Here is a 57671-nt window from a genome sequence, read left to right on the forward strand (position 1 = left end):
AGAGACAATGGCAACTTCCTGTGCACCGGCTTCACGGTGGCGGTAGGAGTCTGTGCCTTCTGTATCAATGTCGAAACTATGATGGGCATGTTTGACGGTCGAAATTTTGTAACCGCGCCGGCTCAGCTCCCGCACAACACATTCTGTCAGGGTGGTTTTTCCGGAGTTTTTCCAGCCGGTAATGCCAAAGATTTTCTGTGTCATTTCGCTTGCTCCTGCTGGTCGTCTGCTTCCTGCAATTGCCATGCGGTTCTGGCTTGTGCCAGCTCAGCCTGAGTGTTGATATTGAAGAAGGGATCCAGCCCGCTGATTTTATCAGCCTCGGTAAAATCTGTATAGGCAATCGTATGATTGGCGGCGAATACGCGGATGCTGCGCCTTTTAGTTTCGCTCAGCCAGTTCTGCAATGAACCGGCAAGAGAGGCAGGCCACAACGCAAATGTCGGATGAGAACCGAAATCGGAACGGGCAAAGACGATGGTGTCTTTTATTTCCGAGGGTGATGAGAGGAGCGTTTCCGCAAAGCGTTGCAAAAGATTCGGCGGGAAGAACGGCGTATCAGCGGCAACGCTCATCACATGGCTATAACCCAGCTGAGAGGCGTAACGGCAACCGGCTAGAACACCGGCCAGCGGTCCGCTATGAAGCCATTCACCATCATTGATAATCGGGTAGCCGAAACTGGTGAAAAAGGCCGGATCACTATTGGCGCTGATAACAATTTGTTCCGTTTGCGGTTTCAGCCGTGCGCAGACCTGATGCAGGATCGTATGATCGCCAAACGGGCGCAGGGATTTATCACCGCCGCCAAGCCGCTGGCTGCTGCCTCCGGCGAGGATAAGCCCCAGCACATTCTTACCGGTCAGAATTTGTTTCTCATCCGCCATGTCAATTCTGCCTTTGCTGTGCGGGTGAAAGCTTTGTGATCAGGCGGAAACATTCTTTTGCTTACGCAATTCCTTGCGCTGACGATAACCTGTTATCGCTTCACGATAAAGCATGTAGCAGCCGCTGGCGACCACGATTGCGGCGCCGATCAGCGTATTCTGATCCGGTGCCTGATTGAAGACGATATAACTGAGTACAATCGCCCAGAGCAAGCTGGTGTAGCGAAACGGAGAGGCAAAGGACATATCGCCCGCACGGGTGGCAAGAATGATGCAGTGATAGCCGATGATCAGCAGCACAGCAGCAATACCGACATGCAGCAGATCGGTGCTTGTTGGTTGTTGCCAGCCGGTATTCAGCTGCATCATCACAAAGCCGGTCATGGTCACCAGAACTGAGGTCATAGCTGAAATCAGAGCGGTCGGGATTTGCATATTAATGCGGCGGGTTGAAAGATCTCGCAATGCAGTGAAGCAGACACCAACCAGCAGCAACAGGGCATAGGCATTCATGCCAGTGCCGTCGCCATCTCCGCCGGGGCGAATGATAATCAGCACGCCGATAAAGCCGATGCTGATCGACAACCAGCGCCGCCAGCCTACTTTTTCACCAAGAAACAACACAGCCCCAAGCGTTACTGCCAGCGGCACTGCCTGATAGACTGATGAGACAAAAGCCAGCGATAAATGGGTGAGGGCAACAAGATAGCAGGTGGTTGCGCCGATTTCACCAAGGCCGCGCAAAATCGTAACCTTATCCAGCGTATCGCGCCAGCGATGCAGAACACCTTGTCTTGACGCAATCAGAACCAGCAAAAGGATGCATAATATTCCGCGTAGAAACATAAACTGCCCGAGATTGAGCGTTTGTGTGGAATATTTCGTCAGGGCATCGCCGATGGCAAAGACGCCCATGCCGAGCATCATAAAAATACTGGAACGAATATTTGCTGAAAGTGCCACGTTCATGATCCTGCGGAAAAGCTGGAGAGCTTTTCATTCTAATACGGACTTATAACAAGTATTTATGCGACATGGTCACTTGTTTGCGTCATGCACAGCAAAATAATCTTAGAGCATAATTCCTTGAATTTGGAACAATTCAAGGTGAAATTATGCTCTAATTTTAAAGTGTTAGAGCGACCTTTGTGTGCCAGTTCTGGCACACGGCGCTCTGATAAAATCAAAGAAGTGCAGGGATGTGTTTTTAACCGCCTGTAACGCTCATATGGCGCGAAACTGCGGGGCGGTTATTGCGGCGGTCGATGATGAAGTCATGACCTTTTGGTTTGCGCAGAATTGCATTGTCAATTGCCTCAGACAACAGCGCATTGTCAGTGCTTGCCCGCAACGGTTCACGCAGATCGGCCGCATCTTCCTGACCAAGGCACATATAGAGCGTGCCGGTGCAGGTAATGCGAACACGGTTGCAGCTTTCGCAGAAATTATGGGTCATCGGCGTAATAAAGCCGAGACGGCCACCGGTTTCCGCAATTTGCACATAACGGGCAGGGCCGCCAGTCTGGTACGGAATATCTGTCATAGTGAACTGACGGGCAAGTGAAGCACGCAGCATAGAGAGCGGCAGATACTGATCTGTGCGGTCGAGATCAATCTCACCCATCGGCATGGTTTCAATCAGCGTCATATCCATACCGCGACCATGCGCCCAGCGCAGCATGTCCGGAATTTCATGATCATTGAAACCTTTGAGCGCCACAGCATTCAGCTTGATATGCAGGCCTGCTTTTTGAGCCGCATCAATGCCGCGCAGCACCTGTGCCAGATCACCCCAGCGGGTGATTGTCTTGAACTTTTCCGCATCCAGCGTGTCGAGAGAGACGTTGATACGTTTAATACCGCAGGCGGCAAGTTCTTCCGCATAGCGTGCGAGCTGGGAGCCGTTGGTGGTCAGTGTCAGTTCATCAAGGCGGTCTGCCTCAATATGGCGCGACAGACTGCCAATGAGATGCATGATGTTCTTGCGTACCAGAGGCTCACCACCCGTGAGGCGGATTTTGCGTACGCCTTTATCAATAAAAGTTGAACAGAGGCGGTCGAGTTCTTCCAGCGATAGCAGATCTTTTTTGGGCAAAAAGGTCATATGTTCCGCCATGCAATAGGTACAGCGGAAGTCACAGCGATCAGTCACAGAAACGCGCAAATAGGTGATCGCCCGCCCGAAAGGGTCGATCATTGGGGCTTCAGGCGCAGTTTTGCTGATGTTTTGTGCTGTTAAATCCATATTTCCGTATGCCGGTTTGCTTAAATATCATGTCTATATAAGAGAGATAAGATCAACACATAGTGCTGTCCAGTTGCATTATGTCACGCAAGGGGGCAGCAGCCTGTAAACAAAGCCTTGTCCTGTTGTCATTCTGCGACTACCACAGAGAAAGATATGAATATGGTGGATCATTCAATGAGCGATATCTGGCCGGAAGAACTTCGGGTTTCCCAAGACCGGAAAACCCTGTCTGTGACATTCAATAACGGACATAATTATTCATTCCCTGCGGAAATGCTGCGCGTATTGTCGCCGTCAGCTGAAGTGCAGGGACATTCACCGGAACAGCGCGTGACTGTGCCGGGGAAAATTAATGTTGGTATTATGAAGATTGATCCGGTCGGCAATTATGCCGTGCGCATCAGTTTTGACGATATGCACGATACCGGTCTGTTCACATGGATTTATCTGCATCAGCTGGGGGAAGAATATGAAACCCGCTGGCAAGGCTATCTTGATGAGCTGAAAGAGAAAAACCTCAGCCGCGAACCGAAGTTTCACTAAAAAAAGCCGGAGTTTCCTCCGGCTTTTTTTGTTTAATCTTATGACAGGTTCAGTTCCTTGAAGAAGTCATTACCCTTGTCATCAATAACGATGAAGGCAGGGAAGTCTTCAACTTCAATGCGCCAGATGGCTTCCATGCCGAGTTCAGCATATTCAACAACTTCGACTTTCTTGATGCAGTCCTGAGCCAGACGTGCAGCAGGGCCGCCGATGGAGCCGAGATAGAAACCACCGTGTTTGGCGCAGGCATCACGTACCTGACGGGAGCGGTTGCCTTTAGCCAGCATGACCATAGAACCGCCGAAAGACTGGAACTGATCTACATAGGAATCCATACGGCCGGCTGTTGTCGGGCCGAAGGAACCTGATGCGTAACCGGTAGGGGTCTTGGCAGGGCCAGCATAATAAATCGGATGATTTTTGAAATAATCCGGCATGCTTTCGCCGTTTTCCAGACGTTCACGGATTTTCGCATGTGCAAGATCACGTGCCACGATGATGGAGCCGGTCAGCGACAGGCGGGTTTTCACCGGATGCTGCGACAGGGTCTTGAGAATCTCTGCCATTGGCTGGTTGAGATCAATCTTCACTACGCTGTCGGAGAGCTTGGCTTCATCAATGTCCGGCATATATTTCGCCGGATTGGTTTCCAGTTGCTCAAGGAAAATACCTTCTTTGGTGATCTTGCCCTTAGCCTGACGGTCAGCCGAGCAGGAAACACCCAGACCAATCGGCAGCGATGCGCCGTGGCGCGGCAGGCGGATAACGCGGACATCATGGCAGAAATATTTACCACCAAACTGTGCACCCACGCCCAGAGACTGGGTGAGTTTGTGGATTTCCTGTTCCATTTCCAGATCGCGGAACGCATGGCCGTCTTCGGAGCCTTTGGTTGGCAGGCTATCGAGATAACGGGTGGAGGCGAGCTTAACAGTCTTGAGGTTCTGTTCTGCCGATGTGCCGCCGATCACAATCGCGAGATGGTATGGCGGGCAGGCCGATGTGCCGAGTGTCAGGATTTTCTCTTTGAGAAATTCGATCATCCGGTCATGGGTCAACAGGGAAGGTGTGCCCTGAAACAGGAATGTCTTGTTGGCTGAACCACCGCCTTTGGCGACAAACAGGAATTTATAGGCGTCTTCGCCTTCCTGATAAATGTCGATCTGTGCAGGCAGGTTGTTCTTGGTGTTCTGTTCTTTGAACATTTCCAGCGGTGCCAGCTGGGAATAGCGCAGGTTCTTTTTGAAATAGGCATCCATCACGCCGGAACCCAGCGCGTTTTCATCGCCGCCTTCAGTCCAGACGCGGCGGCCTTTTTTACCCATAATGATCGCGGTGCCGGTATCCTGACACATCGGCAGAACACCACCGGCGGCAATATTGGCATTCTTCAAAAGATCATAGGCAACGAAGCGGTCATTATCGGTCGCTTCCGGATCTTTCATAATATTGCTGAGCTGCTGCAAGTGACCAGGTCGCAGCAAATGATTGATATCGGCAAAAGCAGCCTCGGCCAGCAAGCGCAGACCTTCCGGTTCAACGGTCAGAACTTCCTGACCTTTGAATGTATCAACCGAAACATGCTCGGATGTCAGTTTACGATAGGGGGTTGTATCCTCACCAAGCGGAAACATTCCGGTATTTAATTGCTCAGCCATATATCACCTTATTGTCCGCTTTCACCGCACATGATCTGAGGTGCAGCGGATAGACATAAAATTATCAGATGACGGGCTTTTAGCGTTTGTAACCGCTGTTGCCACTGCGGCAGATTGATCTTTTTGCTGGAATTCGCCGGTAAGGCTGCTTTGAGTGCTAAAATTATATTTATTGTTAAAAGTTTCTAAATCAGAATGGCGCAGATTATTGGGAGTGAATCATTGCAGTGCTTAGGCGGGGCAGGTGTGGTACCGGATTGCTGCCCGAGAACTGCATATATTGCTTGTTTTTCTCCAGAACTGACGGACAGATATGACTACTCCGCTGAAATCCCGCTGCCTGATCCTAAGTTCTTCTATGCGTCATGCTTTTCTGACGACCGCGCTTGCTGCTGTAACCGGCATTGCAGTTTTGGCGCCTGTGCAGCAAGCGGATGCGGCGAGCAATCTGTTTGATCTGTTCCGTCAGAAGCGCGAAGCGCGTGAAGCCGCGCAACAACAGCCGCAGCCTGTGCAACAAGCACCACAGGTGAAGCAGCCGGTCGCACGCACTGCAAAATCTGCCGCACCAGCCAATGTGGTTAAACCGGCTGCGCCTGTTGCCAAGGCGGTTGCTGTTAAAGGCCCGCAGATTTATGACTACCGGCCGGAAAAACTGGTGAAGGTAGATTTTACCGCTGTTGATATGCAGGTAACCGCTGCGATTTCTGAAAAAGAGGGCAGCTTATCGCCTTCTGCACTGTATGCGGAAGCGGTTGATTTTATCAGCACTGTGCCGCAGCGTGCTGACGGGCTGATCAATCCGCCTGCAAAGACTGCTGAAAAACAGCTTGATCCTGCACTGGTAACTGCTGTGCTTGATGCCATGAAGGCGACCGATGTAAAGGCCGAGCAGTCTTTAGCCGAGGCAATTGTTACTTTCTATGCAACGGAGCAGACATTGCTCTGGTCGGATGGTTTGGCCGTCTCATCGCGTGCTGAAGAGGTTTTGGCCTTGTTCGAGCGCGCTGAAGCAGATGGTCTGGTATCAGCAGAATACGCTGTCAAAGTACCGGATCTGGACTTTGACGCTGCACAAAAAGATATGCGCATCCGTGAGATAGCTGCTTTTGAAGTGGCGCTGACCGCACGGGCATTGCGCTATGCGCTGGATGCTGGTGAGGGACGGGTGATCGCCAATCGTCTGAGTGGCTTTCATGATTTGCCGCGCAAACGCATTCAGCCTGATCTGGTGTTGAAAGCTCTTGAGGATGCCACTGATCCGACACAGGTTTTGGCTGATTTTAATCCGCAGAATAGCTATTATCAGAAGCTGAAAGAGCAGCTTGCTGCGATGAAGCCGGAAGGCAAGAAGATTGCCCGTGTTGCACCGGATACGCTGATTAAGCCGGGGCAAAATAATGCGGAACTGCCTAAAATTCTGGCGCTGATCGCGCAAAAAGCACCAGCCGGTTACCTTAACTCTTATCAGGATGTTTTTGATCGTCATAAAGATGGAACACTCTATGATCCGGAACTGGTGACTGCGGTCAAAGACTATCAGAAGCTGATGGGCAAGACGCCGGATGGCATTATTGGCCGCGCTACAATTACTGCTTTGCAGGGCGAGACATCCTCGGTCAAGCGTGAGCGTATTCTCTATTCCATGGAGCGTCTGCGCTGGTTGCCGCGTGATTTCGGTCAGCGCTATGTTTTCGTCAATCAGCCGGCTTATCGCGCTCAGTATTTTGATCAGGGCAAAGAGCAGCTGGCAATGGATGTGGTGATCGGCTCTGCGCGTAATCAAACCCATTTCTTCTATGATACAATCAGCACCGTGGTGTTTAACCCGTCTTGGGGTGTGCCGCGCTCGATTGTGATGAATGAAATGATGCCGCGCATTCTGGCTGATTCCGGTTATCTTGATCGCAACAATTACGAGGTGGTTGTTGGCGGCAAGGTTGTGTCATCAACTGCGGTCAATTGGTCAGCTGTCGCACAGGGCAAGGCGCATGTTGGTGTACGCCAGAAGCCGGGCCCGAATAATGCGCTGGGTGAATTGAAAATCCTGTTCCCGAACAGCCACGATATTTATCTGCATGACACGCCGTCAAAAGCTGCGTTCAAGCGTGATATGCGCGCTGTCAGTCACGGCTGTATCCGTCTTGCCGATCCGCGTGCCATGGCCTCTGCGGTGATGAGTACCGGCAAAGAAAATCTGACTAAATATTTCGGCAAGAATGAGCGCGGTATTAAAGTGCCGTCCGGTGTGCCGATTTACCTGACCTATTTCACCGCATGGCCGGATGAAGCGAGTGGTAAAATCCGTTATTTTGACGATGTTTATGCACGTGATGAAGGTCTGGCAAAGGCTTTCCAGAAAACGGAACAGAGTCGGGTTGCAGCAATGTAAGCAAGCGAAAAGAGCGGTTAAACCGCTCTTTTTTTGTTTGAAACAGAATGATTGCGCGCGCTGTCGCAAACTCTTCACTTTAATATCGTTTGAAAATCTCAAAATTAACATCTGATTGGCCGAAGTCCTTTGCGTCCGGCAATCTGATTGGTTATCAATAGCGCGAAATTTTGTAATACCGTATCGGCTGATGAGGGCGGCGCGGTATTGGCTCTACCGGTTTGTTTCACGCATTTGCCTTGTTCAGAAGTGCTTGGTCATTTCGGGCTCGTAAATGCTTTATGGAAGGATACTCCCAATGACTGCGATCATCGATATTGTCGGTCGTGAAATTCTCGACAGCCGCGGTAATCCGACTGTTGAAGTTGATGTCACGCTCGAAGACGGTTCTTTTGGCCGTGCGGCTGTACCAAGCGGTGCATCAACCGGTGCGCATGAAGCTGTAGAACTGCGCGACGGCGGAAGCCGTTATCTGGGCAAGGGCGTTGAACAGGCTGTTGAAGCGGTCAATGGCGCGATCTTTGATGCGCTGGCTGGTCAGGAAGCTGAATATCAGATCGAAATCGACCAGACCATGATCGATCTCGACGGTACGCCAAACAAAAGCCGCCTCGGTGCCAATGCAATCCTCGGCGTATCCATGGCTGTTGCCAAGGCTGCTGCGCAGGCTTCCGGCCAGCCGCTTTACCGCTATGTTGGCGGTGCCAATGCCCATATCCTGCCGGTGCCAATGATGAACATCATCAATGGCGGCGCACATGCGGATAATCCGATTGATTTTCAGGAGTTCATGATCCTGCCTGTTGGTGCATCAAGCCTGCGTGAAGCTGTGCGTTACGGTGCCGAAGTGTTTCACACACTGAAATCCCGTCTGAAAGCTGCCGGTCACAACACCAATGTCGGTGACGAAGGCGGTTTTGCACCAAATCTGCTGAGCGCGGAGGCAGCGTTGGATTTCGTGATGGAATCGATTGCAAAAGCCGGTTTCAAGCCAGGTGAAGAAATTGCAATCGGTCTGGATTGCGCTGCGACTGAATTCTTCAAAGGCGGTAATTACGTCTATGAAGGTGAGGGCGTAACCCGTACACCACAGCAGCAGGCTGAGTATCTGGCCAAGCTGGCCGCTGACTATCCGATCATCAGCATTGAAGACGGTATGTCGGAAGATGATTGGGAAGGCTGGAAGACCCTCACCGATCTGACTGGTAAGAAAACCCAGCTCGTCGGCGATGATCTGTTCGTGACCAACTCGGCTCGTCTGCGCGACGGTATCAAGATGGGCGTTGCCAATTCCATTCTGGTTAAAGTGAACCAGATCGGCACATTGTCCGAAACACTGGATGCCGTGGAAACAGCGCATAAGAACGGCTATACCGCAGTTATGTCACACCGTTCGGGTGAAACAGAAGATTCCACGATTGCGGATCTCGCTGTTGCTACCAATTGCGGCCAGATCAAAACCGGCTCGCTGGCACGTTCAGACCGGTTGGCAAAATACAACCAGCTGATCCGCATTGAAGAAGAACTGGGCACGCAGGCACGTTATGCCGGCCGTTCGGCTTTTAAAGGTCTGTAAGCGCTGAAATTTCAGCTCTGAGATGAATTAATAAGAGGCCTGCACGAAAGTGCGGGCCTTTTTTGTGTTGAATGGTGGTTTTGATCCTGCCCTGTAAAGTCTCTGTTAAGGCTAATATGCTTTAAATAAATATCGGACGGGATTTATCGTGTTTTGATAATTTAGTCCTTATTTTCGGGCAGATATCCGCGTATCGGATGCGTATTGCCTCAGAGGTGTGAGTATGTGGACAAAACAAAAGCGTAAAAGCATCAAGGGTCGACTGGTTGTGCCGGTTCTGGCCACTGCGTTTTTGTCCTATTTCGGTTTTCATGCTTATAATGGTGCCTACGGGATTTATTCCAAGGAACAATTGCAGGCGCAGACCGTTGTATTGAATAAGCAGCTTGCAGATCTGACGGAGCAGAGGGAGTCTCTGGAACGTCAGGTTTTGCAGTTGCGCGACGGCTCAATTGATAAAGATATTCTGGATGAACAGGCGCGCCGCGCATTGAATCTGTCTCATGCGGATGAGGTCACGATTATCGTTGATCGCGGTAAAAAGACGAATTAACCGAATTGCAGTTAATTGGATGTTTTCTTTGTATTTTCAATTAGTTAACTAGTGCAAAATTACACATTTATGTGTATTGTAACTTTTGCCGATGAGGTTTATTCTGCGCCCACCATAACAGGGAGCAAAATATGGCACCTAGGGCACAAAAAACTGCTGCGGCTAAATCGCAGGCAGCTCTGTCTAATACTCTCAAGGCACCACAGCCTAACCAGTTTACCAAGGAAGAAGATCTTCACGCTTATCGTGAGATGCTGCTGATCCGTCGCTTCGAAGAGAAGGCCGGTCAGCTCTATGGTATGGGCTTCATCGGCGGTTTCTGTCACCTTTATATCGGTCAGGAAGCTGTTGTTGTCGGTATGCAGAAAGCAATGCGTGAAGGCGATCAGGTTATCACTGCCTATCGTGACCACGGTCATATGCTTGCAGCCGGTATGAGCGCGCGCGGCGTGATGGCTGAGTTGACCGGTCGTCAGGGCGGCTTGTCGAAAGGCAAGGGCGGCTCGATGCACATGTTCTCGAAAGAGAAACATTTCTACGGCGGTCACGGTATCGTTGGTGCGCAGGTGCCGCTCGGCACCGGTCTGGCTTTTGCAAACCGTTACCGTGGTAATGACAGCGTTTCCATCACCTATTTCGGTGACGGTGCTGCCAACCAGGGTCAGGTTTACGAAAGCTTCAACATGGCATCGCTCTGGAAGCTGCCTGTTGTTTATGTGATTGAAAACAACCGTTATGCAATGGGTACAGCTGTAACCCGCGCTTCGGCTGAAACCGATTTCTCCCGTCGCGGTCTGTCCTTCAATATTCCTGGTATTCAGGTTGACGGTATGGATGTGCGCGCTGTGAACGCCGCCAGTGAAGAAGCACTGGAATGGGCACGTTCCGGCAAGGGTCCAATCATTCTCGAAATGCAGACCTATCGTTATCGTGGTCACTCGATGTCCGATCCTGCGAAATACCGCAGTAAAGATGAAGTGCAGAAGATGCGCTCCGAGCATGATCCGATCGAGCAGGTTAAATACCGCATGATGGATAATGGCTGGTTCTCGGAAGATGACCTGAAGGCGATTGATAAGGAAGTGCGTGACATTGTTGCTGACTCAGCAGACTTTGCACAGCATGATCCGGAGCCGGATGCATCTGAACTCTACACTGATATTCTGCTGTAAGGAGCGAGCGCTATGCCTGTTGAAATTCTTATGCCAGCGCTCTCCCCGACAATGGAAGAGGGCAAACTCTCCAAGTGGCTGAAAAAGGAAGGCGACAAAGTCACTTCCGGTGATGTCATTGCTGAGATTGAAACCGATAAAGCAACCATGGAAGTGGAAGCTGTTGACGAAGGCACTATCGGTAAGCTGCTCGTTGCTGAAGGTACCGAAGGCGTAAAAGTGAATACAGCAATTGCTGTATTGCTTGCTGACGGCGAAAGCGCTGACAGCATTGGCGCAGCTGCGCCTGCTGCTCCTCAGCAGACAATGGTCACTTCTGAAGCGCCGGTTGTTGGCGGCGAGAAGCCAGGTGCTTCAACACCTGCTGCTCCGGTTCCTGCTGCGCCTAAACTCGAAGTTGCCAATGATCCGGATATTCCGGCTGGTACAAAGATGGTGCCGACCACTGTTCGTGACGCTTTGCGTGACGCGATGGCTGAAGAAATGCGCCGTGACCCTGACGTTTTCGTTATGGGTGAAGAAGTTGCTGAATATGAAGGTGCCTATAAGGTAACCAAAGGCCTTCTGGCTGAGTTCGGTGACAAGCGCGTTGTTGATACACCAATTACCGAACACGGCTTCGCCGGTATCGGTGTCGGTGCGGCTTACACCGGCTTGCGTCCGATTGTTGAGTTCATGACCTTCAACTTCGCCATGCAGGCAATCGACCAGATCATCAACTCTGCTGCCAAGACATTGTACATGTCCGGTGGTCAGATGGGTGCACCTATGGTGTTCCGCGGTCCTTCGGGTGCCGCTGCCCGCGTTGGCGCACAGCACTCCCAGTGCTATGCTGCATGGTACAGCCATATTCCGGGTCTGAAGGTCATCATGCCTTATTCGGCTGCTGATGCTAAAGGTCTGCTCAAGGCTGCGATCCGTGATCCGAATCCGGTGATCTTCCTTGAAAACGAAGTTATGTACGGCCACACATTTGATGTGCCGGACATTGAAGATTTCGTATTGCCAATCGGTAAAGCCCGCATTCATAAAGTCGGTAAAGATGCGACCATCGTATCCTTCGGTATCGGCATGACCTATGCGATCAAGGCTGCTGAAGAACTGGCTGAAATCGGCATCGACGTTGAAATCATTGATCTGCGTACCATCCGTCCGATGGATATGCCGACTGTGATTGAATCGGTCAAAAAGACCGGTCGTCTGGTCACTGTTGAAGAAGGCTACCCGCAGTCTTCCGTGGGTACAGAAATTGCAACCCGCGTCATGCAGCAGGCTTTCGATTATCTCGATGCGCCGATCATGACCATTGCCGGTAAAGACGTGCCAATGCCATATGCCGCTAACCTCGAAAAGCTGGCTTTGCCATCGGTTGCGGAAGTTGTTGAGGCCGTTAAAGCTGTAACCTACACTCGTTAAGGGGAAGGACAAAACCATGGCTATCAAAATTACGATGCCGGCTCTTTCTCCGACAATGGAAGAAGGTAATCTGGCGAAATGGCTGGTCAAAGAAGGCGATAAAGTCTCCGCAGGTGACGTTATTGCCGAAATCGAAACCGACAAAGCGACCATGGAAGTGGAAGCTGTTGATGAAGGTATCGTGGCCAAGCTGGTTGTTGCCGGCGGCACTGAAGGCGTGAAGGTCAATGCCCTGATCGCCGTTCTGGCGGAAGACGGTGAAGATGTTGCTGAAGCTGCCAAGGCAGCTTCCGGTGATGCACCTGCCGCTGCTCCAAAGGCTGAAGCTGCACCGGCAGCCGCACCGGCACCAGTTGCTGCGGCGCCAGCTGCAACACCAGCGCCTGTTGCTGCTCCGGCTCCGGTTGCAACACCTGCCGCAAAAGGCGAGCGTCTGTTCGCTTCGCCGCTGGCACGTCGCATCGCTAAAGAAGCTGGTGTTGAGCTGTCTGCTGTTTCCGGCACCGGCCCGCACGGCCGCATCGTTCGTAAGGACGTTGAAGCTGCGATTGCTTCCGGCGTTAAAGCACCTGCTGCTGCAACGCCAAGTGCTGCAGCGCCTCAGGCTGCTGTTGCTTCCGGCGCATCGGATGAAGCGACCCTCAAAATGTTTGAGGAAGGTTCATATGAGCTGGTACCGCATGACGGTATGCGTAAGACAATTGCGCGCCGCCTGATGGAATCCAAGCTGACTGTTCCGCATTTCTATCTGACGATTGATTGCGAACTCGATGCTCTGCTGGCTCTGCGGGCACAGCTCAATGCTGCTGCACCGGTTATCAAGACTGAAAAAGGCGAAGTACCTGCGTACAAGCTGTCGGTCAACGATCTGGTGATCAAGGCAACAGCTCTGGCATTGCGTGACATTCCTGAAGCCAACGTGTCCTGGACAGATGCAGGCATGGTCAAACACAAACATTCGGATGTCGGCGTTGCCGTTTCCATTCCGGGTGGTCTGATTACGCCAATCGTTCGCGGTGCAGAAACCAAGGCTCTTTCCGCCATCTCGAATGAGATGAAAGATCTGGCCAAGCGCGCCCGTGACCGTAAGCTGAAGCCTTCCGAATATCAGGGCGGTACCACTTCGGTGTCCAACCTCGGTATGTTCGGCGTGAAAGACTTCGCTGCGATCATCAACCCGCCACATGCAACAATCTTTGCAGTTGGTGCCGGTGAACAGCGTGCGGTTGTTAAAAATGGCGAACTGGCCGTGGCAAACGTAATGTCTGTTACGCTTTCCACCGACCACCGTGCTGTTGACGGCGCTCTGGCTGCAGAACTGGCGAAAGTTTTCAAGAACTACATTGAAAACCCGTTGAGCCTGCTGGTCTAAGAAAAATAGTGGCGCCTCAGCTTTCTGGGGCGCCGTTCCTTTCTCGCAAAAGGCGGAAACATGAAGTCAGTTTTGTGTTTTGGTGATTCACTGACCTGGGGCTATCAGGCACCGGATGGTGTACGTTTGCCTCTCGAAGACCGCTGGCCGTCTGTGTTGCAGAAGGCGCTCGGTTCTCAGGCACATGTGATTGCTGAAGGACTGAACGGGCGTACAACTGCCTTTGACGATTATACTGCGCCGGAAGATCGTAACGGTTCGCGTATCCTGCCGACCTTGCTGGGTACCCATGCACCGCTAGATCTGGTGATCATTCTGCTGGGCAGCAATGATATGAAGCCGCAGGTCGCAGGTGATGCTTTTTCCAGTCATTGCGGTATGCGCAGACTGATCCAGCAAATCCGCAGCCATCCGTATCAGGAGGGTTATGCGGTGCCGGATATTCTGATTGTTGCGCCGCCGCATATTTGTGAAAGCGCTGATCCGTTTTTTGCCTCGCTTTTTGCCGGTGGTATTGCGGAATCGCGCAAGCTGGGATTGCTGCTGTCGGATCTTGCTGATGAGACGGAATGCAATTTCTTTGATGCATCCGGCGTTGCCAAAACCACACCACTGGATGGTGTACATCTGGATGCAGAGAATACACGGGCAATCGGGCAGGCACTGGAGCCTGTTGTGCGCCTGATACTGGGTTTGTAGTTATAAGAGCGTATCCCGAAAAGTGTAAAACGGTTTTCGGATAAGATACGCGAAAACAAATAGATAAAATGAATGATGCGCCGGTAACCGGCATAGAAACCATTCAAGGAGAATGAGCGTGTCCAACAGTTACGACGTTATTGTAGTCGGTGCCGGTCCGGGTGGTTATGTGGCCGCTATTCGTGCAGCGCAGCTTGGCTTGAAAACCGCTGTTGTTGAGCGTGAACATCTGGCTGGTATCTGCTCGAACTGGGGTTGTATCCCGACCAAGGCACTGCTGCGCTCCGCTGAAGTTAAGCATCTGGCAGAACATGCCAAAAATTACGGCCTGAAGCTTGAAGGTACTATCGTGCCGGACATTAAAGCTGTTGTTTCCCGTTCGCGCGGCATTGCCGAGCGCATGAACGGCGGCGTTGGCTTCCTGATGAAAAAAAACAAGGTTGATGTGATCTGGGGCGAAGCCAAGATCACCAAACCGGGTGAAATCATTGTTGGCAAAACCAGCAAGGCACCGATGCAGCCGCAGGCTCCGCAGCCGAAAAATACACTCGGCGAAGGAACTTACACAGCCAAGCACATCATCATTGCGACTGGTGCACGTCCGCGTGCATTGCCGGGCATTGAGCCGGATGGCAAGCTGATCTGGACCTATTTCGAAGCCATGGTTCCGCAGGAACTGCCAAAGAGCATGCTGGTTATGGGTTCTGGCGCGATCGGTATCGAATTCGCTTCGTTCTATAACGACATGGGCGTTGATGTGACTGTTGTTGAGCTGATGTCCAATATCATGCCGGTTGAAGATGCGGAAATCTCTGCCTTTGCCCGTAAGCAGCTTGAAAAGCGCGGCCTGAAAATCATCACTGAAGCCAAGGTTTCCAAAGTTGAGAAGGGCGCGAATTCCGTGACCGCTCATGTTGAAACCAAAGACGGCAAAGTGCAGACACTGACTGTAGATCGTATGATCTCGGCTGTTGGTGTGCAGGGCAATATCGAGAATATCGGCCTTGAAGCTGTTGGTGTAAAAACCGACCGTGGCTGCATCGTTGCTGACGAATATTGCAAGACCAGCGTTGCCGGTATTTATGCCATTGGTGACGTGGCCGGTGCGCCGATGCTGGCACATAAAGCTGAGCATGAAGCAGTTATCTGCGTTGAGAAAATCGCAGGTCTGCCAAATGTTCATCCGCTGGATAAAGCCAAGGTTCCGGGTTGCACCTATTGTAACCCGCAGGTTGCTTCTGTCGGCCTGACCGAAGCAAAAGCCAAAGAGCAGGGCTATGATATCCGCGTTGGCCGCTTCCCGTTTGTTGCGAATGGTAAAGCGATTGCTCTGGGCGAGGATCAGGGTCTGGTTAAGACCGTTTTCGATAAGAAGACCGGTCAGTTGCTCGGCGCCCATCTGGTTGGTGCAGAAGTAACCGAGCTCATTCAGGGCTTTGTGGTTGCCATGAATTTGGAAACCACTGAAGAAGAACTGATGCACACTGTATTCCCGCATCCGACAATTTCCGAGACTATGAAGGAAAGTGTGCTAGATGCTTATGGCAAGGCTATCAATATCTAAGTGCTGAAATGCAGATGTGGCCGGAGTTAGAGCGACCTTTGTGTGCCAGATTGGGCACACAGCGCTCTAACTCCGGCCACTCGAACCAAAGGAAATTATGTGCCGCTGATTAAAGACGGATATCCCTTTCGTAAAGCCGCTCTGACAGTGTTGAAATATTCAACGCTGATTGGCCTCGGGCTTGGTTTTGGTGTATCTGCGCTTAGCTTTTTGGCTGGCAACGTGATTTCAATCAATGGCTATGCGCTTTCCGGCTGGTATGGCGTATGGACAGTGACACTGGCGCTGGGTGCAGCCGGATTTTGTTTCGGTCTGATCTGGGCATTGGTGTTCAAAGCACTGGGTGAGGCGGCGCGACGCTGAGTCCGGTTGTATAAAAAGCCGAACAGCCTATATGAGCTGTTACGACATTTGAGGTGGGCAGGGTTTAAAGCATATTTGTTTACCTTGGCAGTCCTCCCTGCTATGCAGGCGCAATATTCTGGCCGGTTTTTCCGGTAATACGAAATCTGAAGGCCTTTTCGGCCGTTTTGGGAAAGACATATGGTTACGCTTCTGGACACGGTAAACGACGACAGAAAACGCCTTCGTCATCCTGAGAAGGCCAACCGGCCCGACACAGCACTTTTGAAAAAGCCTGACTGGATTCGTGTGAAGGCACCGACCTCACGCGGTTATGGCGAAACCCGCGATATCGTGCGCTCAAACAAGCTGGTGACAGTTTGTGAGGAAGCAGGTTGCCCGAATATCGGCGAGTGCTGGGATAAGAAACACGCAACATTCATGATCATGGGTGAAATTTGCACCCGTGCCTGTGCTTTCTGTAACGTATCGACCGGTATCCCGACCGCTCTTGATCCTAATGAGCCGGAAAATGTGGCGAAGGCCGTGAAGCAGATGGGGCTGACCCATGTGGTTATCACTTCCGTTGACCGCGATGATCTGGCCGATGGCGGCGCACAGCATTTTGCTGAAGTGATTCACGCAATCCGTGCAGCCAGCCCGCAAACCACAATTGAAATTCTGACACCGGACTTCCTGCGTAAGGAAGGTGCTCTTGAGATCGTTGTTAAGGCACGTCCGGATGTGTTCAACCACAATCTGGAAACTGTGCCGTCCAACTATCTGAAAGTGCGTCCGGGTGCCCGTTACTTCCACTCCCTGCGTCTGTTGCAGCGCGTGAAAGAGCTCGATCCGACCATTTTCACCAAATCCGGTATCATGGTTGGTCTAGGTGAAGAACGTAACGAAGTGCTGCAGCTGATGGATGATCTGCGCTCGGCTGATGTGGATTTCATGACCATTGGTCAGTATCTGCAGCCAACCCGTAAGCACCATGCGGTTATCCGTTATGTGACACCGGATGAGTTCAAATCTTTCGCAACAATCGGTAAAACCAAGGGTTTCCTGCTGGTTGCTTCAAGCCCGCTGACACGCTCTTCGCACCATGCGGGCGATGATTTTGCCAAGCTGCGTGCGGCTCGTGAAGCCCTTATCGCCAGCCGTAACTAAAACAGTATAACTGATAAGCTTATGCCGCAATTTACTGCCACACGTCAGGTTCAGCACCGCGCGGAGCAAATGTTTGCTCTTGTCGCGGATGTTGAGACTTATCCGCAATTTGTCCCGATGTGTGAGGCATTGACCATTCGCTCCCGTAAAGAGCGCGATGGGAAAACACTGCTGGTTGCAGATATGACAGTCGGTTACAAGCTGATCCGTGAGACCTTCACTACACAGGTGCTGCTGAAACCGGATGAGCGGGTGATCGAGGTCAAATATATTGACGGCCCGTTCCGCTATCTCGACAACCGCTGGACATTTGTGCCGGTGGGTGATGGCACGCAGAGCGATGTGGATTTCTTCATTGATTATGAATTTAAAAGCCGCACGCTCGGATTGGTGATGGGCTCAATGTTTGATCTGGCATTCCGCAAATTTGCGGAAGCTTTTGAAAAGCGTGCCGATCAGATTTATGGCATTCAAGCCTGATCTATATAAGTGATCAAAAAGCCGGACTGTTTTGCAGTCCGGCTTTTTTATTTGTCTTTTTATTGTGCGGTATAGCCGCCATCGACCATCAGTGATGAGCCGGTGACAAAGGAGGCCTCATCACTGGCGAGAAACAGTACTGCATTCGCGACTTCTTCCGCGCGGCCAAGCCTGCCCATCGGGTGTAGGGCAACTAACTTCTCTTTGGCGTCATCCGGAATATGACTGAGCAGTGGTGTGTCGATATAACCGGGGCAGACAGCATTCACGCGAATACCTTTCGCGCCATACTCAATCCCTAAAGTCTGGGTGAGTAGTTTCACGCCGCCTTTGGCAGCAGCATAGGCTGTTACACCGCGTTTGCCGACATGGCTGTGAATGGAGCCACAATTAACAATGACACCGCCGCCCTGTTTGAGAAATTGCTGAATGGCATATTTATCGCAGAGATAAACACCGCCGAGGTTAATATCGATGGTGCGTTGCCACGCGCTTTCTTCCAGTTCATCAATCGGGCCATCAGCGGCAATACCGGCATTGGCAAACATCACATCGAGACGACCGAACTGAGCCACGGTTTGGGTAATCATCGCCTGAACAGCTTCAGAATCTGTCACATCAATTTTGATGAATAGCGCTTTATCCGCTCCCAGTTCATCGGCCAGTGCCTGTCCGTGATCAGCGAAGTCGGCAATCACCACTTTAGCGCCTTGACGGGTAAAGGCACGGGCACTGGCTTCACCAATACCGCTTGCACCACCGGTGACGATCACGACTTTATCTTTGAAACGCATCATACAATTCCTTGAGCTGAGGGAGGATTGAAGATTAAATTCTAAAGTCTGCCGCTGTGGATTACATTGATACGGATCAATCGCTCAATGCTTGTAGAATAAGAGCAAAAGCAGCCTGCACTGTGGCTAACCGGATAGCATCACGCGATTGGTCGCCGAAACGGCACTCCTGATGCAGTGTTTCAAAATTCTGTCCGGCGCAGGCAATATGTACCAGCCCGACCGGTTTTTCAGTTGTGCCGCCGGAAGGGCCTGCAACGCCGGTCACAGCAATAGAGATGCCAGCTTGAGGGGCATGTTTCAGCGCACCTTCGGCCATGGCGATGGCGACTGGTTTGGATACGGCACCAAATTCGCGCAGCAGACTGTGTGAAACGCCGATCAGTGAAGCTTTTGCTTCATTGCTATAGGTGACAAAGCCGCAATCAACGACATCGGAGGAACCGGCAATGTCGGTCAGTGCGGCGGCAATCATGCCGCCGGTGCAGGATTCGGCTGTGGTAATCATGAGTTGCGCCTTGCGGCAGGCATCAAGAACGGCGAGGGCTTGTGTGGTTGTTTTATTATTGCACATGTTCTTGTCCCAAAACCGCTGCACACTTTTGGGGAACATGATGTGCAACAATACTCATGATTAGTTTCCTTTTATGCGGGGACTTCACCCGGATAGATAACACTGACGGTTACAATCGAGGCAATGCCTTCCTTGCGGCCGACAAAGCCCATTTTCTCATTGGTCGTGGCTTTGACCGAAACTCTGTCAGCACTCACACCCAGCATATCGCTGAGTTCTGCAGTCATAGCTTCACGATGCGGGCCGATTTTCGGCTCTTCGGCAATTAGTGTAATATCGGCATTAGCAATGCGTCCACCGGCTTCACGCACGGTTTTGACGGCAAACTCGACAAATTGTCGTGAGGCAGCGCCTTTCCATTGCGGGTCAGACGGTGGAAAATGTGTGCCGATATCGCCTGCGCCACGGGTGGCAAGCAAAGCATCGGTCAGCGCGTGTAGCGCCACATCGGCATCGGAATGTCCGTTGAGCTTAAAGTCATGCGGGATTTTCACGCCGCAGAGCCACACATGGTCGCCCGGTTCGAAACTATGGACGTCGTAACCATTACCCGTGCGGATGTCCGGAAAAGCAACCATATCCTGACGCAAGCGCTGATCAGCCATTTCAATATCCTTTGCCCATGTAATTTTAGTGTTGTCGGCTGAGCCTTCGACAACACGAACAGGAATGCTCTGCCATTCAGCAATGGCGGCATCATCGGTAAAATCTGTGCGTCCCAGTACAAATGCTGCATTATGCGCATCCAATATGGGCGCAAAGGGGAAGCTCTGTGGTGTTTGTGCTGCAAATAGTCCCGCACGCGGCACCGTTTTGGTGACCAGTGCATCGCCGCCAGCCTGTTTCAGTGTGTCTGATACGGCAAGCGCAGGCAGCACACCGGTCTGCGGGTGCAGGGCTATCATAATGCGCTTGAGCAGGTCTTGGGTGATGAAAGGGCGCACGCCATCATGGATCATCACATAATCCGGCGCATCGTCCTGCAAAGCCAGCAGGCCGAGACGCGTTGATTCCTGACGGGTCGGGCCGCCGGTTACGAGCTTCAGGCGCGCGGCATCAATATCAGCACGTTTCAGCGCAGTGTGATAAAGGTCGTGATCGTCGGCATGGATGACCACAACAACGGGCGAAATCTGCTCGCAAGCCAGAAAGGTGCGTAAAGTATGCGCCAGCACGGCCTGACCGCCGATGCGGCGATATTGTTTAGGACCTTCGGTGCTCTGACCGGCGCGTTCTCCGCGTCCTGCGGCGACTATAACTGCTGCTGTGCGAATGAGATAAGCCTTTCCGAGCTGCCACACCTGTGTTTATAGCGAATACCGCCTTGATAAACGAAATACCAGTGATGTTTTTTTGATAATGGATTCATCGGTTAATCGCATTGCGACGAATCCGCTTTTTCTTGCATGAAGATGATAAAACCTATAAATCTGCTTAAAGTTTGAGCGTTTTTAATATTGCACATTTTTTAGGCTGATGATGACGACTGCTACCCTGCCATTAAAGATCGGACCCGTAGAAATTCGCAATCGTGTGTTTCTGGCACCGATGTCCGGTGTATCCGACTTGCCGTTTCGTCGTCGGGCATGGGAGGCCGGTGCAGGGTTGGTGGTCTCGGAAATGGTGGCCAGTGCGGAACTGTGCAATCATCATTCTGAAAGCCGCAAGCGTATGGAACGCGGCGATCTTCAGACCCATGTGGTGCAGCTCGCGGGGCGCGAAGCCCATTGGATGGGCGAGGCCGCCAAGATTGCCGAAGGTGAGGGTGCGGATATTGTTGATATCAATATGGGCTGCCCTGCAAAAAAGGTAACCGGCGGTTATTCCGGTTCAGCATTGATGCGCGATCTGGATCATGCGCTGACGCTGATTGAAGCGACTGTGCAAGCGGTGAAAGTACCGGTAACGCTGAAGATGCGGCTTGGCTGGGATCATAACTCTATCAATGCACCGGAACTGGCACGACGTGCTGTCGATGCCGGTGTGCAGATGATTACCGTACATGGCCGCACACGCTGTCAGTTCTATACCGGTCACGCCGATTGGGATGCTATCCGCGCCGTACGTGAGGTGATCTCTGTGCCGCTTGTTGCCAATGGCGATGTTGGCAGTGCTGCCGATGTGCAGGAAATTATGCAGCGTTCCGGCGCGGATGCAGTGATGATTGGCCGTGCAGCCTATGGTCAGCCTTGGCTGGCGGGTCAAATCGCTGATGCGTTGCGCGGTGGTGCAAATAAGGCCGCTCCGGCTAGCTTAAGTGATTATGTGCTCGCCCATTACCATGCCATGCTTGAGCATTATGGGGAGAAAACCGGTGTGCGCCATGCCCGTAAACATCTGGGCTGGTATATGGAGCGCCATACGGAGAATGTCCCTGATACAGTCAAAAAAGCACTGATGACTTCCGGCAATGCACAGGAAGTTTCCACCATACTGGCAGAGATATTCTCAGGAGTAGCACCGGTATCCGGCAATAAATCGCTCAAGGATGCAGCCTGATGGATAATATCACGCTGCCTCTGTCCGATTATGTGCTGAATACGCTGCCGCAGGCTGTGATTATGGCCGGAGCAAACGGACAGATCAGCTATGCCAATGCCCAGGCTGAAGTGTTTTTCCGCTCCAGTGCTGCAATCATCCGGCGGCACGGGCTTGAATATTTCCTGCCGCCTGCAAGTCCGCTGATCAGTTTAATCGCACAGGTCATTCATAGCGGCACTGCAGTCAATGAATATCATATTGATATGTCTTCGCCACGCATGGGCGCAGAGCGGATGGTGGATGTGCAGGTTACGCCGGTCAGCGAAAAGCCGGATCACGTGGTTATCCTGTTTAAAGAAACAGCCATGGCGGAGAAGCTCAATCGCCAGATGAGTCATCGTGGCGCGGCGCGCTCCGTTACCGGTTTGGCAGCAATGCTGGCGCATGAAATCAAGAACCCGCTTTCGGGCATTCGTGGTGCGGCGCAATTGCTGGAAATGTCTGCCCGTGATGCTGCGAATGAAGCTGATTGCGAGCTGACCCAGCTGATCCGTGATGAGGCTGACCGTATTGTCGCTCTGGTCGACCGGATGAATGTGTTTTCGGACGAGCGTCCGATTGAGCGCTCTGCCGTCAATCTGCATACCGTTCTGGGGCATGTCAAAACGCTGGCCAGCCATGGTTTCGCTTCGCATGTCACTATTCGTGAGGAATATGACCCGTCCTTGCCACGTGTCTGGGGTAATCGGGATCAGCTGATACAGGTTTTTCTTAACCTGATTAAAAATGCGGCTGAGGCGATTGAACCGGAAGAGCGCTCGGGGCGAAAAGGTGAAATCCTTCTGACCTCTGCCTATAAAGCCGGTATGCATATGACTGTTCCGGCAACCGGCGAGCGCATGTCTTTGCCGTTGGAATTTTGTGTCATTGATAATGGCGGCGGTGTTGCATCAGATATTTTGCCGATCCTGTTTGATCCGTTTATCACCACCAAAACCAATGGCTCAGGGCTGGGCTTGCCATTGGTTGCCAAGATCATTGCAGATCATGGCGGTATGATTGAATGCGAAAGTTTTTCAGGAAAAACCATCTTCCGCATTTTGCTACCGGTCTGGAAGAATGAACATCCTGATATTTAAATTTAACTATCAGAAAATTGATATAATTATCTGTAATATAATGTTTTATGTGTTGGGAGTAAGACATTGAATGAACCGGTTATCATCGTTGCTGAAGATGATGCAGCCATGCGCACAGTGCTCAATCAGGCGCTGACAAGGGCTGGTTATACTGTGCGTCTTGCCAGCAATCGTGCAGCTCTCTGGGCACTTGTCACGGGTGGCGAAGGCGATCTGGTCATCAGTGATGTGAATATGCCGGATGGTTCTGTCTTTGAAATTTTGCCGCGTATCCGCAAAGCACGCCCCGATCTGCCGGTGGTGGTGATGAGTGCGCAAAATACTTTCATGACGGCTATCCGTGCCTCGGAGGCCGGAGCCTATGATTATCTGCCCAAGCCTTTTGACCTGAGCGAGATGGTGAGTCTGCTGCGTCGCGCGCTGTCTGAGCCAAAGCCGGTACAGGCAAAGCAGGAAAGCGATGAGCAGGCCGAAAATATGCCGCTCGTTGGTCGCTCGGTGGCGATGCAGGATGTTTACCGTGTGCTGGCGCGGATGATGCAGACTGATCTGACACTCATGATCACGGGGGAATCCGGTACAGGCAAAGAGCTGGTTGCCCGCGCTTTGCATGAATATGGCCGCCGCCGTAACGGGCCGTTTGTCGCGATCAATATGGCGGCAATCCCGCGCGATCTGATTGAGTCTGAATTGTTTGGCCATGAAAAAGGAGCCTTTACCGGCGCACAGCAGCGCTTTTCAGGGCGCTTTGAACAGGCCAATGGCGGTACGCTGTTTCTCGATGAAATCGGCGATATGCCGATGGAAGCGCAAACGCGTTTGCTGCGCGTGCTCCAGCAGGGCGAATATATGACCGTTGGCGGGCGCACACCGATTAAGACCGATGTGCGTATTGTGGCTGCGACCAACAAGGATTTGCTCAAGCAAATTCAAAAAGGCCAGTTCCGCGAGGATTTATACTACCGGCTCAATGTTGTGCCGCTGCGTATGCCGCCTTTGCGCGAGCGTGTTGAGGACGTGCCGGATTTGGTGCAGCATTTCTTCCGTCTGGTGGAAAAGGAAGGTCTGTCGCCGAAACAGATCACTGCCGAAGGATTTGCCGTGCTGCGCCATTACGCATGGCCCGGCAATGTGCGCGAGCTGGAAAATCTGGTGCGCCGCTTGGCAGCGCTTTATCCGCAGGATGAAATCAATGCCGAGATTATCCGTCATGAGTTGCAACATTTGCCTGCATCTGTGCCTGCCGGCGAGGCGGGATTGAAAGCGGATCAGATCACCAATCTGCGGGATGCGGCAGAGATTTATCTGCGTCAGTATTTTGCGTCTTTTAATGGTGAGCTACCGCCACAGGGGCTTTATGACCGGATTTTGCAGGAGATTGAATATCCGCTTCTGGCGGCAAGCCTCACGGCTACATCCGGTAACCAGATTAAAGCTGCGGAATTGCTGGGTTTAAACCGTAATACGCTGCGTAAGAAAATCCGCGATCATGACCTCAATATTTTCAAGCCAAACTAAGATAGACAGCTTGTTTAAAGCATGAATACACCGCCCTGTAATCGCTGGCTGCTGCGGGCTTGGCGGGTATATTGAAGGGCGCCATGCACTATCGTTGCATATGTGCAACATTCTGTTGCATGAAGGCAACGGTTTATAATAGATTAACCAAATGGATAAGACGAGTCTGGTTGAATGGTTGCGTGAATTGAAACCTGCCGGAGGGAGTGAACATCGACGTTTGCTCGCTCTGCCGGGCGTGATCATTGTTGTTCTGTCGATTGTTGCGTCACTTGCATCCTTTCTGATCATGATCGGTGTTACGCCGATTATTCCTAATCTGCATGTGACTTTGGCACTGATCATTATCAACGTGGTGCTGGTCGTCAGTCTGCTGGCGCTGATTATCCGCGAAATTTATCGTATTACGCAGGCGCGCCGTCATGGTCGCGCAGCGGCACGGCTGCATGTGCGTATTGTGGCGCTGTTCTCGCTGATTGCTGCGGTTCCGGCAATTGTGGTTGCGATTGTTGCCAGTGTCACGCTCAATCTCGGGCTCGATCGCTGGTTTGAAACCAATACGCGTAATATCGTCAATTCATCGATCAGTCTGACGCAGGCCTATCTCACAGATACAGCCCGTAATTTGCAGAGCGCGACCTATTCCATGTTGCAGGATATGGATGGTCAGCGCACGCTTTACAGTCTCGATCGCAATGGTTTTGTGCAATTGCTCACTTTGCAGGCACTGGGGCGTGGTTTGCTTGGTGCTCAGCTCTTACGCGAAGATGGCTCTATTGCCGTGCGCAGTGAACAGGGCGGAGCTAATCTGCCGCAACCGCCGTCAGAAGCGCTGGAGACAGCGAAGGACGGCAATCCGGTAATTATCCCGCCGGGCCCGACCAGCAATTTTGTTGGTGCCATTATCAAAATGCGTGAAATACCGGATGCGTATCTCTACACTGTACGTGCCGTTGATGCGCAAATTCTGGATTCTATGCGTCTGATGGAAGCAAATACGGCGCGTTATCAGGATATGGAAGCGAACCGTATTCCGACGCAGGTCATTTTTGCGCTGCTTTATTTCGGGCTGATGCTGATCGTGTTGCTGCCTGCGATATGGACAGGGATTGCTGTGGCTGACCGTCTGGTGCGTCCGATCCGTTCGCTGATCGGCGCTGCGGATGAGGTGACGGCCGGTAATCTGGATGTTTCTGTGCCGGTGCGCTCCAGCGACGGTGATTTGGGTGCACTTGCCGGTACCTTCAATAACATGGTTGCCGAGTTGAAAAGCCAGCGTACCGACCTGATTGCTGCCAAGGATCAGATTGATGAACGCCGCCGCTTCTCTGAAGCTGTGTTGTCCGGTGTTACTGCTGCGGTGATCGGCGTTGATGCGCTAGGGCTGATCAATATCGTCAACCGTTCGGCAGAGCAGATGTTCTGTCTCGAGCCGGATGCCGTTATCGGCACCAGTCTCAGCACACATATTCCGGAAATCGGACAGGTGTTTGAGGTTGCGCATGATTCCGGTCGTGCGGTTTATCGCGAGCAGGTCTCGATGATGCGTGGCGGGCTGACCAGTACTTTCAACGTGCAGATCACGATTGAAGACGGCACCAGTGACGAACGCTCTTATGTGGTGACGATCGACGATATTACCGATCTGGTACAGGCGCAGCGTTCAACCGCTTGGGCGGATGTGGCACGTCGTATTGCCCATGAGATCAAGAACCCGCTGACACCGATCCAGCTTTCTGCTGAACGTATCCGCCGCCGTTACGGCAAGGTGATTACCGAGGACAGAGAAGTCTTTGACCAATGTGTCGAAACCATTGTCCGTCAGGTTGGTGATATTGGCCGTATGGTGGATGAGTTCTCGTCTTTTGCAAGGATGCCGAAGCCGAAAATGGAAACCATTGATTTGCGCAACTCTCTGAAAGAAGCCGCATTTCTGGTGGAAGTTAGCCGCAGTGAAATCAGCTTTGAACAGCGCCTGAGCGAAACGCCGCTATATGGTCATTTCGACAGTCGTCTGCTGGGACAGGCTTTTGGTAACATTATCAAAAATGCGAGTGAGGCGATTGAAGCTGTAACCGGCGAAGATGATTATCGCGGACATATTTTGCTGAAGGCTTATCAGGACAAAGATCAGCTGGTTGTAGAAGTGATCGATAATGGTAAGGGCTTGCCCGGCGATAACCGCCAGCGTTTGCTCGAGCCTTATATGACAACGCGTGAGAAGGGCACCGGCCTCGGTCTCGCGATTGTCCGTAAAATTGTTGAAGATCATGGCGGCCATATGGAGCTGCATGATGCACCAGCCGATTTCTATAATGGCCGCGGTGCTATGATCCGTATGGTTTTTCCTGCAACATCGCCGGATGCGGTGGTTGAAACAGACAGTAATACAACTGAGGAGCTGCAGGCATGACGCTAAGATGCGGGCAGTTTAATTATAAATACTTGCTAATATACCGAGATATGGTGCATCAGCAGGGCAATGGGAACAAGGCAGGTGGATTAAATGGCTTCTGATATTCTCGTCGTCGATGATGAAACGGACATCCGTGATCTGGTTGCTGGTATTTTAAGCGACGAAGGTCATGAAACCCGTACCGCATTTGATTCAGACAGCGCGCTGGCTGCGATCAATGATCGTGTGCCGCGCCTGATTTTTCTGGATATCTGGCTGCAGGGCAGCCGTCTGGACGGATTGGCATTGCTGGATGAAATCAAAAAACTGCATCCGGATTTACCGGTGGTGATGATTTCCGGTCACGGCAATATTGAAACTGCTGTTTCGGCGATCCGTCGCGGTGCCTATGACTTCATCGAAAAGCCGTTCAAGGCGGATCGTCTGATCCTTGTGGCCGAGCGCGCACTGGAAACATCCAATCTCAAACGTGAGGTTTCCAATCTGCGTAAGCGCTCGGGTGACAGTTTTGAACTGCTCGGCAATTCGCTGGCGATGAATCAGCTGCGCCAGACTATCGAGCGTGTTGCCCCGACCAATAGCCGTATCATGATCACCGGACCTTCTGGCTCCGGTAAGGAAATGGCTGCACGTGCAATCCATGCACTGTCGAGCCGTGCCAATGGCCCTTTTGTTACGGTGAATGCCGCAACAATTACGCCTGAACGTATGGAAATTGAGCTGTTCGGTACCGAAATGGATGGTGGCGAACGCAAAGTCGGTGCGCTGGAAGAGGCCCATGGCGGCATTCTTTATCTCGATGAAATTGCCGATATGCCGCGCGAAACGCAGAATAAGATTTTGCGCGTGCTGGTTGATCAGCAATTTGAACGTGTCGGCGGTACCAAGCGCGTGAAGGTTGATGTACGCATCATTTCTTCCACAGCACAAAATCTTGAAGGCATGATTGCCGAAGGCCTGTTCCGCGAAGATCTGTTCCACCGTCTGGCCGTTGTGCCGGTGCAGGTGCCGCCTCTGGCACAGCGCCGCGATGATATTCCGTCGCTGGTGTCCTTCTTTATCAATCAGGTCGCCGAGCAGGCTGGTATCAAGCCACGCCGTATCAGCGATGATGCTATGGCCGTTCTGCAGTCTCATAGCTGGCCCGGCAATGTGCGTCAGTTGCGTAACAATGTGGAACGCCTGATGATCTTGGCGCGTGGTGATGATGCCGATGAGCCAGTGACAGCCGACTTGTTGCCTGCGGAAATCGGCGATGCGCTGCCGCGCACACCAACGGATTCTGATCAGCACATTATGGCGCTGCCGCTGCGTGAAGCCCGTGAAATGTTTGAAAAGGAATATCTGGTCGCCCAGATCAACCGTTTCAGCGGCAATATTTCCCGTACGGCTGAGTTTGTGGGCATGGAGCGTTCCGCGCTGCACCGCAAACTGAAATCGCTCGGAGTGTAATTATGCGCATCATCATCTGCGGTGCCGGTCAGGTCGGCTTTGGTATCGCTGAGCGGCTTTCTGCCGAGCAGAATGATGTTTCGGTGATCGATACATCGGAAAAGCTGATTCACGCGGTGCGTGATTTGCTTGATGTACGCGGTTTCGTCGGTCACGGCTCGCATCCGGATGTTCTGGAAGCGGCCGGTGCCGAAGAAGCGGATATGATCATCGCTGTTACGCTCTATGATGAGATCAATATGGTAGCCTGTCAGGTTGCCCATTCGCTGTTTAACGTGCCGACCAAGATTGCCCGCATCCGTGCACAGACCTATCTGCAAAAGCAGTATCAGGAGATGTTCTCGCGCGATAATATGCCGATTGATGTGGTGATTTCGCCCGAGCTTGAGGTCGGCGATATGGTGCTGCGCCGTATTGCTCTGCCCGGCGCATCGGACGTGCTGCGCTTTGCCGATGACAAGGTGGTGGCTTTCGCTATTGAATGTCTGGAAGATTGCCCGATTATCAATACACCGCTGAAACAGCTCACCGATCTGTTTCCTGATCTGCCATCAACTGTGGTTGGCGTGGTGCGCAATGATCGTTTGTTCGTTCCCCGTTCAGAGGACCATCTGCTGGCCGGTGATATCGCCTATGTGGTGACAACAAGCGAGCAGGTACGCCGTACACTCGGGCTGTTCGGTCATGATAAGCCGGAAGCGCGCCGCATCATTATCGCCGGTGGTGGTAATATCGGGCTCTATGTAGCGCAGAAGATGGAAGAGCGTCAGCCGCATACCCGTCTGAAAATCATCGAGCATAATCGTGAGCGTGCGGCCTTTGTTGCGGATGAACTCAACAAGACGATTGTGCTGAACGGCAGTGCGCTGGATCAGGAACTGCTGCGTGAAGCAGAAGTACAGGACGCCGATCTGATGGTGGCTCTGACCAACCAGGATCAGGCGAATATTCTGTCTGGTATCATGGCCAAACGTCTTGGCTGTAAGTCGAATATGGTGCTGATTAATAACTCAGCCTATCAGGAATTTATTCATACGGTTGGCATTGATTCCTATGTCAGTCCGAAAAGCGTGACCATTTCCAAGATTTTGCAGCATGTACGTCGTGGCCGTATCCGTTCTGTCCATAGTGTCTATGACGGGCGGGCGGAACTGATTGAGGCAGAAGCGCTGGAAACTTCGCCGCTGGTCGGGGCACCATTGCGTGATATTTCATTGCCTGCCGGTTTGCGTGTAGGCGCTGTCTATCGTGACGGAAAAGTTATCAAGCCGCATGGTGATTTGCATATCCGCCGTAATGATCGTGTAGTAATGTTTGCAACCAGTGATGCAGTGAAGCATGTGGAACAGATGTTCCGTGTGAGCCTCGATTTCTTCTGATATTTGAGAATAGTATTTTATGGATATTTGCACTTTCTGGTACGGCACCAGATTACGTCCGGTAGATCATATGTGCCTGACCTCTATGGTTAAGACCGGCCAAAAGGTGAAGCTGTTCAGCTATCAGCCGGTTGAGAACCTGCCGGAAGGTGTGGAGCAGCATGATGCCGCAACTATTCTGCCGATTGAATCTTTCCGTCGTCTTGATCCGGCTTTTCCGGATCTGAAAGAATATGTGACGATTGTTCAGTTCAGCGATATTTTCCGTATTAATCTGATGAAACAGGGGCAGGGCGTCTGGCTGGATACGGATGTTTATCTGCATAAACAGTTCCATCCGGATGCGTCCAAACCTTATCTGGCGCGTGAAAACAAAGAGCGCGTTGGGGTTTCTGCGCTGTATTTCCCGCCGGATCATCCGGTGATTGCCGAATTTGATGCCTATATGGCTGGTGATTATCCATTGCCGAAATGGCTTGGTCTGCGCCGCCGTATTTTGCGTCCGCTCTGGTATCGCCTGACGGGGAAGGAAGTCACCCCTGCGGCAATCGGAATTACGATCTTTGGTAATGATGGTATTTCAAGGCTCGCCAAAAAATATGGCTGTTTTGATAATGCTGCGCCGAAAGAGAGTTTCTATTACTGGACAGGGCGTGAATGCCTGAACATGTTCAACCCGCAATACGGGTTGGAGCCGCTGGATCATCCGGAGTTTATCGGCTTTCATGTCCATCGCAAAAGCCCTGAGGAACTGGTGGTGCGTGAGGGCAGTTTCTATGAGTGGATGCTGAAGCAGACGGGCGAATTGCGCTGATCGTCTCAAGGTTTATAGCTGCTTCTGGGAATTTTCTACTCATTCATACAGATTGTGACTAGAGCGGTTTGCGTTCCTGTTAGATCGCAGTGCTCGCTCTAGATTCTTTAGTGGGCGCATTCTCACAGACGTCAAGTGATGCCACTGACTGTGAAATGCTCTCGACATCATTCACTATACAACATTTTGACGTTGCGGAAAAAATAGCGGCCTGTTAACCCTTTGCAGAATGTGGGATTATTCCCGCAACTATTGATTCTGTATCAATATACAGGTGCAATATCTGAGGCGGATGATAAAACCGGAGCGCAGGAAATATTTTTCGGGTGCTCGTCTCATCCAAGTCAGTATTGGTTGCGGATCGAAATAAAGGAATAAAAAAATGGCTGAACGATCGCAAAATCTGCAGGATCTCTTTCTGAATTCTGTACGTAAGCAGAAAATCTCTCTGACGATCTTTTTGATTAATGGCGTTAAACTGACCGGTATTGTCACATCTTTCGACAATTTCTGCGTGTTGCTACGCCGTGACGGACATTCACAGCTGGTATATAAACATGCCATCTCAACCATTATGCCAAGCCAGCCTGTGCAGATGTTTGAAGGTGAAGAAGAGTAAGTTTTACAGTTCATTCTGACTGTAGCTGAAATTTAAAGATGTTTTTATATCCGCAGTGCCCCGTGGCCTGCGGATATATTTGTTTGTAAGTTTGAGAATAATTATCTCACGTCTGTGCATTGATGCAGGCAGGCCGGATGATTATCTGATGGGAACGGACATGCGGGTAAATATCGGACGCTTTGGCGCTGTTTTACCCTCATAATGAATTAAGAAATCAGGATACACATTTGAAAAAACGAAATGATCCGGCAGATGATCTGGTGCCAGAAACAGATATGGCAGACACATATGAATTATCAGAAGATGATAATTATGATGATGGCGCCAGACTGAAAAGCAGCAGAAAGCCCTTCACAACAAAGGTGGAAGAGACACGTGCTTTTGTTGTGGTGCCGATTTTGCCGGAACGCTATGCGCTGGTCGTTGACCAGGATGAGAGCGAACGCCCGAAATACCGCCGCAGTGATGAGGCGCGGCTTGAAGAAGCTGCAGGTCTGGCACGGGCGATTGATCTGAATATTATCGACAGTTTTCTGGTGCAGACTTCGCAACCGCGTCCAGCGACATTGCTCGGCACCGGTAAAGTCGAAGATATTGCTGATCGTATCGAGCGTGAAGAAATCGAGCTGGTGATTGTTGATCACCCGCTGACACCGGTACAGCAGCGCAATCTTGAGCGGGAATGGAAGGTCAAGGTAATTGACCGTACCGGCTTGATTTTGGAGATTTTCGGCCGCCGTGCGCAAACCCGTGAGGGTAGTTTGCAGGTAGAGCTGGCACATCTGAACTATCAGAAGGGCCGGCTGGTTCGCAGTTGGACGCACTTGGAGCGTCAGCGTGGTGGTGGCGGCTTTATGGGCGGTCCGGGTGAAACCCAGATCGAGGCTGACCGTCGTATGCTGCAGGAAAAAATCCTGCGTATTAAGCGTGAGCTGGATACGGTCGTTCGCACCCGTCAGTTGCACCGACAGAAGCGGCGTAAGGTGCCGCATCCGGTGATTGCACTGGTTGGCTATACCAATGCGGGCAAATCAACATTGTTCAACCGTCTGACCGGCGCTGATGTGCTGGCCGAGGATATGCTGTTTGCGACACTTGATCCGACCCTGCGCCGGTTGCGTCTGCCCCATGGTGACATGATCATCCTGTCGGATACGGTTGGTTTTATTTCCAACCTGCCGCACCATCTGGTCGCGGCCTTTAAAGCGACTTTGGAAGAAGTGGTCGAAGCAGACCTTATCTTGCATGTGCGTGATATGTCTGACCCCGACAATGCGGCACAGGCAGAGGATGTGGAAACTATTCTCAGCGGGCTTGGCATTAAAAAAGGCGATGAGCGCGTTATTGAACTCTGGAACAAGATCGATCGCCTGAGCGAGCCGATGCAGGACAGTGCGGAAAATCTGAGCAGCGGCAGCCATGAAGATGTGCGTCCGATCCCGCTTTCCGCGTTGACGGGACAGGGTACGCGCGAATTGCTGGCTTTGATCGAGAGCCGTATTTCCGGTGCCATGGAAAAAGTGCAGGTTAGTCTGCAACCACACCAGTTCAGCCTGATCGACTGGATTTATCGTCATGGCAGTAATGTGCGCCGTCAGGACGAGGAAGACGGTTCGGTCATTATTGATGTTGATATGACAGCTGGTTCCGCGCAGAAATTTCGCGATAAATATGCGTCAGTATCAAAGCGGGGGTAAGCAGTTCACCGCTCAACGGATATATTGAGTACCCGTGATGACACGAAAATCAAAAAGCCGGGGCGTGTATCGCGGTTAAGACTAAATGCGACACGCTCCAGAATATACAAGCTTTTCAAATATCTGCTGTTTACAGAGATTTCGGCAGCCTATTTAGAATTCAGTAAGTATGAAAGATTAGACAGAAGCAGAATATGGCGTTTATGGCTCAGCATCTTGCGAAACCATAGTGCCTCGCCCTATGTATGGAATATCCACGAATCCTGACGGCAGTGCTTCGCTCCGTTTACCGATAGCCAAAGGCAGTTAATGATGAGAGATCCAATTGAAACCGTTATGAATCTGGTCCCGATGGTAGTTGAGCAGACTGCACGCGGCGAACGGGCTTATGATATTTTCTCGCGCCTTCTGAAAGAGCGTGTGATTTTCGTAAACGGTCCGGTTGAAGACGGCATGGCTATGCTGATCTGCGCGCAGTTGCTGTTTCTTGAGGCAGAAAACCCGAATAAGCCGATTGAAATGTACATCAATTCGCCAGGTGGTGTGGTCACTTCCGGTATGGCAATTTATGACACTATGCAGTTCATCAAGCCTCCGGTTTCCACACTCTGCATGGGGCAGGCTGCTTCCATGGGCTCGCTGCTGCTGACAGCCGGCGCAACCGGCCAGCGTCTGGCATTGCCAAATGCACGTATCATGGTTCACCAGCCATCCGGTGGTTTTCAGGGGCAGGCTTCCGATATCGAGCGTCATGCGCAGGATATCATCAAGATGAAGCGTCGCCTCAACGAAATCTACGTCAAGCATACCGGTCGTGATTACGACACCATTGAGCGCACACTTGATCGCGATCATTTCATGACCGCACAGGAAGCGCTGGAATTCGGCCTGATCGATAAAGTGATCGAATCACGCGAACTGGCTGAAAAGAAAGACTGAGTAACCGGAAACTGATCCGTTTTCTTGTAAAAGCGGATCAGATTTTGGATTGAGGTATTTTCTGAAACGGGAGTTGCGGCAAGAAATTAATGGCTTTGTATAATTTTAGCCATATTTTATCTGCCATTACCGCTTTAACTGCTCTGTCGCGCAAAACAGTGCGGCAGACAGGTTGTAAAACATTCTTTTGCCTGTTTAAGCTGGTTGCTGCGTTAAGTGATTGTTTGGGTCTTGAGCCTAAAAACAGATGTTGAGTGCGTACAGGCGCAAGAGTTCTATCAGGTTCATTCAGCCTGATTGTACTTATAAGTATGTTGCAAAGCCGCTTGTGCTGACATCTTGTCAATGGCACAAGAAGCCAATAACAGACGAATACATGACGACTGCCGTTAATGTCGGTTTCGGTCGGGAAGACATAACGGTTAGAACTTGGTGCCTGTTGCGGACAGCGGGTGGCCATTACTGAAAGGAAACTGCGATGAGCAAAGTCAGCAACGGCGGTGGCGATTCCAAGAATACGCTCTATTGCTCCTTTTGCGGAAAAAGCCAGCATGAGGTGCGCAAGCTAATTGCGGGGCCGACCGTATTTATCTGTGACGAGTGTGTCGAGCTCTGCATGGACATCATTCGCGAGGAAAACAAATCCTCGATGGTGAAGTCGCGTGAAGGTGTGCCGACCCCGCAGGAAATTATGGCTGTTCTCGATGATTATGTCATTGGTCAGAGCCAAGCCAAGCGTGTGCTTTCGGTAGCAGTTCACAATCACTATAAGCGTCTGGCTAATCAGCCGAAGGCCGGTGATGTTGAACTGGCAAAATCAAATATTCTGCTTGTTGGCCCTACCGGTTGCGGTAAGACCTATCTGGCACAGACATTGGCGCGCATCATTGATGTGCCGTTCACCATGGCTGACGCCACGACACTGACCGAAGCCGGTTATGTCGGTGAAGATGTTGAAAATATCATTCTCAAACTGTTGCAGGCTGCCGACTACAATGTTGAGCGTGCACAGCGCGGTATCGTCTATATCGACGAAGTGGATAAAATCAGCCGTAAGGCCGACAATCCGTCGATTACCCGTGACGTATCAGGTGAGGGTGTACAGCAGGCTCTGCTGAAGATCATGGAAGGCACTGTGGCTTCTGTCCCACCGCAGGGTGGACGCAAGCATCCGCAGCAGGAATTCCTGCAGGTGGACACAACCAACATCCTGTTCATTTGCGGTGGTGCGTTTGCCGGTCTTGATAAGATCATTTCATCGCGTGGTGAAAAGACCTCTATCGGCTTTAGCGCAACTGTAAAAGCGCCGGATGAACGCCGTATCGGTGCGATTTTCCACGAGCTGGAACCGGAAGATCTGACAAAATTCGGCCTTATTCCTGAATTTGTCGGTCGTCTGCCGGTTATTGCAACACTGGAAGATCTGGATATTCCGTCACTGGTCAAGATCCTGTCCGAGCCGAAAAATGCTCTGGTGAAGCAGTATCAGCGTCTTTTCGAGATGGAAGAAGTTGAACTGACTTTCCACGATGATGCTCTGCAGGCAATTGCTGCCAAAGCCGTTGAGCGTAAAACCGGTGCGCGTGGTCTGCGTTCGATCATGGAAAAAATCCTGCTCGATACAATGTTTGACCTGCCAACACTGGAAGGTGTTCAGGAAGTTGTCATCTCTAGCGATGTCGTAGAAGGTAAGGCGCAGCCGCTTTATATCTACGGCGAACGCAAGGAAGAAAAAGGCACTGCCTCTGCATAAGGCACATGTCCGAATGAATTTTAGAAAACGCCCGGAAGAAATTTCGGGCGTTTTTGTGTTTACGAATATTTTTTAACGAGAAATGATTTTAATATGATTTATTTTATCATATTAAGCTGCGCGTGGTTGTGGACTATAGCCCGAATGGGCGAAAACCGGCGTTTTAGGCGTTTCATTCGTTGTAAAAGGGTTTAAAGTGTTGGTCTGCAATTTGCATTTTGATCCGGTGGTCATAAATGCGCTGATTTATTCTGCTGTATGAGGCACAGGAAGTGCTTGAAATACGGGCAGTGGGTGGCCAATTATATAGTCGATGCACGCAGTGATTTGCTGATGAAACGGGGATCATTGTGTGGCGATCGGGTGGTTTACCCGGGAAAGGACTTAAAATGACGGATACAGAGTTGAAGACATCCGCGGGTGGTCAGGACGGGCTTTATGCCGTGTTGCCGTTGCGCGATATTGTTGTCTTCCCGCATATGATTGTGCCGCTGTTTGTCGGCCGCGAAAGATCAATCCGTGCGCTTGAAGAAGTGATGGGCGTTGATAAGCAGATTCTGCTTGCGACCCAGAAAAATGCTGCCGACGATGAGCCGGCCAATGATGCGATTTATGAAATCGGTACAGTGGCAAATGTGCTGCAGCTGCTGAAACTGCCGGACGGCACTGTGAAAGTGCTGGTCGAAGGTATCGCTCGCGCTAAAATCACCAAATTCAGTGATCGTGAAGATTATCACGAAGCCTATGCTGATATTCTGGAGCTGCCGGAAGAAGATTCGGTAGAGATTGAAGCGCTGTCCCGCTCAGTGATGAGCGACTTTGAAAATTACGTAAAGCTGAACAAGAAGATTTCGCCTGAAGTTGTCGGCGCGACCGGTCAGATCGATGATCATTCGAAACTGGCAGATACAGTTGCCTCGCATCTGGCGATCAAGATTGCTGAAAAGCAGGAAATGCTTTCGATCCTGTCGGTTCGTGAGCGTCTTGAAAAAGCTTTGGAATATATGGAATCCGAAATCTCGGTTCTTCAGGTCGAGAAGCGCATCCGCTCGCGTGTTAAGCGCCAGATGGAAAAGACCCAGCGCGAATATTACCTGAACGAACAGATGAAGGCTATCCAGAAGGAACTGGGCGATGGCGAAGACGGCAAGGATGAACTGGCCGAGCTGGAAGAACGCATTGCCAAGACCAAGCTGAGCAAGGAAGCTGCGGAAAAAGCGCAGGCTGAAATGAAGAAGCTGCGGTCGATGAGCCCGATGTCTGCGGAAGCTTCCGTGGTGCGCAACTACCTCGACTGGCTGTTGTCACTGCCATGGGGCAAGAAGTCTAAGGTTAAAACTGATCTGGCTTTTGCTGAAGGCGTGCTGGATACAGAGCATTTTGGTCTGGAAAAGGTCAAAGAGCGTATTGTCGAGTATCTCGCGGTACAGTCACGCGCTGCCAAGATCAAAGGCCCGATCATTTGTCTCGTTGGCCCTCCGGGGGTTGGTAAGACCTCGCTTGCGCGTTCTATCGCCAATGCAACCGGTCGTGAATATGTACGTATGTCGCTGGGCGGCGTGCGTGATGAGGCTGAAATCCGCGGTCACCGCAGAACCTATATCGGCTCTATGCCGGGTAAGGTTATTCAGTCGATGAAGAAAGCCAAGAAGTCCAACCCGCTGTTCCTTCTCGATGAGATCGACAAAATGGGTCAGGATTTCCGTGGCGATCCGTCATCGGCAATGCTGGAAGTGCTGGATCCGGAACAGAATGCAACCTTCATGGATCATTATCTGGAGGTCGAATATGACCTGTCCAACGTAATGTTCGTGACGACTGCAAACTCGCTGAATATTCCGGGCCCTCTGCTTGACCGTATGGAGATCATCCGTATCGCCGGTTACACCGAGGATGAAAAACTTGAAATTGCCAAGCGGCATTTGCTGCCAAAGGCAATCAAGGAACATGCTTTGCAGCCGAATGAATTCTCGGTTGATGAAGCAGCCATTCTTGCTGTGATCCAGCACTACACCCGCGAAGCCGGTGTGCGTAGTCTTGAGCGTGAAATGATGAAACTGGCGCGTAAAGCTGTCACGGAAATCGCACGTAAGAAGACCAAGTCGGTTCATGTGACGAAAGATAATATTTCTGATTATCTCGGTGTCATGAAGTTCCGTTACGGACAGATCGACGGTGAAGATCAGATTGGTGTTGTAACCGGTCTGGCATGGACGGAAGTGGGCGGCGAATTGCTGACCATTGAAGGCGTGATGATGCCAGGTAAAGGTCGCATGACTGTTACCGGTAACCTGCGTGATGTGATGAAGGAATCCATTTCGGCTGCGGCATCCTATGTCCGCTCCCGTGCGGTGGATTTCGGCATCGAACCTCCGCTGTTTGACAAACGTGATATCCACGTGCACGTGCCGGAAGGTGCGACACCAAAGGATGGTCCGTCTGCCGGTACAGCAATGGTAACTGCGATTGTTTCTGTGCTGACCGGTATTCCGGTACGCAAAGACGTTGCTATGACCGGTGAGGTCACATTGCGTGGTCGTGTTCTGCCGATTGGCGGCCTGAAGGAAAAACTGCTTGCAGCTCTGCGCGGCGGTATCAAGAAGGTGCTGATTCCGGAAGAAAACGCCAAGGATCTGGCTGAAATTCCGGACAATGTGAAAAACGCATTGGAAATCATTCCGGTTTCTTATGTCGGTGAAGTGCTTGAACATGCACTGACCCGCAAGCCGGAGCCGATCGAATGGGTTGAACCGGAAACGCCGGCAATTGCAAAAGCCGGTGAAGATGATGCTGTTGTGGGCATGGCTCACTAATCATCTGATCTGAGATATTTAAAGCCCCGCAAGTCTGACTTGCGGGGCTTTTTGCTGAGCATTTCACAGTCAAGTTGGATCAACTTGGACAGTCCGTGACAATGCGATAAACTAAAGAATCTAGAGCGGACGCTATGATCCAATCCAGATATAAACCGCTCTAGTTTGGATAGATCGGCAAAGTTACATTCCAGCGATCTTGCGGGGCTGGTCGTCCGGTATCAGCGCAACTGACACTGATACGCTTTGCCTGATCCGCATCATCGCGCCATGCTGTATCCAGTGGCAGCAGACATTCGGGCACAACCACCTTGGCATTAACAACAGGAAATGCCCAATTGCTGTTCTGCTCAATGTTTTGATAATTGATGAAACGTGCTGCAACGGCAGCAATCTCATCAAGGTCTTGCATGGTTGTATTTACCTGCCTTTGGTGCTCGGCAAAAATCGCATGGCACATACGCAGATTGTCGAGGCCAAAACGCTGGCGGCAATAAGTGCGAATTTCCTCAATATTCGCCACTGACAGCTTTTCAAAAGCCTCAACGTCACACTCACCACAAACAATCGGATTAACAAAGAAGAGCTGAAGAGACGGCTGTTGCTTGACGAAAAAGCTGTAATCCGTGTCATGCTCGCCATATTTCACCTCAATACCAGTGAAAAGAGCGGCTGCCAGTAACAACGGTGTCAGAGCCAAAGCGGCAAGCAATATGAATTTTCTCATGAAATACGCCATTCGTGAAACAGACTATGACTGCCTTAAGCAGCGAACATCCGAATGGCAAATACAAAAAAGACCGGCGTTAAACCGGTCTTTTCATTTTGGGTGCGTTGGAGCTTAATGCACGGCACCGGAGCCGCCGACAGCAACAATACTAAATGGCTGATCAGCCACCGCAATGGTGCGGTCTTCTTTGAAACTCTCAATATTGATCAGACGAACCAGACTGTGGCGTGGATCCGTGATCGCGATATGATCACCTGCAACCGCCAGACGCGGGCGCGGATCACGCCAGTGACCATCTTTACTGTAAGGCTCGGTCACTTTAGCTGAACGAACAATTGTCCCGTCCAGAATATTGATGAGATGCAACTGGCCGTCTTCTGTCAGCACATAGGCGTTTTTCAGACGGGCAGGGTCGAGTGCGAAATCCACGCGACGGGTCGGCAGATCGACTAGGCGATAAGGCGTATCACTTTCCGGATCAATCAGCGCAATTTTGTCCTCACCATAATTTCCGAGAAAAAACTGAATCGCTTTGCTGCCAAGTAAGGTGCTGACTTTGCCTTTTGGCAGATCAGCACCATAGCTCAGCATTTTCAGCTCGGCTTGTTTGTCTTTAGACGGGCTGGCAATCAGCACACCTTCTTCACAACCAAAGGCCACAAGACTGGCGGAGAAAGCTTCGCCATGCAAAGCTGTGCAGGTTGCGACATCGCCGTTCTGCTTGCCATCAGAATCAAGTACACGCAGGCCAAGGCGCGGCGGCAGGGCATCCGGTTTGGTTTCTGCTTCGAGATTTGGCACGGAAGCCAGATATTGATTGCCGAATGGCACAACCACACCATGATGCGGCGCTGTGGCATCAATGATCTTAGCCTGCGGATTTCCTTTCAGAATATCCTGCTCGGACAATTCATGCGCTTTGCCTTCACGGTCAAAGAACAGCACGACATTGTCGCCATGCATCACGGCATGAACCGGCCGCTTACCTTCAAATTTTTCTTTCAGCAAAGCTGTATCCGAAATCTCAAGATCACGATGATCGCCATGATCTTCGAGCTTGATGCCTGTCTTGATAACATTCACCACATCATCTTCGGTTTGCACTGCAAAGACGGTTTCACCTGAATTACTGGCCGCCAGTGCCGCATAGCCTTTAAGGTCGAATTTCCCGAGTTCTTTACCGCTTTCCAGATCAATCGCACGAACCACCGGTTTGGTGTGATCGGCAACAAACAGCCGCCAGACCTGTTTATGCTCCTCATCAGCATTGGCATGGCCTGTAATTAATACGGATCCTAACATGCTTAGCGCAGTCGCGCTTTTCAGCCACATACCCATCAATAACCTCGAATCTGAAATGTAATAACATTACGATTGGTAATTATGATTGCAGAGTATGTCTATGCCGGAATGGAAATTAATTGTAACTATATAACATTTTAATGTGTATTTGGAAAACCGGGCAGAGATTTCGCAATAAACGGTGCGTAAATATAATTTGGGCGCCGTGTGTTCGGAGAAACACACGGCGCCCGAAGAGTACGATTTATAAACTCAACCAGTTTTTGGCACGGGCAATATCTTCCGGCGACAGGGCGTGTCCTGTTTCAAGCTTCTCTGCTGTCAGCTCCACACCACAACTTTCCAGCCATGTGTTAAGTGCCGGTGCAAATTCACTGAACGGGTCTTTGCTGCCGGTGAGGGTGAGGGCAGCCGTGCCTTTCAGATCAACTTGCGGGGCATCTTCCAGCACCTGCATCGGGCGGGACAGAATCGCACGACGGATCAGTTGCGGATAAAGCGCCATAACTGCTGCCGCAAAATTTGCACCGTTTGAATAGCCGAGCACGGTGATATTCTCCGCTTTCAGACCATAGGCAGCTATTGCCCCTTCATAAAAGGCTTTGAAAGCCTCTGCTTCAGAGCGGATATCCGCCTGATCGAACTGCGTTGCACCAAAACGGCGGAACCAGCGTGCAGTGCCTTCTTCATGACTGCGGCCACGCACGCCAAGCAGCGTAGCACGTGGATTTATGCGATGTGCCATAGGCATCAGATCAGCTTCATTGCCGCCGGTACCATGCAATAACAGCATAATGCTGCCGTCCGGATCTTGCGGTGTATAGAAGCGATGCACAAAGGGCAGGTCGCGCATCACAATGCGCTCTTCACCCGGCATGGCAAATTGCGGCATCAGCACTTTCAGGTCTTGTGCGCGTTCCTGATCATGGGGCGGCACGAATAAGGTTTCGCCCAGATGCTCCGGTGTCTCGTCAATGGTAAAGCCCGGTCCGTCTGTTGCCAGCTCAATCAATATGCCGCCTGGTTCACGCACATAGAGCGAGGTGAAATAATTGCGGTCGTGATAATTGGTGACAGAGGAGTTGAGGCGCGACAGTTCGGCCTCAGCAGCTTTAACCGCATCAACATCCTTGGCGCGGAAGGCCACATGATCGGCAATTCCTGTGCCTGGAATCCCCTGAACGAATCCGGTGACATTACGCACATCAATAAAATCCGTATCGGACACCATGCGCAGCACAGAATCTTCGCGTTGGCCTTCGCTATAGCCGAAGCGTTTGACGAAAGCGGCGGTTTCTTCCTGCGTTTCCGTAAAGAGTGTCACGCTATGCAGGCGCGAAGGTGCGGATTTCCAAGGATGTCCGGTGGACATCTCATGGCCGACCAGTTTGACGATCACACCATCCGGATCTTTAAGGCGCAATACAGATTCGCCGAATTCGCGTTTTGGCCCTTCAACCTGAATATGCTGCGATAAAGCACACGTCAGCCAGTCACCGATTGATTCCGGCGGTACAGCCAAAGCAATCTCCGCCACCTGACCATGGCCAACACGGCCACGTGCACCTTCTTCCCAGACCAGAAAGGTAATCAGCGAGCCGGGAGAACCGACAGCATCGCCGTAAAACAGGTGTAATTGTTCGCCGTCTTCATAGCCGCCGGTTTGCTTCACCAGCCGCAGTCCCAGAAAACCGGCATAAAAATCAATATTAGCCTGCACATTACGCGTGATCAGAGTCACATGATGAATACCGGAGGTCATGGTCGCCTTTCTGAATACGGATAAGCAGAGATTCGCTTTATCCGTAATGATATCGCTGCGTTTAGAGCGGTTTCAGTACATGCTGAAACCGCTCTAGCTTTTGTTTTTACGCGCATTTTATCCGAAAACCGTTTCACACTTTTCGGAATGCGCTCTGATTGCTTGCTAATATGGAGAGGCGGGCGATGTTTATCAATTAGAGACTTATGACGTGCCGGTAATTTATGGCTCAGGATCAATATAAAAAAAGACCCCGTTCTGACAAACAAAACGGGGCTGATTTGAGTAGGTATCATGAGGAGATCAACTTGGTGAAAAATCATCTGTTGACGTACCCACTATACGCAGGCTGCTGCGTTTAAATAGTCCAATTAGATATAAGCTATATATTGGGAAGTTTTGAGAGAGATGGTGAGCGCGCACGGGTTCGAACCGTGGACCTACTGATTAAAAGTCAGTTGCTCTACCGGCTGAGCTACGCGCTCTTGCAATCTCTTGAAAGACCTTGTGGTCTTTATCGGAGCACCTCGGTAATGCTCTGCAAGTGAGGCGATACATAAGGGGGATTGATTAGAACGTCAATACTAAAAATCACTGTTTAAATTCAAAATCTTAAGTTTATACACAGGTTGCGTAAACAGGCGGATTCAGAGCGTGAAACGGAAATATTATCAGTAACGCGGATTGTATGTTTTGTTTTGGGAAGAGAAGGAGATGGTGAGCGCGCACGGGTTCGAACCGTGGACCTACTGATTAAAAGTCAGTTGCTCTACCGGCTGAGCTACGCGCTCTTGCAATCTCGTAAAGACACATGGTCTTTTATCGGAGCACCTCGGTAATGCTCAGCAAGTGGGGCGATACATAAGGGGCGATGTTGGTATGGTCAACACCTGCAACCGATATTTTTTGCTGAAAATGCCGTTTTTTTATATTTTCCCCAAAACTTAACGGCAAATAGCCCTGAATGCATGTGGAAAGGGCGCTTTATTGCGCAGTAAACGATGCAATCAGGGATAAAAAGAATTGTTTTGATCGGGCAATCAGAAAAACGATTCTTTCAAGTCATTGTTTTTATACCGATGATTCTAACAAGAAGGTGTTTGGCTCAACGCACAGAGGCGACAGGCTGCATATATCTATCGCGGCGGTTTACCGTTATAAGAGCCTCACTTGATAAACGCTTACAGTAGCCGATTAGTTATAATCCGGCTTAAGCAGAGTTTAAGCTACGGGTTCTACCGGCAGAATTACAGCAGCATGACAGGATAAGAATATGGCAGTTGATATTTCCATTCTCACGGCTTTAGGCGCGGGTGCGCTGTCTTTCTTGTCTCCCTGCGTGCTGCCTTTGGTGCCGCCTTATCTTTGTTATATGGCTGGCGTGAGTGTGGATGATTTCCGCAATGATAAAGAATCGTCGGAAGCCATGCGTAACCGCATCCGGCTTTTGACGACGGCTTTTACATTCGTTCTCGGCTTTACGACTGTTTTCGTGGCGCTTGGGGCAGGCGCTACCTCTATTGGTCACTTCCTGCGCCAGTGGCAGCAAGAGATGGCCATTGCGGCCGGTCTGGTCATTATTCTTATGGGCTTGAATTTCCTCGGACTTATCCGCATTCCGTTTTTGTCGCGAGAAGCACGTTTTCAGGCCAATTCTGCACCGGCGACACCTCTTGGTGCTTATGTCATGGGGCTGGCTTTCGCATTCGGCTGGACACCTTGTATCGGGCCGGTGCTGGGGCCGATTCTATCCATGGCGAGTGTGCAGACTTCCGTTGCTGACGGTGTGTTCCTGCTTTTCGTCTATTCAATGGGCTTAGGTATTCCGTTTATGTTGGCCGCGCTGTTCTCCGGTCGCTTCATGCGCTTTCTGGCGCGCTTCCGTATGCATATGGGCAAGGTCGAGAAGGTTATGGGCGTTCTGCTGGTGCTGGCAGGTATCCTGTTCCTGACCGGCGGTATGCAGGCCTTTGCCTATTGGCTGCTTGAGACATTCCCGATACTTGGTAAAATCGGATAATCACAGATCATGCCGGTCATTTTATAAAAGTGACCGGCATTTTGTGATTCAGCACTAAAACCTGTTTAAAAACGAGTTTATGCACTGATTCATGCAAAACTACCACGCTTGCCTTGTTTTAGAGCGCCGTGTGCCATACTTGGCACGCAAAGGTCGCTCTAACACTTTAAAATGAGAGCATAATTTCATCCTGAACTGATCTAAGTTTAAGGAATTATGCTCTAGGTAAATGAATCTATACGTTTCGCCTTTAAAGTGGTTCTGATAAATCAGACCTCTCTGCCAGTTATGAAACACGGAATTAATATGGCTTCCAGATCCTGCCTGACCATCATCCTCGCTGCCGGTGAGGGTACCCGCATGAAATCTTCCATGTCCAAAGTCTTGCACGAGATTGCCGGTCTTCCGCTTGTCGGTCATGTGGTTAAGGCTGTGCAGGGCGCAGGTGCCCCTCATGAGGAAAGCAGCGATCTGGCTGTTGTGGTCGGGCGCGGCGCGGCGGATGTGCAAAAAGCTGTCGGCAAAATCAGCGATACAGCACGTTTCTACGAGCAGACTGAGCGCCTGGGCACTGCGCACGCTGTGCTTGCTGCCCGCGAAGCGCTGGCAGAGCCGCATGATGATGTGCTGGTGGTTTTCGGCGATACGCCGCTGATTGAAGAAACATCACTGCGCGCCGCCCGTGGCAAGCTGGCCGAGGGCGCAGATATTGTGGTGATGGGGTTCCGTCCGGAAAACCCGACTGGCTATGGTCGTCTGATCGAGCAGGACGGCAAACTGGTAGCGATTGTCGAAGAAAAAGATGCGACAGACGAGCAGCGCAAAATCACCTTTTGTAATGGCGGGTTGATGGCGCTGAGCGGCAAATATGCGCTGCAGCTGATTTCCGCTGTCAAAAATGATAATTCCAAAGGCGAGTATTATCTCACCGATGTGGTGAAGCTGGCGCATGCGCAAGGGCTGAATGTTATTGCCATTGATGTACCGGTTGAGAATGTTATCGGCATTAATAATCGTGCTGAACTGGCAGAGGCTGAAGCGCTATGGCAGGCACGGAAGCGCCGTGATGTTATGTTCTCCGGTGTGACACTGATTGCACCGGAGACAGTGTTCTTCGCGCATGACACGTTGATTGAAGCGGATGTGCTGATTGAGCCGAATGTTTTCTTCGGTACCAAAGTGACCGTTGAAAGCGGTGCGGTGATTCACGCATTCTCGCATATTGAAGGGGCACATATTGGCGCCAATACCAGCGTAGGGCCGTTTGCGCGTCTGCGACCGGGTGCAAAACTGGCCGAGAAAGCCAAGGTTGGCAATTTCTGTGAAGTCAAAAATGCAGATATCGGTGCCGGTGCCAAGGTCAATCATCTGTCCTATATCGGCGATGCAACTGTGGGCGCTGACACCAATATCGGTGCGGGCGTGATCACCTGCAATTATGACGGCTATAACAAGTTTAAAACCACAATCGGCAGCAATGCCTTTGTTGGTTCTAACTCTGCCCTGATTGCGCCGCTGACCATTGGTAATGGTGTTTATGTGGCTTCCGGCAGCGTGATTACAGATGAAGTGCCTGAAAATGCACTGGCTCTGGGGCGTGCCCGTCAGGTGAATAAAGAAGGCCGCGCAGAAATTTTACGCGAAAAATACAAGGCCATTAAGGCAAGCAAAAACAAATAATTATCATAAAATCATCATTATTAGATTTAATATGATGATGGAGTTTGTACGGGCTATGCTTTGAATGGCAAGCCGGAGTGCAAAGACGCAACAGGAACAGACAGAATGTGCGGAATTATTGGTATTGTCGGCAATCAGCCGGTTGCTATGCGGCTTGTGGATGCGCTGAAGCGTCTGGAATATCGCGGTTATGATTCAGCCGGTATTGCCACTCTGGTGGATAATCAGATCGCACGCAGCCGTGCCGAGGGCAAGCTGGTCAATCTGGAAAACCGTCTGGCAGCAGAGCCGCTGAGTGGTGCAATCGGTATCGGCCACACACGCTGGGCAACCCATGGTGCGCCGACAGAGCGTAATGCTCACCCGCATGCGACTGAACAGGTTGCCATTGTTCATAATGGTATCATTGAAAACTTTGCCGAACTGCGCACGGAGTTGGAAGCAGAAGGCGTAAAATTCCAGAGCGATACGGATACTGAAACCGTGGCGCAGCTCGTCGCCCGCAATATCCGTTCCGGCGATGCACCTGTTGAAGCCGTGCGTAAAGTGCTTGGCCGCCTGCGCGGTGCTTTTGCACTGGCTTTCCTGTTTACCGGCGAAAATGAAATGCTGGTTGCAGCGCGTCGCGGTTCACCGCTGGCCATCGGCTATGGCGAAGGCGAAATGTTCCTCGGCTCCGATGCTATTGCACTGGCACCATTCACCGATAAAATCAGCTATCTGGAAGATGGTGACTGGGCAGTTCTGACCCGCGACAGCGTAACCGTTTATGATGAGGGTAATCATCCGGTCACCCGTGTTGTGCAACAGTCTTCCGGCGCTGCCTATGTCGTCAATAAAGGCAATTACCGCCACTTCATGGAAAAAGAAGTCTATGAACAGCCTGAAGTGATTTCCCGCACACTGGCGCATTATCTGGATTTCTCATCCTCGTCGATCCGCACCGATGTTAACAATATTGACTGGTCAAAGATCAATCGCATGGCAATGTCGGCCTGCGGCACGGCTTATTATGCTGCAACTATCGGCAAATACTGGATGGAGCGCTATGCGCGTCTGCCGGTTGAAATCGATATTGCATCGGAGTTCCGCTATCGCGAAATGCCGCTTTCAACTGATACGCTGGCATTGTTTGTGTCGCAGTCGGGTGAAACCGCCGATACGCTGGCCTCGCTACGTTATTGCCGTTCACAGGGGCTGCCTATTGCCGCCGTGGTCAATGTGCGCGAATCTACCATTGCCCGCGAGTCAGACATTGTACTGCCGACACTGGCAGGCCCTGAAATCGGTGTGGCTTCCACCAAGGCTTTCACGTGTCAGCTTTCGGTTCTGGCTTCATTGGCGCTGTCTGCTGCCAAGGCGCGTGGAACGATCACTCCGGCAGAAGAAAAAGAGCTGGTTGATCAGCTCGGCAATCTCTCGGGTGTGCTGCATGAAGCGCTCAAACTGGCACCAAAAGTCGAGGCCATCTGCCGCGATCTGATGAATGTTAAAGATGTGCTTTATCTCGGTCGCGGTACTTCCTATCCGCTGGCTCTTGAAGGTGCGCTCAAGCTCAAGGAAATCTCCTATATTCACGCAGAAGGCTATGCAGCCGGTGAGCTGAAGCACGGACCGATTGCCCTGATTGATGAAACCATGCCGGTGATTGTGATTGCACCATTCGATCGCCTCTATGAAAAGACCGTGTCGAACATGCAGGAAGTGGCAGCCCGTGGCGGCCGTATCATCCTGATCACGGACAAAGAAGGTGCAAAACACGCCAATGTGGATGCCCATTCCGTGCTGATTATGCCGGATGTGCCGGAATTCATTTCGCCTCTGGTTTATGCGCTGCCGATCCAGATGCTGGCTTATTATACTGCCGTCTTCATGGGGACAGACGTGGATCAGCCGCGCAATCTGGCGAAATCCGTGACTGTTGAATAAGCTTTCAGCAATTTTTTTCAAAGCCCTCTTGTCTCCGATAAGCGGGCTTTTTATTTATAGATCAGGAGCAGCGGGAGAGTGGTTATGCTGGTGCAGCAAGGCAGATTGGCAATACGTGCATTACAGAAAAGCGATGCGCCGGTGATGCTGCGCTGGCTGCAGGATGAGCGGGTGCTGGAATTTTACGAAGGGCGTGACAAACACTTCGATCTGCAAACGGTCATTGAAGTTTTTATCGAGGATCAGGGGGAAACCACACCGTGTCTGGTGTTACTGGATGATAAACCGCTTGGTTATGTGCAGTTCTACCCGCTGGATAGCGAAGATAAACAGGCGCTGGAACTACCGGTTGAGGATGTGATCTACGGGCTGGATCAGTTTATCGGCGAACCGGATTTCTGGGGGCTGGGACTTGGTACTGAGCTTGTCTCGCTGGTGCGCGATTATCTCATAACAGACAAGGCCGCACAGCGCCTTGTTCTCGACCCGCAAAGCCGCAACTCACGCGCAATTGCCTGCTATGAAAAATGCGGCTTTGAAAAACTCCGCTTGCTGCCCGCCCATGAAATGCATGAAGGGCAGCTGCAAGATTGCTGGCTGATGCAGTATTATCCCGCGCGCAGCAGTCTGATGGCTTCGTCACGCCCGAAAATATAGAGCAGCAGACGAAGTGCCTGACCGCGCTCAGATTGCAGATCAATATCGCGCTCCAGCATCAGACGGGCATCTTTACGAGCGATCTCCAGAAGATCAGTATGCGCTTCCATCGAGGCGAGTTTAAAGCCCGGCGTGCCGGATTGACGGGTGCCGAGTAACTCGCCTTCACCGCGCAGTTTCAGGTCTTCTTCGGCAATGCGGAAGCCGTCTTCTGTCTCGCGCATCACTTGCAAACGTGCCTTGGCAATCTCACCCAGCGGGCCTTTATAGAGCAGCAGACAGGTGGATGGTTTGTCACCACGCCCGACACGACCGCGTAGCTGATGCAATTGCGACAGGCCGAAACGCTCAGCATGTTCAATCACAATCACGGTTGCATCTGGCACGTCTACGCCGACTTCAATAACGGTGGTGGCAATCAGCAGGCGGGTATCACCACGCTTGAAGGCCAGCATCGCATCGTCTTTTTCCTGTCCTGTCATGCGGCCATGAATGAGGCCGAGTTTGTCACCAAACACCGGCAGAAATGATTGAAAGCGTTCTTCGGCAGAGGTCAGCTCAACATGTTCTGATTCTTCCACCAGCGGGCAGATCCAGTAAATTTTCTGCCCCTCGGAGATTGCTTTACGCATCCGGTCAACAATTTCACTCAACCGCTCACTCGGCACAATCGCTGTGGTGATCGGCTGGCGGCCTGCCGGTTTTTCTGTGAGCTTGGAAACATCCATATCGCCAAAGGCGGTCAGAACCAGCGTGCGCGGGATCGGCGTTGCAGTCATCACCAGCATATCCGGCGCAGCGCCTTTGGCGGTAAGCTGCAAGCGCTGATGCACACCGAACCGGTGCTGCTCATCAATGATCACAAACACCAGATCATGATATTCAACTTTATCCTGAAACAGCGCATGGGTGCCGATAATGATATGGATAGTACCATCAGCCAGTTCATCGAGAATGCGCTGGCGCTCTTTGCCTTTTTCACGCCCTGTCAGTAAAGCAGCTTTCAATCCGGCTTTTTCAGCCAGCGGTGCTATGGTGGCAAAGTGCTGTCGTGCCAGCACCTCTGTCGGTGCCATCAAGGCGGATTGTCCGCCCGATTCTGCCGCATGTGCCATGGACAACAGGCCGACCACGGTTTTACCGGCGCCGACATCACCTTGCAGCAGACGCAGCATACGTTCCGGCTGCTTGAGGTCGCCGATAATATCTTTAACCGCCTGTTCCTGACCTTTCGTCAGGCTATAGGGCAAGTTGGCCAATATCTGTGCGGTGATTTTGCCTGTGCCATTGAGCGGGCGACCGGAGAGACGCTTGGTCTTGGCGCGCACCAGTGCCAGTGCCATTTGTCCGGCGAGAAATTCATCATAGGCGAGGCGGCGGCGCGAAGGACTGTCCTGTGCAATATCCTCCGGTTCTTCCGGCAAATGCAGATGATGCAGTGCTTGTGTGAAAGACGGAAAATTCTCCCGCTGCATCAGCGTCCTGTCCTGCCATTCCGGCAGATCAGGAATGCGTGTCAGCGCATCGCGCATCGCGCGTGCCAGTGTTTTAGGCGAAAGGCCGGCAGTGAGCGGATAAACCGGCTCAATCAATGGCAGATCATCGCTGCCGTCAATCGGCGCAATATGATCGGGATGCACCATAGAGGCGCGACCGTTGAACCATTCCACCTTACCGGAGACGATAACCTTTTCGCCAAGTGGCAGGCTCTTTTCAAGCCACGGGCGCTGGGCACGGAAGAAAACCAGCGTTACTTCGCCCGTATCATCATGGGCATAAATGCGGTGGGGCACGGAGCCACGCATAAAAGCACCTGATTTCCCACCCGATGGTGAGAACTGATATTCATCAACCGTCACTTCCAGCGTGACCACGGCACCTTCCTGCGCAAAAGCCACACCCGGACGGTTGCGCCGGTCGATCACACTGTTTGGTGCCAGAAACAGCAATTGTCCCACACGCGGCTCAAGCATCGCCGCGCTTTCCGCGCCGAGCAGTTTCAGCAGCAAAGCAGAGACTTTAGGCCCGATACCGGTGAGGGTACGAACCGATGCAAACAGGGGATCAAGCAGACTTGGGCGCATAAAAACTAACTTACCCGCTTCTTATTGACTTGCAAGGCTGACATCGCGTTCATCCCGCGTTATATGGCTGGTAATGTTATTGAATGCACAGATGTTAATCCGGAGAATGTTATGAGCACAGGCAGTAAATTATCGGGCACCGAAGCAGGCGCACAGCTGGATCCGCGTCGCCGCAAGCTGCTGTTCCGCTCGTGGCACCGTGGTATGAAAGAAATGGATCTGATCTTCGGTCAATATGCTGATCAGCATATTGCGACGATGGATGAAGATACTTTGAATGAATTTGAACGTCTGCTCGAAGTGCTCGACCGCGATCTGTTCAAGTGGATTACCGGTGAAGACAAAACACCTGAGGCTTTTGACACGATTTTGTTCCGTGATCTTATTTTGTTCCGCGATAAAATCGACTATTGATTTTTCTCAATCAGAAGCTCGAGTAATATAGCAGAGACATCCTATGCCCGTATTTTCCAAACTTGGTCTGAAACCGGTTCTTGTCAATCATGTACTGATTGATGGTGTCGCCGATGGTTATGAAGCCTTTGTGCTGGCCAAGATTTTGGAAGAGGCGGGTGATAAGGGGCCTGTCCTGTTTATCGCACGCGACGGGCAGCGCGTGGCCGATATTGAGCAGGTGATCGGCTTTATCATGCCGGAACTGCCGGTATTGCATATTCCGGCATGGGACTGTCTGCCCTATGACCGCGTTTCTCCCGGTGCAACAGTCTCTGCCAGACGTCTGAATGCGCTGAGCCAGTTGAGCGCTTTGCGGGACCAGAAACATCCGGCGCTGATTATTGCCACAGCCAATGCGGTGTTGCAGAAACTGCCGCCGCGCGCTGTGCTGGCTGAACAGAGTTTCTCCGCACGTCCGGGCAACCGCGTGAATATGGATGAACTGACCCAGCGCCTTGAGCGCAACGGCTTTGAGCGTGTGCCGACCGTGCGCGATGTCGGTGAATTTGCTGTACGTGGTGGTATTCTTGATCTGTTCGTACCGGGTGCAGAAGAGCCGCTGCGACTGGATTTCTTCGGCGATACACTGGAGAGCATCCGCGCGTTTGATCCGGCTTCGCAGCGCACCACCGAAACACGCAAGGAGTTCACTCTCCAGCCGATGAGCGAGATTACGCTCTCACCGGATATGATCAGCCGCTTCCGTAAGAACTATATCGCTGCCTTTGGTGCGCCGTCACGCGATGATGCGCTTTATGCCGCCATCTCGGAAGGTCGCCGCTTTGCCGGTATGGAGCACTGGCTGCCGTTGTTCTATGACGAGATGGAAACGCTGTTTGATCATACAGGGCCGATGCCTGTTGTATTCGATCATCTGGTGCCGGAAGCCATTGCCGAGCGTCACAAGCTGGTGCTTGACCATTATGACGCCCGTCAGAAACAGGCAGAAGGCAAAGAAGCCGCTGATGCTATTCCCTATAAGCCGGTAGCACCAAGCCAGCTTTATATGTCGCTGCGCAAGGTGGAAGAGGCGGCAGAGGCCAATGGCAAGCGTTATGACCTCACGCCTTTTGAAGCACCGGAAGCCAGTGACCGGCATATTATTCATGCGGGTGCCCATAAAGGCCGCAGCTTTGCCGAGGAACGTGCAGCTAAAGACGTTAATCTGTTCGAAGCCGTAACCAAATATATCGCTGAACTTCGCGCAAGCGGTAAAAAGATCATGGTCGCCGCATGGACCGAAGGCTCGCTCGACCGTCTGCTGCAGGTGCTGGACGAGCATGGTCTGGAAAAGATCGAGACGGTTAAAGACTTGCGTACGGTCAAAGCACTGTCGCGCGATAAGATCACGGCGACTGTGCTGGCAGTGGAAAGCGGTTTTGATGCCGGTGATCTGGTTGTGGTGGCCGAGCAGGATATTCTCGGTGACCGTCTGATCCGCCGCACGAAGAAACGCAAACGTGATGCGGATTTTATCTCTGAGGCCGGTAGTCTGACCGCAGGTGATATCGTGGTGCATGTCGATCACGGTATCGGTAAGTTTATCGGCTTGCGCACAATCACCGCTGCCGGTGCGCCGCATGATTGCCTTGAACTGCATTATGCTGGTGACGACCGCCTGTTTCTGCCGGTTGAAAATATCGAACTGCTGTCACGCTATGGCTCGGAAGGCTCATCTGCCGTTCTGGATAAGCTCGGCGGCGGCGCATGGCAGGCACGTAAAGCCAAGCTCAAGAAACAGCTGCTGGAAATGGCCGGACAGCTCATTCGTATTGCCGCAGAACGTGCAATGCGTGGTGCGCCGGTGCTGACCCCGCCGGAAGGTGTCTATGGCGAATTTGCTGCCCGTTTCCCTTATGATGAGACAGAAGACCAGCAACGCGCTATTGATGCGATCTTTGACGATCTTGGTGACGGTAAGCCGATGGATCGTCTGGTTTGCGGCGATGTTGGTTTCGGCAAAACCGAAGTCGCGCTGCGTGCCGCTTTTGTAGCGGCACTCAACGGCTATCAGGTGGCGGTTGTTGTGCCGACAACGCTGCTATCGCGCCAGCATTTCAAGACCTTCTCCACGCGCTTTAATGGCCTGCCGATCAATGTTGCCCATGCCTCTCGTCTTGTCGGTGCCAAAGAACTGGCGCTGACCAAGAAGGGCGTTGAAGAAGGCACAGTTGATATCGTTGTCGGTACCCATGCGCTGCTCGGCAATTCGATCAAGTTCAAAAATCTCGGCCTGCTGATTATCGACGAAGAACAGCATTTCGGTGTGAAACATAAAGAACGCCTGAAAGACCTGAAATCCGATATTCACGTGCTGACACTCACCGCAACGCCGATCCCGCGCACCTTGCAGCTGGCACTCACTGGTGTTCGTGAATTGTCGCTGATTACCACGCCGCCGGTTGACCGTATGGCGGTGCGTACCTTCATTTCGCCTTTTGACGCGCTGGTCATCCGCGAAACTCTGATGCGCGAGCGTTATCGCGGCGGTCAGAGCTTCTATGTCTGCCCACGTATTTCCGACCTTGCCGAGATCAAAGAATTCCTCGACCAGCATGTGCCGGAACTTAAAGTTGCTGTGGCCTTCGGGCAGATGCCTGCCGGTGAGCTGGAAGACATTATGAATGCCTTCTATGACGGGCAATATGATGTGCTGCTTTCCACAACCATCGTGGAATCCGGTCTGGATATTCCGACTGCCAATACCATGATAGTGCATCGTGCGGATATGTTTGGTCTTGCTCAGCTCTATCAGCTGCGTGGCCGCGTTGGCCGTTCCAAGCAGCGTGCATTTGCGCTGTTCACGCTGCCTGCAGGCAAAACGCTGACGCAGACAGCCGAACGCCGCCTTAAAGTGCTGCAATCGCTGGATACACTGGGCGCTGGTTTCCAGCTTGCCAGCCACGATATGGATATTCGCGGTGCGGGTAATTTGCTCGGTGATGAGCAGTCCGGTCATATCAAGGAAGTCGGTTTTGAGCTCTACCAGCAGATGCTGGAAGAGGCGGTTGCCGAGCTGAAATCCGAAGGCCCTGTGGTGGATAGCCATTGGTCGCCACAAATTGCGGTTGGCACGGCGGTCATGATACCGGAAACTTATGTGCCTGATTTGCAATTGCGTCTGGGGCTTTATCGCCGTCTGGCCGATCTGGAAACAACGCAGGAAATCGACGGTTTTGGTGCCGAGTTGATCGACCGGTTTGGGCCGTTGCCGGAAGAAGTGCAGCACCTGCTCAAGATCGTATTTATCAAGGCGCTGTGCCGCAAGGCCAATGTTGAGAAGCTGGATGCAGGGCCGAAGGGCATTGTTATCCAGTTCCGTGAGAAGACCTTCCCGAATCCGGCAGGTCTGGTGCAGATGATTGCGGCACAGGGCTCGCTGGCAAAGATCCGGCCGGATCAGAGCATTGTATTTATTCGTGATTATCCGACTGCTGAAAAACGCCTGACCGGTTCAGCCGTGATCATGACACAGCTGGCGAAAATTGCGGGTGAATGAGCAAAACCAAGGGGGAATAGAATGCAAAAACAGCATGTTGAAACCAGACATGGTCGCCTTGAAGTGATGATAAGCGCAGGCAAGGGCGCTGCAGTTTTGCTTATTCATGGCAACTCAGCCTGCAAAGAAGTGTTTCACAAGCAGTTTGAATCCGGTCTCGCGCATGATTTCCGGCTGATCGCTTTTGACCTGCCGGGACATGGCGCTTCTGCTGATTCTGCCGAGCCGCAAAAGAGCTATACATTGCATGGTTATGCTCAGGCGGCAGCCGATGTGCTAAAGGCGCTGGATGTATCATCTGCTGCCGTTTTTGGCTGGTCGCTCGGCGGGCATATTGGTCTGGAAATGATTGCACAGCAGGCACCAGTCAGCCGTTTAATGATCACCGGCACGCCACCTTTCTCGAAAGAGCCGGACTCCGTAGGACAGGCATTTGTGCCAAGCGAAGCGCTGAAATATGGTGGTCAGCGTGATCTTGACGATGAACAGGCGCAATCCTATGCGCGTCATGTGGTGCATCCTGATAAACCGACGCCGGATTTTGTGGTGGATGCTGTGCGCAGAACCGACGGGCTGACACGTCAGACAATGTTTGAGAATATTCTGGCTGATAATATCGCCGACCAGCAGCATATGGCTGAAAATTGCCCTGTACCGCTGGCTATTCTCAACGGCGCCGAAGATGCCTTTATCAATAATGCGCATATTGCATCATTGAATTATAAGAACCTCTGGGAAGAAACGATCTTTCTGCTGCCTCAGGTCGGCCATGCGGCTTTTCTGGAGAAACCGCAGGTCTTTAATCGTATTCTGTCGCGTTTCCTGCGCGGTTAATAATAGCTTTCTTATTATAACTGAGGTTCAAATTAACTATGCCAGTTGATCTGAACCTTTTTTATATTGTAATATTATTTTTTAAGTTCGTTTAAATAATACTTAATAAGTATTATTGTTTAAATTAAGAGTATTTTCTACTGATGAATATTAATGTTTATAAACTTTGATATTCAGAGGGAAATTATGCGTATTGGTGTTTTGCTTGTTTCTGGATTGCTGTTATCTGGCTGCGTTAAGACTGTAGAAGAGCGAAATAAAGAGCGGGAAGCATCTCCTGAAATTCAGACGATAATGCCGGTTATTATCGAGCAATGCCGCCTGTCAGCTGAAGGGCAAAACCCCGCTGTTTCCTATGCTGCTTTACAAAAGCACGGTTTTCAAAAGGCGAATTTAAATAGTGGGTACGCGATTGGACTGAAAACGCGTGAAGAAAAGACCATATTCAGTGCGTGGGATCACATTCATGTCGTATTTAATCCAAAGCATCTGTTCGGTGAGTATAAAGGATGTTCGATAACAACAAATATTACCGACTATGTCATTCTCTTAAATTTGGAAGTGCTTAAAAATTTTACAAAGGCCAGTTATTCAGTTGAAGTGATAAATAAAGGTGTGTTCTCCCTGAAAAAAGGAAGCACACGTATAAGCTCCATGGCGACCATAACGCGGTCACAAGGTAGTAGCTATCTGGAAATTTCGATTACCAAAAGAAACTAAGGAAGCATAAGCTTCCTTAGAGTTAAGCCTGCGCTACTCGTTATGATTTACGCAGGCGAACGATCCATGCAATCGGCGTAATGCGTGTGTCGGCAACCACATCTTCTTGTGCGGCTAATTCTTCAGAGGCCATTGGTTCAACACTGGCCTCGAGAATGAAACCTGCAGTGGTAATCATCCCGATCCATTCACTCAATGTCCGGTGAAATCGCGGAATATTGAATGGTTTGGATTGTTCACGCTCTTCCTTAGGCAGGCTTGAGAACCACCATGTCTCCACATTACTGTCGATATTGGCAAAATAATCTGCTACTTGTACCGCAACGGCTTTACCATTCTCATCACGAATATTCTTGCGAAACGGCGGCACAAAGCACGGGTGCAGAATGGTGAACTGGAAGAAGCCCTGTGGTTTGAGAATGCGGAACACTTCTTTCAGCACATCGCCTTGTTGCGGCATATCCATCATCGACATAAAGGCGCTGGCAAATTCAAATTGTGCATCATCGAACGGCAAGTGCAGGGCATCTGCGGTTTGATAACGGATACCGAGTGGATCCTGTTGCTCATACTCTGTTGCATGGCGCACAAAAGTCGGAGCAATATCAATGCCGGTCATCGTGGCGCCGGCACGAGCCAGTGAACGGGTATTAGCACCTTCACCGCAACCTACATCCAAGCCGTTTAAGCCTTTGATGTGCGGCAGCATTTCCAGAAATGCCGGTGTATGCAGTGCGTCACGATAAATATCGTATCCGGCACGGACATGCTTCGTCCATGTCTCGGCATTGGCTTCCCAGTGGTCGGATACCGAGCGTTTCAGCATATCATTTGTGGTTTGGTCGCTCATGGAAACGCCTTTCAGAGAATAACTAAAGATGAAAAAGGCTCTTTGATAAGCATCAAAGAGCCTTAATACGGATTTGTTACAATGATTTAAAAATCAGCGATCTTCGCTCAGACCCGGCTCATAACCTTCGGAAATCTGGCGAATGGCATCAGCCATTGCTTCAGCAGATTGCGCGCCCATCACGGCATATTTCTGATCAAGGATGAAGCAAGGAACACCGGTAACGCCCATCTGTCCGGCAACGGCGATTTCCGAGCGTACATTCTCGCTGTCAGTATCACCTTCGAGCAGAGTTTCGATGATGGTATATTCCATACCGGCATCTTCTGCAGCTTCAACGAGAATTTCGTGGCTGCCGATATCTTCACCCTGTTCAAAATACAACGAGAACAATTCACCGACAACGCGATCCTGTACTTCTGCACTGACTTCACCCGCCCAGCGGATGAGGCGATGGGCATCCAGCGTATTCGGCGCAACTTCGATTGCGTCAAAGTCGAACTCAATACCTTCTTCTTTGCCGATGGCGATCAGCTGGTCGTGTACTTCATTCACGCGGCTCTGGGAGCCAAGCTTTTCAACCAGATAGCGTTTACGTTCTTTGCCACCCGCCGGAATAGTCGGGTCAAGCTGAAACGGACGCCAGCGCACTTCAATATTCAGATCCGGCAGCATTTCCAGTGCA

At 51.4% G+C, this 57671-nt stretch carries 46 protein-coding genes and 2 tRNA genes (2 of these 48 only partly in view); 32 read left to right on the top strand and 16 right to left on the bottom strand.

What is annotated here, in order from left to right:
* The 4 genes from mobB to moaA form a co-directional block, all read right to left on the bottom strand.
* Nucleotides 1-204 carry the 5' portion of a molybdopterin-guanine dinucleotide biosynthesis protein B gene (mobB, locus tag DFR47_RS03450; RefSeq protein ID WP_113942968.1) on the bottom strand. It extends 306 nt beyond the left edge of the window, so 204 of the gene's 510 nt are visible here — the first part of the coding sequence; its start codon is at nucleotides 202-204; its stop codon lies beyond the left edge, outside the window.
* Nucleotides 201-887, bottom strand: a complete 687-nt coding sequence (gene mobA / locus DFR47_RS03455; RefSeq protein ID WP_113942969.1) for a molybdenum cofactor guanylyltransferase MobA — start codon at nucleotides 885-887, stop codon at nucleotides 201-203. Before mobA ends, mobB begins: the two co-directional genes overlap by 4 nt.
* A 39-nt stretch (nucleotides 888-926) precedes the next feature.
* The gene (locus DFR47_RS03460) at nucleotides 927-1850 is read right to left on the bottom strand and encodes a DMT family transporter (protein ID WP_113943224.1); all 924 of its coding nucleotides are present in this window, start codon (nucleotides 1848-1850) and stop codon (nucleotides 927-929) included.
* 244 nt (nucleotides 1851-2094) lie between these two features.
* The gene (gene moaA / locus DFR47_RS03465) at nucleotides 2095-3132 is read right to left on the bottom strand and encodes a GTP 3',8-cyclase MoaA (RefSeq protein WP_113942970.1); all 1038 of its coding nucleotides are present in this window, start codon (nucleotides 3130-3132) and stop codon (nucleotides 2095-2097) included.
* 177 nt (nucleotides 3133-3309) lie between these two features.
* On the opposite strand from moaA, the gene DFR47_RS03470 reads away from it, so the two are divergent.
* The gene (locus DFR47_RS03470) at nucleotides 3310-3678 is read left to right on the top strand and encodes a gamma-butyrobetaine hydroxylase family protein (protein WP_113943225.1); all 369 of its coding nucleotides are present in this window, start codon (nucleotides 3310-3312) and stop codon (nucleotides 3676-3678) included.
* A 38-nt stretch (nucleotides 3679-3716) separates the two neighbouring features.
* Here DFR47_RS03470 and DFR47_RS03475 read toward each other — a convergent pair whose 3' ends face one another.
* Nucleotides 3717-5336: a fumarate hydratase gene (locus DFR47_RS03475; protein ID WP_113942971.1), complete on the bottom strand. Its 1620-nt coding sequence runs from the start codon at nucleotides 5334-5336 to the stop codon at nucleotides 3717-3719.
* A gap of 313 nt (nucleotides 5337-5649) precedes the next feature.
* Between DFR47_RS03475 and DFR47_RS03480 the strand changes: the two genes are divergently transcribed.
* From DFR47_RS03480 to DFR47_RS03530, 11 genes are all read left to right on the top strand, one after another.
* Nucleotides 5650-7728 (top strand): L,D-transpeptidase family protein, encoded by a 2079-nt coding sequence (locus DFR47_RS03480; protein ID WP_245416421.1) that lies wholly within the window; start codon nucleotides 5650-5652, stop codon nucleotides 7726-7728.
* Between the two features lie 298 nt (nucleotides 7729-8026).
* A complete protein-coding gene (eno, locus tag DFR47_RS03485; protein WP_113942973.1) occupies nucleotides 8027-9304 on the top strand; it encodes a phosphopyruvate hydratase in 1278 nt (425 codons plus the stop codon).
* Nucleotides 9305-9527: 223 nt separating this feature from the next.
* Complete coding sequence (locus DFR47_RS03490; RefSeq protein WP_113942974.1) at nucleotides 9528-9857, top strand: FtsB family cell division protein; 330 nt, start codon at nucleotides 9528-9530, stop codon at nucleotides 9855-9857.
* Nucleotides 9858-9988: 131 nt separating this feature from the next.
* On the top strand, nucleotides 9989-11029 hold the full coding sequence (gene pdhA / locus DFR47_RS03495; protein WP_113942975.1) for a pyruvate dehydrogenase (acetyl-transferring) E1 component subunit alpha: 1041 nt from the start codon (nucleotides 9989-9991) through the stop codon (nucleotides 11027-11029).
* A 12-nt stretch (nucleotides 11030-11041) separates the two neighbouring features.
* Nucleotides 11042-12445, top strand: coding sequence for a pyruvate dehydrogenase complex E1 component subunit beta (locus DFR47_RS03500; RefSeq protein ID WP_113942976.1), 1404 nt, complete (start codon nucleotides 11042-11044; stop codon nucleotides 12443-12445).
* Between the two features lie 55 nt (nucleotides 12446-12500).
* Nucleotides 12501-13817, top strand: a complete 1317-nt coding sequence (locus DFR47_RS03505) for a pyruvate dehydrogenase complex dihydrolipoamide acetyltransferase (protein WP_425373331.1) — start codon at nucleotides 12501-12503, stop codon at nucleotides 13815-13817.
* A gap of 60 nt (nucleotides 13818-13877) precedes the next feature.
* On the top strand, nucleotides 13878-14516 hold the full coding sequence (locus tag DFR47_RS03510; RefSeq protein ID WP_113942978.1) for an SGNH/GDSL hydrolase family protein: 639 nt from the start codon (nucleotides 13878-13880) through the stop codon (nucleotides 14514-14516).
* Between the two features lie 118 nt (nucleotides 14517-14634).
* Nucleotides 14635-16080 (top strand): dihydrolipoyl dehydrogenase, encoded by a 1446-nt coding sequence (gene lpdA, locus DFR47_RS03515; RefSeq protein WP_113943226.1) that lies wholly within the window; start codon nucleotides 14635-14637, stop codon nucleotides 16078-16080.
* A 165-nt stretch (nucleotides 16081-16245) separates the two neighbouring features.
* Entirely contained in the window at nucleotides 16246-16443 is a 198-nt protein-coding gene (locus DFR47_RS03520; RefSeq protein WP_113943227.1) for a hypothetical protein, read from the top strand.
* A 180-nt stretch (nucleotides 16444-16623) separates the two neighbouring features.
* Nucleotides 16624-17592, top strand: a complete 969-nt coding sequence (lipA, locus tag DFR47_RS03525) for a lipoyl synthase (protein WP_113942979.1) — start codon at nucleotides 16624-16626, stop codon at nucleotides 17590-17592.
* A gap of 21 nt (nucleotides 17593-17613) precedes the next feature.
* Nucleotides 17614-18072, top strand: coding sequence for a type II toxin-antitoxin system RatA family toxin (locus tag DFR47_RS03530; RefSeq protein ID WP_113942980.1), 459 nt, complete (start codon nucleotides 17614-17616; stop codon nucleotides 18070-18072).
* A 59-nt stretch (nucleotides 18073-18131) separates the two neighbouring features.
* On the opposite strand, the gene DFR47_RS03535 is transcribed toward DFR47_RS03530, so the two are convergent.
* From DFR47_RS03535 to DFR47_RS03545, 3 genes are all read right to left on the bottom strand, one after another.
* Nucleotides 18132-18866, bottom strand: a complete 735-nt coding sequence (locus DFR47_RS03535; protein WP_113943228.1) for an SDR family NAD(P)-dependent oxidoreductase — start codon at nucleotides 18864-18866, stop codon at nucleotides 18132-18134.
* Nucleotides 18867-18942: 76 nt separating this feature from the next.
* Entirely contained in the window at nucleotides 18943-19440 is a 498-nt protein-coding gene (locus tag DFR47_RS03540) for a CinA family protein (RefSeq protein WP_113943229.1), read from the bottom strand.
* 71 nt (nucleotides 19441-19511) lie between these two features.
* Nucleotides 19512-20741, bottom strand: coding sequence for a bifunctional 2-C-methyl-D-erythritol 4-phosphate cytidylyltransferase/2-C-methyl-D-erythritol 2,4-cyclodiphosphate synthase (locus tag DFR47_RS03545; RefSeq protein WP_113942981.1), 1230 nt, complete (start codon nucleotides 20739-20741; stop codon nucleotides 19512-19514).
* 178 nt (nucleotides 20742-20919) lie between these two features.
* On the opposite strand from DFR47_RS03545, the gene dusB reads away from it, so the two are divergent.
* The 12 genes from dusB to lon all read left to right on the top strand — a co-directional run bounded on the left by dusB (nucleotide 20920) and on the right by lon (nucleotide 38463).
* Nucleotides 20920-21939 (top strand): tRNA dihydrouridine synthase DusB, encoded by a 1020-nt coding sequence (gene dusB / locus DFR47_RS03550; protein ID WP_113943230.1) that lies wholly within the window; start codon nucleotides 20920-20922, stop codon nucleotides 21937-21939.
* Entirely contained in the window at nucleotides 21939-23060 is a 1122-nt protein-coding gene (locus DFR47_RS03555; protein WP_113942982.1) for a two-component system sensor histidine kinase NtrB, read from the top strand. The genes dusB and DFR47_RS03555 overlap by 1 nt, the downstream gene beginning before the upstream one ends.
* Nucleotides 23061-23168: 108 nt before the next feature.
* Nucleotides 23169-24578: a nitrogen regulation protein NR(I) gene (gene ntrC, locus DFR47_RS03560; RefSeq protein WP_245416452.1), complete on the top strand. Its 1410-nt coding sequence runs from the start codon at nucleotides 23169-23171 to the stop codon at nucleotides 24576-24578.
* Between the two features lie 151 nt (nucleotides 24579-24729).
* The gene (locus DFR47_RS03565) at nucleotides 24730-26991 is read left to right on the top strand and encodes a sensor histidine kinase NtrY-like (protein ID WP_113942984.1); all 2262 of its coding nucleotides are present in this window, start codon (nucleotides 24730-24732) and stop codon (nucleotides 26989-26991) included.
* 93 nt (nucleotides 26992-27084) lie between these two features.
* Nucleotides 27085-28446 (top strand): nitrogen assimilation response regulator NtrX, encoded by a 1362-nt coding sequence (ntrX, locus tag DFR47_RS03570; protein WP_113942985.1) that lies wholly within the window; start codon nucleotides 27085-27087, stop codon nucleotides 28444-28446.
* Between the two features lie 2 nt (nucleotides 28447-28448).
* Entirely contained in the window at nucleotides 28449-29825 is a 1377-nt protein-coding gene (trkA, locus tag DFR47_RS03575) for a Trk system potassium transporter TrkA (RefSeq protein ID WP_113942986.1), read from the top strand.
* A gap of 19 nt (nucleotides 29826-29844) precedes the next feature.
* A complete protein-coding gene (locus DFR47_RS03580; protein ID WP_113942987.1) occupies nucleotides 29845-30639 on the top strand; it encodes a glycosyltransferase family 32 protein in 795 nt (264 codons plus the stop codon).
* A gap of 382 nt (nucleotides 30640-31021) precedes the next feature.
* Nucleotides 31022-31258 (top strand): RNA chaperone Hfq, encoded by a 237-nt coding sequence (gene hfq / locus DFR47_RS03585; RefSeq protein WP_022712353.1) that lies wholly within the window; start codon nucleotides 31022-31024, stop codon nucleotides 31256-31258.
* Nucleotides 31259-31536: 278 nt separating this feature from the next.
* Nucleotides 31537-32958, top strand: coding sequence for a GTPase HflX (gene hflX / locus DFR47_RS03590; protein WP_113943231.1), 1422 nt, complete (start codon nucleotides 31537-31539; stop codon nucleotides 32956-32958).
* A gap of 312 nt (nucleotides 32959-33270) precedes the next feature.
* Nucleotides 33271-33897, top strand: a complete 627-nt coding sequence (locus DFR47_RS03595) for an ATP-dependent Clp protease proteolytic subunit (RefSeq protein ID WP_113942988.1) — start codon at nucleotides 33271-33273, stop codon at nucleotides 33895-33897.
* A gap of 478 nt (nucleotides 33898-34375) precedes the next feature.
* On the top strand, nucleotides 34376-35650 hold the full coding sequence (gene clpX / locus DFR47_RS03600; protein WP_113942989.1) for an ATP-dependent Clp protease ATP-binding subunit ClpX: 1275 nt from the start codon (nucleotides 34376-34378) through the stop codon (nucleotides 35648-35650).
* 389 nt (nucleotides 35651-36039) lie between these two features.
* Nucleotides 36040-38463 (top strand): endopeptidase La, encoded by a 2424-nt coding sequence (gene lon / locus DFR47_RS03605; protein WP_113942990.1) that lies wholly within the window; start codon nucleotides 36040-36042, stop codon nucleotides 38461-38463.
* A gap of 160 nt (nucleotides 38464-38623) precedes the next feature.
* Here the strand turns inward: lon and DFR47_RS03610 are convergent, their stop codons facing one another.
* From DFR47_RS03610 to DFR47_RS03635, 5 genes are all read right to left on the bottom strand, one after another.
* Entirely contained in the window at nucleotides 38624-39190 is a 567-nt protein-coding gene (locus DFR47_RS03610) for a hypothetical protein (RefSeq protein ID WP_113942991.1), read from the bottom strand.
* A 114-nt stretch (nucleotides 39191-39304) separates the two neighbouring features.
* The gene (aztD, locus tag DFR47_RS03615) at nucleotides 39305-40495 is read right to left on the bottom strand and encodes a zinc metallochaperone AztD (RefSeq protein ID WP_245416423.1); all 1191 of its coding nucleotides are present in this window, start codon (nucleotides 40493-40495) and stop codon (nucleotides 39305-39307) included.
* Between the two features lie 244 nt (nucleotides 40496-40739).
* Nucleotides 40740-42257 (bottom strand): VOC family protein, encoded by a 1518-nt coding sequence (locus DFR47_RS03620; RefSeq protein ID WP_113942993.1) that lies wholly within the window; start codon nucleotides 42255-42257, stop codon nucleotides 40740-40742.
* Between the two features lie 409 nt (nucleotides 42258-42666).
* Nucleotides 42667-42742 (bottom strand) — tRNA-Lys (locus DFR47_RS03630).
* Nucleotides 42743-42972: 230 nt separating this feature from the next.
* A tRNA-Lys gene (locus tag DFR47_RS03635) sits at nucleotides 42973-43048 on the bottom strand.
* A gap of 482 nt (nucleotides 43049-43530) precedes the next feature.
* Here DFR47_RS03635 and DFR47_RS03640 point away from each other — a divergent pair.
* From DFR47_RS03640 to aac(6')-Ian, 4 genes are all read left to right on the top strand, one after another.
* On the top strand, nucleotides 43531-44277 hold the full coding sequence (locus DFR47_RS03640) for a cytochrome c biogenesis CcdA family protein (protein WP_113942995.1): 747 nt from the start codon (nucleotides 43531-43533) through the stop codon (nucleotides 44275-44277).
* Between the two features lie 306 nt (nucleotides 44278-44583).
* Nucleotides 44584-45957 (top strand): bifunctional UDP-N-acetylglucosamine diphosphorylase/glucosamine-1-phosphate N-acetyltransferase GlmU, encoded by a 1374-nt coding sequence (glmU, locus tag DFR47_RS03645; protein ID WP_113943232.1) that lies wholly within the window; start codon nucleotides 44584-44586, stop codon nucleotides 45955-45957.
* A gap of 105 nt (nucleotides 45958-46062) precedes the next feature.
* On the top strand, nucleotides 46063-47886 hold the full coding sequence (glmS, locus tag DFR47_RS03650) for a glutamine--fructose-6-phosphate transaminase (isomerizing) (RefSeq protein WP_113942996.1): 1824 nt from the start codon (nucleotides 46063-46065) through the stop codon (nucleotides 47884-47886).
* Between the two features lie 84 nt (nucleotides 47887-47970).
* Nucleotides 47971-48543, top strand: a complete 573-nt coding sequence (gene aac(6')-Ian, locus DFR47_RS03655) for an aminoglycoside N-acetyltransferase AAC(6')-Ian (protein ID WP_000960976.1) — start codon at nucleotides 47971-47973, stop codon at nucleotides 48541-48543.
* On the opposite strand, the gene recG is transcribed toward aac(6')-Ian, so the two are convergent.
* Nucleotides 48495-50627 (bottom strand): ATP-dependent DNA helicase RecG, encoded by a 2133-nt coding sequence (gene recG, locus DFR47_RS03660; RefSeq protein WP_113942997.1) that lies wholly within the window; start codon nucleotides 50625-50627, stop codon nucleotides 48495-48497. The two genes, aac(6')-Ian and recG, sit on opposite strands and share 49 nt — an antisense overlap.
* A 111-nt stretch (nucleotides 50628-50738) precedes the next feature.
* Here recG and DFR47_RS03665 point away from each other — a divergent pair, with 111 nt between their 5' ends.
* The 4 genes from DFR47_RS03665 to DFR47_RS03680 all read left to right on the top strand — a co-directional run bounded on the left by DFR47_RS03665 (nucleotide 50739) and on the right by DFR47_RS03680 (nucleotide 56136).
* On the top strand, nucleotides 50739-51041 hold the full coding sequence (locus DFR47_RS03665; RefSeq protein WP_113943233.1) for an FAD assembly factor SdhE: 303 nt from the start codon (nucleotides 50739-50741) through the stop codon (nucleotides 51039-51041).
* 43 nt (nucleotides 51042-51084) lie between these two features.
* Nucleotides 51085-54582, top strand: coding sequence for a transcription-repair coupling factor (gene mfd / locus DFR47_RS03670; RefSeq protein WP_113942998.1), 3498 nt, complete (start codon nucleotides 51085-51087; stop codon nucleotides 54580-54582).
* A 21-nt stretch (nucleotides 54583-54603) separates the two neighbouring features.
* On the top strand, nucleotides 54604-55416 hold the full coding sequence (locus DFR47_RS03675; RefSeq protein WP_113942999.1) for an alpha/beta fold hydrolase: 813 nt from the start codon (nucleotides 54604-54606) through the stop codon (nucleotides 55414-55416).
* A gap of 186 nt (nucleotides 55417-55602) precedes the next feature.
* Nucleotides 55603-56136: a hypothetical protein gene (locus tag DFR47_RS03680; RefSeq protein WP_147245480.1), complete on the top strand. Its 534-nt coding sequence runs from the start codon at nucleotides 55603-55605 to the stop codon at nucleotides 56134-56136.
* Nucleotides 56137-56176: 40 nt separating this feature from the next.
* On the opposite strand, the gene DFR47_RS03685 is transcribed toward DFR47_RS03680, so the two are convergent.
* Nucleotides 56177-56962, bottom strand: a complete 786-nt coding sequence (locus tag DFR47_RS03685) for a class I SAM-dependent methyltransferase (RefSeq protein ID WP_113943234.1) — start codon at nucleotides 56960-56962, stop codon at nucleotides 56177-56179.
* Nucleotides 56963-57079: 117 nt separating this feature from the next.
* Nucleotides 57080-57671 carry the 3' portion of a DsbA family oxidoreductase gene (locus DFR47_RS03690; RefSeq protein WP_113943235.1) on the bottom strand. Its footprint extends 83 nt past the window's final position, so the window shows 592 of its 675 coding nt (coding positions 84-675); its start codon lies beyond the right edge, outside the window; the stop codon is at nucleotides 57080-57082.

The sequence above is a fragment of the Pseudochrobactrum asaccharolyticum genome (assembly GCF_003314995.1).
Taxonomy (GTDB): Bacteria; Pseudomonadota; Alphaproteobacteria; order Rhizobiales; family Rhizobiaceae; genus Pseudochrobactrum; species Pseudochrobactrum asaccharolyticum.

What these genes read in the sequence shown, in the direction of transcription:
- moaA (WP_113942970.1), bottom strand. Translation starts at nt 3,132, where the DNA reads ATGGATTTAACAGCACAAAACATCAGCAAAACTGCGCCTGAAGCCCCA.
- trkA (WP_113942986.1), top strand. Translation starts at nt 28,449, where the DNA reads ATGCGCATCATCATCTGCGGTGCCGGTCAGGTCGGCTTTGGTATCGCT.
- recG (WP_113942997.1), bottom strand. Translation starts at nt 50,627, where the DNA reads ATGCGCCCAAGTCTGCTTGATCCCCTGTTTGCATCGGTTCGTACCCTC.
- DFR47_RS03475 (WP_113942971.1), bottom strand. Translation starts at nt 5,336, where the DNA reads ATGGCTGAGCAATTAAATACCGGAATGTTTCCGCTTGGTGAGGATACA.
- hflX (WP_113943231.1), top strand. Translation starts at nt 31,537, where the DNA reads ATGGCAGACACATATGAATTATCAGAAGATGATAATTATGATGATGGC.
- DFR47_RS03610 (WP_113942991.1), bottom strand. Translation starts at nt 39,190, where the DNA reads ATGAGAAAATTCATATTGCTTGCCGCTTTGGCTCTGACACCGTTGTTA.
- lon (WP_113942990.1), top strand. Translation starts at nt 36,040, where the DNA reads ATGACGGATACAGAGTTGAAGACATCCGCGGGTGGTCAGGACGGGCTT.
- DFR47_RS03480 (WP_245416421.1), top strand. Translation starts at nt 5,650, where the DNA reads ATGACTACTCCGCTGAAATCCCGCTGCCTGATCCTAAGTTCTTCTATG.
- glmU (WP_113943232.1), top strand. Translation starts at nt 44,584, where the DNA reads ATGGCTTCCAGATCCTGCCTGACCATCATCCTCGCTGCCGGTGAGGGT.
- eno (WP_113942973.1), top strand. Translation starts at nt 8,027, where the DNA reads ATGACTGCGATCATCGATATTGTCGGTCGTGAAATTCTCGACAGCCGC.
- DFR47_RS03540 (WP_113943229.1), bottom strand. Translation starts at nt 19,440, where the DNA reads ATGTGCAATAATAAAACAACCACACAAGCCCTCGCCGTTCTTGATGCC.
- pdhA (WP_113942975.1), top strand. Translation starts at nt 9,989, where the DNA reads ATGGCACCTAGGGCACAAAAAACTGCTGCGGCTAAATCGCAGGCAGCT.
- DFR47_RS03665 (WP_113943233.1), top strand. Translation starts at nt 50,739, where the DNA reads ATGAGCACAGGCAGTAAATTATCGGGCACCGAAGCAGGCGCACAGCTG.
- DFR47_RS03505 (WP_425373331.1), top strand. Translation starts at nt 12,501, where the DNA reads ATGGAAGAAGGTAATCTGGCGAAATGGCTGGTCAAAGAAGGCGATAAA.
- clpX (WP_113942989.1), top strand. Translation starts at nt 34,376, where the DNA reads ATGAGCAAAGTCAGCAACGGCGGTGGCGATTCCAAGAATACGCTCTAT.
- DFR47_RS03470 (WP_113943225.1), top strand. Translation starts at nt 3,310, where the DNA reads ATGAGCGATATCTGGCCGGAAGAACTTCGGGTTTCCCAAGACCGGAAA.
- DFR47_RS03500 (WP_113942976.1), top strand. Translation starts at nt 11,042, where the DNA reads ATGCCTGTTGAAATTCTTATGCCAGCGCTCTCCCCGACAATGGAAGAG.
- aztD (WP_245416423.1), bottom strand. Translation starts at nt 40,495, where the DNA reads ATGTTAGGATCCGTATTAATTACAGGCCATGCCAATGCTGATGAGGAG.
- DFR47_RS03640 (WP_113942995.1), top strand. Translation starts at nt 43,531, where the DNA reads ATGGCAGTTGATATTTCCATTCTCACGGCTTTAGGCGCGGGTGCGCTG.
- ntrC (WP_245416452.1), top strand. Translation starts at nt 23,169, where the DNA reads ATGCGCACAGTGCTCAATCAGGCGCTGACAAGGGCTGGTTATACTGTG.
- mobA (WP_113942969.1), bottom strand. Translation starts at nt 887, where the DNA reads ATGGCGGATGAGAAACAAATTCTGACCGGTAAGAATGTGCTGGGGCTT.
- DFR47_RS03680 (WP_147245480.1), top strand. Translation starts at nt 55,603, where the DNA reads ATGCGTATTGGTGTTTTGCTTGTTTCTGGATTGCTGTTATCTGGCTGC.
- DFR47_RS03510 (WP_113942978.1), top strand. Translation starts at nt 13,878, where the DNA reads ATGAAGTCAGTTTTGTGTTTTGGTGATTCACTGACCTGGGGCTATCAG.
- DFR47_RS03490 (WP_113942974.1), top strand. Translation starts at nt 9,528, where the DNA reads ATGTGGACAAAACAAAAGCGTAAAAGCATCAAGGGTCGACTGGTTGTG.
- DFR47_RS03580 (WP_113942987.1), top strand. Translation starts at nt 29,845, where the DNA reads ATGGATATTTGCACTTTCTGGTACGGCACCAGATTACGTCCGGTAGAT.
- DFR47_RS03675 (WP_113942999.1), top strand. Translation starts at nt 54,604, where the DNA reads ATGCAAAAACAGCATGTTGAAACCAGACATGGTCGCCTTGAAGTGATG.
- mfd (WP_113942998.1), top strand. Translation starts at nt 51,085, where the DNA reads ATGCCCGTATTTTCCAAACTTGGTCTGAAACCGGTTCTTGTCAATCAT.
- lipA (WP_113942979.1), top strand. Translation starts at nt 16,624, where the DNA reads ATGGTTACGCTTCTGGACACGGTAAACGACGACAGAAAACGCCTTCGT.
- DFR47_RS03620 (WP_113942993.1), bottom strand. Translation starts at nt 42,257, where the DNA reads ATGACCTCCGGTATTCATCATGTGACTCTGATCACGCGTAATGTGCAG.
- DFR47_RS03555 (WP_113942982.1), top strand. Translation starts at nt 21,939, where the DNA reads ATGGATAATATCACGCTGCCTCTGTCCGATTATGTGCTGAATACGCTG.
- glmS (WP_113942996.1), top strand. Translation starts at nt 46,063, where the DNA reads ATGTGCGGAATTATTGGTATTGTCGGCAATCAGCCGGTTGCTATGCGG.
- ntrX (WP_113942985.1), top strand. Translation starts at nt 27,085, where the DNA reads ATGGCTTCTGATATTCTCGTCGTCGATGATGAAACGGACATCCGTGAT.
- DFR47_RS03535 (WP_113943228.1), bottom strand. Translation starts at nt 18,866, where the DNA reads ATGCGTTTCAAAGATAAAGTCGTGATCGTCACCGGTGGTGCAAGCGGT.
- DFR47_RS03595 (WP_113942988.1), top strand. Translation starts at nt 33,271, where the DNA reads ATGAGAGATCCAATTGAAACCGTTATGAATCTGGTCCCGATGGTAGTT.
- dusB (WP_113943230.1), top strand. Translation starts at nt 20,920, where the DNA reads ATGACGACTGCTACCCTGCCATTAAAGATCGGACCCGTAGAAATTCGC.
- DFR47_RS03565 (WP_113942984.1), top strand. Translation starts at nt 24,730, where the DNA reads ATGGATAAGACGAGTCTGGTTGAATGGTTGCGTGAATTGAAACCTGCC.
- hfq (WP_022712353.1), top strand. Translation starts at nt 31,022, where the DNA reads ATGGCTGAACGATCGCAAAATCTGCAGGATCTCTTTCTGAATTCTGTA.
- DFR47_RS03530 (WP_113942980.1), top strand. Translation starts at nt 17,614, where the DNA reads ATGCCGCAATTTACTGCCACACGTCAGGTTCAGCACCGCGCGGAGCAA.
- DFR47_RS03685 (WP_113943234.1), bottom strand. Translation starts at nt 56,962, where the DNA reads ATGCTGAAACGCTCGGTATCCGACCACTGGGAAGCCAATGCCGAGACA.